Below are 55,549 nucleotides of genomic sequence, written 5' to 3'. Positions count from 1 at the left end.
CTTGGCAGAATGTCATCGAAAACGTCATGGCCGGCCCGTTGTTTCGCGGCAAGTCGAAGGCTGAGGCTGAAAAGATGGCCAGGGATTGGCTCGCCCGTGTTGGCCTTTCGAAGTTCCTGCATCACTATCCGCATCAGCTCTCGGGCGGCATGCGCAAGCGCGTCTCGTTGGCGCAGACCTTCATCAACGAGCCGGAAATCCTGCTGATGGACGAGCCTTTCTCGGCGCTCGACGTGCAGACCCGCACGGTGATGCACGAAGAACTGCTGAAGCTCTGGGCCGAGCGCCAGGCGTCCGTCGTCTTCGTCACGCACGATCTCGAGGAAGCCGTCGCGCTCGCCGACAAGGTCTATGTCCTGACGGCCGGCCCGGCCACAGTCAAATCGGTCTATACGATCGACCTGCCGCGCCCGCGCGTCGTCTCGGAAATCCGTTACGAGCAGAACTTCATCGATTATTGCAAGACGATCTGGGACGACCTGCGCGAAGAGGTCGAAACCAGCTATCGCCGTGCCGCGGAAGCGGCATAAGGGAGGATTGATCATGGCAAACACAGCTCTCGAAGCAGGCAATGCCCCGATCTTCCGCGCCGGCACCTCGGACGCGGAAATCGAAGCCGCAGCGCTGAAGGCGCTCGCTCGTCGCAAGTATGTCGTCAAGGCATGGCAGATCGGCATTCTGCTTGCCATCCTCGGCCTCTGGCAGCTCGCCTCCGACCTGCACTGGATCGATCCGTTCTTCTATTCGAGCCCTTACGGCATCGCACTGCGCCTCTGGGAGTGGGTCGTCGACGGGACCGAAAGCGGTTCGCTCTGGTATCACCTCGGCGTCACCATGGAAGAAGCGCTGATCGGCTTTATCATCGGCTCGGTGACTGGTGTTCTCGTCGGCGTCGCCCTCGGTCGCAACAAGCTCGCCTCCGACATCCTCTCGATCTACATAAAGGCGATCAATTCGATCCCGCGCGTCGTTCTCGCGCCGATCTTCGTGATGATCATGGGTCTCGGCCTGGCGTCAAAGGTGGCGCTCGCTTTCATCATGGTGTTCTTCGTGGTGTTCGCCAATGCCTTTCAGGGTGTTCGTGAAGCCGACCGCAACATGATCGCCAATGCCCGCATTCTCGGCGCTTCGAACTGGCGGGTCACCCGCAACGTCATCCTGCCCTCGGCGATGAGCTGGATTTTTGCAAGCCTGCACATTTCCTTCTCCTTCGCCATCATCGGCGCCATCGTCGGCGAGTTCGTCGGTTCGTTGGCCGGCATCGGCTACCTGATCTCGATCGCCAAGGGCACCTATGATGCTGCCGGCCTCTATGCCGCGATCATCCTGGTGATGGTGGTGACGCTCGGCGCCGAATACGTCATGACCCTCATCGAGAACCGCATCACCCGCTGGCGTCCGCAGCAGAGCCTCGACACGCATTAAGGGTCGATTTTCTGGCATCTCCCAAGGCCAGGGGCCGGGCGTTTCGCCCGGCCTTTTTGTTGGTCGGAAGACAGGGCCATCCTCGCCCTTCGAGGCTTCGCTCCTCAGGGTGAGGATGGAGTGCGCGCCGCATCGTATAGCTAGTTTAGCATGCGGTCTTGCGCAGAAAGTTAGCCCTTATGGTGAGGAGGCCTGCAAGGGCCTTCTTGAACCATGAGGGCGGGTGGTGGGCAACCGGGCCTCGTGCCTCAAACAGCCGGTAGCCGCACGCGGACCAGCAGGCCGCCACCCGTCGCTTCGCCAAGCGTGACCGAGCCGCCGGCGCCATCGACGACTTCGCGGACGATGGCGAGCCCCAGGCCGCTGCCTTCCGGCTCGGTGCCCATAATGCGATAGAAGCGTTCGAAAACCTGCATGTGTTCGGCTTCCGGGATGCCCGGTCCGTTGTCCTCGACCCATAGCAGAGCCGTATCGTCCTCTCGGCCAACACCGACCGTTACGCGGCCGCTAGGCTGCGTGTAGCGCAGCGCATTGTCGACGAGATTGACTAGCATTTCGCGCAGCATGGTGCCGTCGCCCTCGATATGCACCGGCGCCTCGCCGGCCTCCAGCCCAAGGTCGATATTGCGCCGCAGGGCTTCCTCGGCGAGCGTTTCCAGCACGCGCCGGGCAGTTTCCGCCAGATCGATCGTATCGCTTCGTGGCCGGCGGCTGCCGGGCTCGGCGCGTGAAAGCGTCAGGAGCTGGCTGGCGAGCCGCGTCACTTGCCGCGTGCTGGACCGCAATGCCGTCAGCGCCTCGTCGCGCTTGATATTGTCGGTTTCGCGCGCAGCAAAGCTTGCTTGCGTCGAGATTAGGGCGAGCGGCGTGCGTAGTTGATGGGCGGCGTTCGAGACGAAGCGACGCTGCGCCGCCATCTGGTTCTGCACCCGCTCCATATGATCGTTCAGGGCGTGGACGAGCGGCCGAAGCTCGTTCTGCACCATGTGAGGGTCCAGCGGATCGAGGCGCTGGCGGCCGCGCTCGCGCACGGCGTCGCGCAGGCGCAGTACAGGGGCAAGGCCGCGTTGCAGGCCGATGATGGTTACCACGCCGGCGAGCAGGACGAGAGCAAGCTGCTTGGTGAAATCGGACAGCCAAAGCCTGCGGCGCATGGCATACTGGCTGTTGTGGGTAACGGCAACGGTGACGGAAATCGTGCTGTCCTGATCGAGGCCAACAACCGGGTGGCTCAGCATGAGTACCCGGACGCCGTCGGTCCGAAACGTCATGTCCTCGCCGTTCAAATCCCGTTTCGGTCGTGGCAGATCGGGAAAACCGGCGATGAGGTTCCCCCACGCCGTGACCACCTGATAGAAGACGCGGTCGCCATAGCCGGTATCGAACATTTCCAGCGCAGCCGGCGGAATGTCGATCTGCACGGTGCCGCTTCCGTCGACATGCGTCGCTTCCGCGATGACGCGAGCGGAGGCGAGCAGCGTGCGGTCGGTGACAAGATCGGCGGTCGCATCGGCCGAACGGAAGCTTAGATAAAGGTTGATGCAGATCGCGCCGATCAAGGTCAACACGACCCAGGCAAACAGCTGCGCGCGAAGACTACTGGCTACCCCGCCCAAGGCGCGGCTTACGAGGCCTTTGGATGGAGACGTCTCGTCATTGCGCATGGCGGAGGAGGTAACCCAGGCCGCGCAGCGTCGCGATCTGTACGGAGCTGCCTTCGAGCTTCTTGCGGACGCGATGCACATAGATCTCGATGGCGCTGGTGTCGGCGAGATCGTCGAAGCCGAAGACGCTTTCCGAGAGCGTCGCCTTGGTGACCGTCGTACCGGCTTTCATGACGAGATGTTCGAGCACGGCATGTTCGCGCGGCGTCAACGCCAGAGATTCGCCGGCCAGATAGAATTGCCGCGTGCCGCCATCGAATACCAGGTCACCGACGGCGATCTCCGGGGCGGCGCGGTCGTGACCGCGGCGGACGGCCGCACGTATGCGGGCTTCCAGCTCGGCAATCTCGAAAGGCTTGGCGAGGTAATCGTCAGCGCCGCTGTCGAGGCCGGCAACACGGCCATCGAGACTGGCATTGGCCGTCAGGATGATGACCGGCACCTTGTTGCCGCTCTGGCGCAGCCGCTTCAGCAGCGTCAGCCCGTCCATTTTCGGCAGCGACAGATCGAGGATGACGATGGCATAGGCCGCCACTTTCAGCATGTGCTCGGCATCTTCGCCATCATAAGCGATGTCGACGACATACTGTGCCTGACGCAGCGCCTTGCCGAGCCAGGATGCCAGTTCGCGGTTGTCTTCGACGATCAGGAGCCTCATGGGGCGACTATACAGCAAGTGTCGGATATGGCGAACATTTCCGGCGATTTTCCAGCCAGTGGATCATCGGTTGGCGAGCCTCAGGCCCATCTCCCTGACCTCTCTCAAATAGACCTTGCGCGCATAGGGCGGCGTCAGATTGTGGTCGGCCTCGGGAATGATGGTGAGGCGTATGTCCGGAAAATGCTTCAGGCCCGCGCCGTTCTCGCCGAACTGGTCATGCAGATGATCGAGGCCGATATCATGGGCGCTGTAGATCAGAGACATGTCGACGCCGCGTGTGGCAAGCGTGCGGAAACCACCCAGCACAGGCCCTTGAGCCGCAGCGAAGATGGGGAACGTGCCGAGCAGCTGGCGAACCGTTCGTATCGCCCGCCGACCGAACCCGGTCGCCATGTTGCATATGGCGCTTCTTGCATCGATCTGGCCGCCGAAGAGCCGCTTCAGCGTTTCCATCTGCAGAAGCTTGCGCCCGTAGGTTTCGAGCGATCGGGGAGCGAAGCGCAGCGCTTCATCGACCGATCGGCTCTCGTCCCAATGGAAGCTGTAGGGATTGACCGTGATGAGGCCGCGGCAGCGCGCATCGCGTAACGCTGCCTGAAAGGCGAGATAGCCGCCGCTGCAGCGTCCTACCACATAGGCCGGCAGCAGGCCCCGCTTCTCCAGCATGTCCAGCGCTTCGGCGACATCCCGATGCTGGTCACGGGAATAGAGCACCTGCTCGGGTGCCCCGGAAAGCGGCGGGCTGTCGCCGACATTGGCCGTATCGAAACGCAGGGATGCAATGCCGTCACGAGCGAGCGCACGCGCCATGGTGACCGACATCCGGCCCCAGCCGGCATGTCTGTCATAGGCTGTCGTCAGGAGCAGTGCGGTCGCGCCCTTTCGGGCACCTTCGGGCTCGCAGAGAATGCCGAACAGGCGGTTGTCCGCGCCGAAACGCAGCGGCCTTTCGCGAAAGCCTCCGCCGATCAGAGGTTCCGCGACCGGCGGTGTAAGATCGGTCGATGTGGCCTCACCGGTTTTGGCGGCGACCGACTGTACCCATTCGACTATTTTCCGGCCGGTTTCGGCTGGCATGGTGGCGATGGTCGGGTTCGAGACGAGATCGTCGTAACCGTCGTAGGAAGTCTGCGTAACCTCGGGGCCGAGCGTTTTCAGATGGTGCGCAAAGTCGGAGTCTCCGGGGCGGCCCGGGCGCGTCAGTACCTGGCAATTCGGTGTCGCGAGCCGATCCAGCGTCATGAGGTTCAGCTTTTTCACCGCATCGGCGGCACTATCAGGCATGCGCAGGCTGGCGACCGTGACGCCCTCGGTCTGACGCTGCGCTTCGGAAAGGCCCATGCTCTCATCGATCATCTTCGACCAGACGTTCAGTTCGCGAAGATAGGCGCGGCCTGAAACGACGGGTGCAAGAAAGGCGACGCCGTCAATGCCGTCAAGCCGTTCGGCGAGCGTGGCGGCAATGGTTCCGCCAAGCCCCTGGCTGACGAGAACCAACCGCTCGCAGCCGGAAAGCGCTTTCAGTTTTGCCGCTGCCGCGAGGGCGGTTTCATGCCACGGCTCCAGACCCTCGCCTTCATCGGCCACGTCAAGCGCATCACCCGTACCGGCATAATCGAAGCGAAGACTGGCAATGCCGATATCGGCAAGATCCTCAGCCAGAATCCGCCAGAACTTGCGTACGCACATTTCCTCGAAGCCCCAGGGGCTGAGAAACAGGACGGCGGTGTTGCGTGACGGTGCCATGGCCGATGTGAACAGGCCGACCGTTCCGGCGAAGGTTACCGGGGCCGCTGCCGATCTTGACGGCCTTCCTTTGTCTTTTTCCTCGGCGGCTCCCCAACCAGCCATGCTAGTCTCCTCACATTCGGCGTGGGGCCAATAGGGCCAGAGCCTGAGTGGCAATCGGATTGATACGTGCAGGCAACCGCGTCGCGATCTTCTGCATGACCTCGATATCTTCGGCTGGAACGGCTTTCAGCATTCTGAGCGCAATGCCATAGGCTAGAGCGCCGGCGATGATGGCGCCCACGAGACCTGCGACACCGGTCAGCGCCTGAACGAAACCATAGGCTGCAACCGCACACAGAATGGCAGCAACCGTGACTTTTGCAAGGTTGATGAGCATACCGTGCGTCGATCCTTCGAATTCCATGCGGCGTACCGTCATCAGGCACAGGGCGACAAAGGCGAGCAGACGGACCAGTGCCGCACCCTCGCCTCCGAAAAAGGGTACGGCGATGACGCAGCCGATGACCATGATGACGCTGGCGATGACGCCGAGGACGGTGCGTTCGCGCACGCGATCCAGCGAATAAAGATATTGCGTGCAAATCTGCATGAAGACATAGGGCACCGCGGTCAGGGACAGCAGCGCCACCATGCCGCCGCTTGGCGCAAAGGCCGGGCCGAAGATCGTCACGACAAGCTCTGGCGAAATGGCGGCAAGTCCGAAGCTCATCGGCAGGGTGATATAGGCTATGCTGCGCGCCACGCCGGCAAAGACCTCGACCGGCAGCTTGTCCGATGCCCGGGCATGCATCTGTTCGGAATAATAGGGCAGAAGGCTGCCGCTCAACTGCACCGGCAGCTGCAGTGCCAGATTGGCGAGCGACAGGCCGACGGCATAAAAGCCGACCGCTTCGATGCCCCAATAGCGCTGCAGGAAGACGAGTTCGATGCGATTGAGGAAGATCGAGCTGTTGATGAGTTCGATCGAGAGGATAAGCGACGAGCCGATGAGAGCGGAAAGGCCGACGCCGCAACTGTTCTTGCGCGCGATCGCAATCCGAAGCGTCGCGATGAACATCGGCAGCTGCCCAATCGCATAGCCGGCGAGCGCGCCGCTGACGCCGAAGAAGATCGCTCCCGCAAGGACGGTAACGAGCTGCAGCGCCGAACTTATTATGGTGATGCGCAGGAAAGCGCCGACTTGCTGCTCGCCGATCAGATAGTTCTTGCTGTAGGCGCCGAGAGACTGAAGAACGAAGAATACGCCCGTGATGGCAATGACTTCAGATGCATCGCCCGCCCAATGCAGCCGCTCCGTGTCCCAATAATAGGCGGCGTAGCCTGCAAGCAGGATCACGGTTGCGAGAATCGTCGGCTGCAGAAGATACGCGGCAAAACCAAGCCGTTCTTCAGTCGAATAGCCGTTCCCCTTCAGTTGGGGCAGAATGCGCAGCAGGGTAACGCCGGCGCCGAGCTCCGCGATCAGCGCTCCCGTCGTCGTCAGCCAAAGGGAAAAGGCGATGATGCCGTTTGCCTCAGGACCTAGCAGGCGCGCCGCTATGATCGAACATGCAAAGCCGGTCGCAAGCAGGGTCAATCCCGCCGCCGCGTTCAAAACCGAATTTGTCATTATGCTCTTCGTCATGAAGATAGACCGTTCCTCAAATTGCCGGAACCTACCGCACATGTCCGGCTTTTCGTGGAGATAGCGTCAGCTCTATTTCATATGCCTTAATATTTAGGGTTTAATGCTGCGCTAAGTTCATTTTTTACTTCGGCTAATATTCTTTCTCTCTGATATTGGCCGCTCCCAAGGCTTGTGCGGAGGGTCTCATTGTTCAGCCTCATCGTCTGCACGATCGATCGGTTCGATCAGCTGGAACGGCTATTCCGTTCGCTGGTGGGGCAGAGTCATAAGGATTTCGAGGTCATCGTCGTCGATCAGAATCTCGACGACCGGCTGCACGAGCTTATCGGACGCTTTTCTCCCTCCTTCCTCATTCGCCATGTGCGTTCGCCGAAGGGACTTTCGCGGGCGCGCAACAACGGCATGGCCGTCGCGGCAGGCGATTACGTCTGTTTTCCCGACGATGATTGCTGGTACGAGGCCGATACGCTTTCGACGGCCGCGACTTTGTTTGCCGAGCACCCCGACCTCGCGATCGTCACCGGCCGAACGCTCGATGCCGAAGGTCTTGCCTCCGTCAGCCCGACGGGCGAGACGCGGCTTGCGCTGACCCGGTGGAACTATCTGAAGTGCGGCAATTCCAATGGCATCTTCGTGCGCCGTGCCGCATTGGCCGATATCGGCGGTTTCGACGAGGATCTCGGCGTCGGTTCGGAATCGCCGTTCCAGAGTGGCGAAGAGGCGGATTTCCTGCTGCGCGCGCTTGGCGCCGGCAGACAAGCGATGTTCTTCCCGGAATTGATCGTCCATCACGATCAGGTCACCAGCGAATATGGCCCACGGCAGGTGGAGCGTGCACGCAAATACGGACGCGGCTTCGGCGCGCTGATGCGCAAGCAGGCGTTTCCCTTGTATTATGTCGGCTACCGGCTGTTTCGCCCGGCCGCCGGCTGGCTGGCGGCGCTGGTGCGCTTCAATGGCGATGCTGCCCGCTACAAGCGGGCCTGGCTCATCGGCATTCTGGAAGGTTATGCCACCTGGCCACGGTGGCGCAGGAACTGAGGCGACTTGCCCTTCGGGGTCAGGGTTTCGGCATAGATGTCCATGTAGCGCTGGGCGACCTCGTCCCAGGCATAGGCGCGGGCATCGCGCAACAGCTCCTGTCGCAGGCTTAGATCGTCGCTCTGCAGGCGCTCGAACGCGGCGGTCAGCGCATCGGCGGCGGCTTCGGGATCGGAGAAATCCGAGAGCATGAGGGCCGGGTGGGTTTCGGCCATCGCCTTATAGGCTTCGTTGGCGTTCAGCACCGGCAGCAGGCCGGCGCTCATCGCTTCGATCGCCACCAGACCGAAGCCTTCGTACTCGGAGGCCGAGGCGAAGAGCGATGCGCGGGCGATGATGTTGCGGATCGAGCCTTCGTCGATCGAGACATGCAGCGCGACATTGCGTTCCAGATTGCGAACGGCAATTTCCTTTTCCAGCGTCGCGCGGTCGAGATCCGATTCGGCGCCGATAACGTCGAGATGCCAGTCCTCATGGCGGCCTGCCAGCACCTTCATGACGTCGAGCAGGTGATCGAGCCGCTTATTGACCGAGAAACGGCCTATGGTGACGATGCGGCGGCGCGCTTCCAGGGCAGCGCAATTGGAAAACTTGCCGACATCGGCGCCGTTTTCGATCAGGTGGACGCGACTTTCGGCAATCTGCCCAAAGAGCCGCGCGTCGGATTGGCTGCAGCAGATGAGAGAGGCATAGCCGAGTGCGGACAGCCGCGTTGCCGTGTTGAACCAGACCTTCTTGATGACCGCATATTTCTGCGTGTGGAAGAAGCCGCCATGGGTGGTGGCGACCATGGGCCGTCCGTGCATCAGCTTGCCCCAGGCCAGCGCATCGAAGAAGAAATCGACGGCGTGGACATGAACGAGGTCGGCATCGGCCAGATGGCGAAAGACCTTGGGCGCCAGCGGATAGCGGCTGGAGCCGGACCAGGGAATGCGGACGATTTCGATGCCGTCGATTGTCTCGCTTTCGGCAAGTTCCCGGCCGGGATCGGAAAACAGGCTGTTGCAGGTGACAACGCGCACGCGATAGCCGCGAGAAACCAGCTGGCGGCACAGATTGGCAACGACGTCTTCAAGACCGCCCTTGTTCGGCAAGAACTGGCGCACGACGTGCACGATCAGCGGCCCGGCCTGCTTGTTTGCCTGAGTATCCGCAACAGCCGATGTCATCGATCCACCCTCGACCCCTATGCCGCGCCATGCACCGGCAATCCGGCGCTGCAGCGCGCCGCCCGTTGATCAGTCGGCAAAGCAGATCATCAGGTCGGTTAAAAAGGGTTTAACCACGGCCGGAAAGCCAAGCGGTTTCGGACAAGAGGGTTAATGTCGGGGCGTTGGCGGGGGGTGGAGTGAGCTTGTCTGGTGATATGTTGATACCGGATCATTGTGCCTGACCCCTCACCCTAGCCCTTCCCGTTTTGACGGAGAGAGGGGACTAATCCTGTGTCTGCCTTGTGCTCGTGTCCTTGCCACTGAACTCAATGAACTCCCTCTCCCCGTTAGCGGGAAGGCAATCGCATATGAAATGAGGTCGTTGCCGCGTTCCCCTTCTCCCCTCGGGGAGAAGGTGCCGACAGGCGGATGAGGGGGCTGCCAAAAGCACGAAAATCCACGAATTTAAATCGGTCAACCCCCTCATCCGACCCTTCGGGCCACCTTCTCCCCGAGGGGAGAAGGAACTTGCAGCGCCCATCTGCCTAATATGCGATTGCCCTCCCCGCAAGCGGGAGAGGGATGGGGTGAGGAGCCTGTCTAATAGGAGTGTTTTAAAACGCTCGGAAGGTCAGCGTCGTCAGCGAGCGGATGATGCCTGGAATGTTGGCGATGTGATCGTTGATGAACTTGCCGATATCCTGCTCTTCGGCAATGTAGACCTTCATCAGCAGATCGTAGTCGCCGCTGGTGGAATACAGTTCCGAAACCAGCTCCGTCTGGTAGATCGCATCGGCGACCTCATAGGTCTTGCCGGGGGCGCATTGGAGCTGAACGAAAATGGGCTTCATGAGAATGTCCTGCTTCTGTCTGCCGCCGCCATAGCGGCCGGCTCTTCTCTATCATGGTCGAAAGCGCCTTCGCCATGCAAGTTTTTCTCCAGAGCCGATGATTTTTTGGCATCATGCCATGTCCATCGGATGTCGCTCTTGCCGCTTCCGCAACTTCGAGCATAGCGCTAGATTGGCGCGATTATCTCTGTCGATTGGACCGATTTCATGCTGAATGACCCGCGCTCCCATGGTCTTTGGGAAAAGACCGCTCCCCCACCGCCGGCAACGAAGCCGCTTTCCGGTGATGTCCATGCCGATGTCGTGGTGGTTGGCGGTGGCTATACCGGTCTTTCGACGGCGCTGCATCTGGCGGAAGCCGGCACCAGCGTCGTGCTGCTGGAAGCCAATGAAATCGGCTTTGGCGGCGCGGGCCGCAATGTCGGCCTCATCAACGCAGGGATGTGGGTGATGCCGGATGATCTTCCCGGCGAACTTGGCGCCGTCCATGGCGAGCGGCTGCTCGATCTGCTTGGCAACGGGCCGAAGCTGGTCATGGAATTGATCGACAAGCATGGTATCGCCTGTGAACTCGAGCGCAACGGCACGCTGCATTGCGCCGTCGGGCCGGAGGGGCTGAAGGAAATCGAGGAGCGCGCCCGGCAATGGGGAAAGCGAGGCGCGCCGGTCACGGTGCTGGATGCGCGGGAGACGGAGCGTCGCGTCGGCAGCTCGGCCTATGCCGGGGCGCTGCTCGACATGCGCGCTGGCACGCTGCAGCCACTTGCCTATGCGCGGGGCCTTGCCCATGCCGTCGTCAAAGCCGGCGTTGCCGTTCATACCGGCAGCCGCGTGACCGCTACGGAAAGAAGCGGCGGGAAATGGCTGGTTTCGACCGATGGCGGCAAGGTCAGCGCCGATTGGATCGTGGTGGCCACCGACGCCTATAGCACCGGCCCGTGGGAGATGGTGCGGAACGAACAGGTGCATCTGCCCTATTTCAATTTCGCCACCGTGCCGCTCGGCGACAACTTGCGCAAATCCGTGCTGCCGGGCCGTGAAGGCGCCTGGGATACCAAGGAAGTGCTCTCGTCCTTCCGCATGGACCAGGCCGGCCGGCTCGTATTCGGCAGCGTCGGGGCGCTGCGCAATACGGGTCTTACCATTCACAAGAACTGGGCTCGGCGCTCGATCAGAAAGCTCTTTCCGCAGTTGGGCGATATTCCCTTCGAATGCGAATGGTATGGCAAGATCGGCATGACCGACAACGCGCTGCCGCGCTTCCACAAGCTGGACCAGAATGTCGTCGGCTTCTCCGGTTATAACGGCCGCGGCATTGCGCCCGGCACCGTATTTGGCAAGGTGCTTGCGGGCCACATCCTCGGACAGATTCCCGAGGCCGATCTGCCGCTGCCGGTGACCGATATCGTCGAGCCGAGCTTCAGGGCGGCGAAGGAAATGTGGTACGAGGCCGGTGCTCAGGCCGCGCATTTCGTCGGCGCCAGAGTCTAGAGCGTGATGCCGAAAAGTGTAGGCGGTTTTCGGACGATATCACGCTCTACTTCTTTGATTCTAGAGCGGATTCAGATTTTAGGTCGACTCGACCTAAAATCATCCGGCTCTAGGGCAATTCCGGGAACCAGGATTACGGGAAGAGGAAACAAGATGACTGCGACATCGGATCTTGCTGCCGAAACCAAGGCCATTCTGACTGAAATCGGCGTGGCGGCCGATCGCTATACCGGCGGAACGCTTGCCGTGACGTCTCCTGTGACAGGCGCCGAGATCGGCCGGCTGAGGGAGCATTCGACTGATGAGGCGAGTGCTGTGATCGCGGCGGCACACGACGCGTTTCTGTCCTGGCGCAATGTGCCGGCGCCCAAGCGCGGTGAGCTGATCCGCCTGCTTGGTGAAGAGTTGCGCGCCGGCAAGGCGGCTCTTGGCCGTCTCGTTTCCATCGAAGTGGGCAAGATCACCTCCGAAGGTCTCGGCGAAGTGCAGGAGATGATCGATATCTGCGATTTCGCCGTCGGTCTTTCGCGTCAGCTTTATGGCCTCACCATCGCTACGGAGCGCCCCGAGCACCGGATGATGGAAAGCTGGCATCCGCTGGGCGCGATCGGCATCATCTCGGCCTTCAATTTCCCCGTCGCAGTCTGGTCGTGGAATGCAGCACTGGCCATCGTCTGCGGCAATTCCACCATCTGGAAGCCATCGGAAAAGACGCCGCTGACGGCGCTTGCCGTGCAGGCTCTGTTCGAAAAGGCATTGAAGCGCTACGCCGAGGGCGGCGAGGCACCCGGCAATCTTTCGACGCTGCTGATCGGCGGCCGTGATCTTGGCGAGTTGCTGGTCGATCATCCGCAGGTGCCGCTGGTTTCGGCGACCGGATCGACGGCCATGGGCCGCGCGGTCGGCCCGCGTCTTGCCGGCCGTTTCGCCCGCGCCATCCTCGAGCTTGGCGGCAACAATGCCGCCATCGTCTGCCCGACGGCCGATCTCGATCTCACCCTGCGTGGCGTTGCCTTTTCCGCCATGGGTACGGCCGGCCAGCGCTGCACGACGCTGCGCCGCCTCTTTGTTCACGAAAGCGTCTATGACCAGCTCGTTCCGCGTCTGCAGAAGGCCTATGGTTCGGTGACGATCGGCAATCCGCTTGAAGCCGGTACTCTGGTCGGTCCGCTGATCGACAAGCAGGCCTTCGACCGCATGCAGGCGGCCCTTGCGGCTGCGAAGTCGGCCGGCGGCACGGTGACGGGTGGCGAACGCATTGAATGCGGCTCTGCCGATGCCTTCTATGTCCGCCCGGCCCTTGTCGAAATGCCCGAGCAGACCCGCCCGGTGGAGCAGGAAACCTTTGCACCGATCCTCTATGTCATGAAGTACAGTGATTTCGACAAAGCGCTGGCACTGCATAACGCCGTGCCGCAGGGCCTGTCGTCCTCGATCTTCACCAATGACATGCGTGAGGCTGAGACCTTCGTCTCCGCCCGTGGCTCCGATTGCGGCATCGCCAATGTCAATCTCGGTCCCTCCGGCGCCGAGATCGGTGGCGCATTCGGCGGCGAGAAGGAAACCGGCGGCGGCCGCGAATCCGGTTCGGATGCCTGGAGGGCCTATATGCGCCGGGCGACCAATACGATCAACTACGGCCGTACCCTGCCGCTTGCCCAGGGCGTCAAGTTCGACGTGGCGTAGCGCGAGAGCCTTGCTGCATTGCGATGGAGAGGATGAAGGCGTAGAAAGCCTTTGTCTTCCCATATGTTTTCAAGGTCTTGTCCGATGCATCTGTCGCTTGCCGAAGCCGAAATATTGGTCATGGAGGCTTTGCAGCGAAACAGGGTTAGCGCCGAGAACGCCCGTTCGGTGGCTGTCGCGCTCGTTGCGGCGGAGGCTGCCGGGCAGGGTGGCCATGGTCTGCGCCGCGTCCCCGCCTATGCCGGCCAGGCCAAGGTCGGCAAGACCGATGGTTTTGCCAGGCCGCAGCTTAGCCGGCCCTTTCCCGCCGTGCTGCGCATCGATGCCGGCAATGGCTATGCCTATCCCGCGCTCGATCTTGCCGTTGCCGAGCTTCCGGCCGTCGCTCGTGAGGAGGGGATTGCGCTTGCCGCCATCAGCCGCTCCCATCATGCCGGTGTCATGGGCCTGACGGTGGAGCGTTTTGCCGATCAGGGGCTGGTGGCGCTGATGGTTGCCAATGCGCCGGCCTCGATGGCGCCATGGGGCGGCAAAACACCGGTCTTCGGCACCAATCCGATTGCTTTCGCCGCGCCGCTGCCTGGCGAGGAGCCTGTTGTTATCGATCTCGCGCTGTCCAAGGTAGCGCGTGGCAAGGTGATGGCGGCGCGGCAGCAGGGTGCCTCCATTCCATCGGATTGGGCTTTCGACCGCGAGGGGAGGCCGACCACGGATGCCGAAGAGGCCTTGGCCGGCACGATGATCCCGGCTGGCGATGCCAAGGGTGCGGCACTCGCTCTGATGGTAGAGATCCTTGCTGCCGGCCTGACCGGTGCGAACTACGCCTTCGAGGCCTCCTCGCTCTTCGACGACAAAGGCGCTCCGCCGGCGCTCGGCCAAACGATCATCGCAATCAATCCGGCTGCGACGAGTGCCGTAGATACGGCGCAACGGCTGGCCTTGCTGGCAGGCGAAATCAGCCGAGATCCGAATGTCCGCCTGCCGGGTCGGCGCGGGCAGAGTTTGCGGCGTCTTGCACTGACGGAGGGGATTACTGTCGAGGACGAGGTGATCGCGGCGATCGAGAGGCTTTGAGGTGATGGTCGGGTGAGTGTGTGTTTGCCGTGCCTTCGGATACGGCCCCTCAACCCAGCCCTCTCCCGCCGGCGGGGCGAGGGAGTTATCGCGCAAAGCAGGGCGCTACACGGATGAGAGGCAAGCAATTCCAGGAAAAGTGCGTAGCGGTTTCCGTCCGGAATTGCGAGAGAACAAAGAGATAGAGCATTTCGCGATTCGAAGAAAAGTGAAACGGCTCTAGTTGGTTGGCTCTATCGTCCCCTCGCCCCGCTTGCGGCGAGAGGGCTAGGGTGAGGGGCCAGGCACATCGTCACGACATTGACGGAGACGCCTGACTGCGACCCGCGATCCGCTCTCACGCGATGGCCGGCTTTTCATCCAGCCAGCCGCCGGTGAAGCCGGCGCGTTCGAGGCCGGTGCGGAGGATCGGTGATTGCCGCATCAGGTTCCAGATCATGCCAGTGCGGGCGTTTTCGATCATCATGACGAGCAGGCCCTGGTCGATGGCGACGGAGCGATCATCTACCCATCCTTCCGGGCCGGGACCCTTGACGCTCGGATTGAAGCCGCCGGGGAAACGGCCGTCGAGCAGCAGGTTGGGATAGGTCGAAAGCAGCGCCCGCGTGCCGTCGAGTGCGGCCTGGCGGTCGAAAGCGAGGCAGGACAGCGGTCCCCATGGGGCGATGGTGCCGTCGTCGGGACCGAGCGGAGCGCCGCGGGCGGCATAGCCGAAGACCTTCGGGGCATAGCGCAGGCTGTGCTTGGTGCCTGTCGGGTTCGGGCCGTCACAGGCGGAAAGGCCCCAGATATCCTTCGTATAGCCGACGAAATGGCCGGGATTGCGCTCGGTATAGTCGCGCTGCACCGATATCGCCGTCTGCGTATTGCGGAAATAATCGATGTCCTTGTCGGCGACATGCTTGTCGCGGATGCCGCGAAAATCGATCCAGGCATGCGAGAAGAGGTGGATGAACAGCGGCCCGGCATAGAGGAAGGGCGTGTCCTTGAACATCATCCAGGTGTAGGTCGAGGCAAAGGCGTCGTAGCTTGATGGCGGGACGGGATGCGTCGGCGAGGCCAGCGCCAGCACATAGAGGAAAATCGCTTCGTCATAGCCCTGATAGCGCCAGCGCAGAAAGCCGCTTGCCGGCTTCCAACCCATGCTGATGGTCTGGCCCTTGTTCAGAGCCCAACGCCAGTCGCAGCGCTCGTAGAGAAATTTCGCCTGCTTGCGGAGATCGCGCTCGACCTGGCTGTTTCCGGTGAAATAAGCGGCTGCGGTCAGCACGCCGAGCAGCAGCAGACCGGTGTCGATGGTAGAAAGCTCGCTGTTCCAGGCGCGGTTGCCGGTCTCCATATAGAGGAAGTGATAGTAGAAGCCGCGATGGCCGGTGGCGCCACGCTCGGTGCCCTGATCGCTGTTGGCGAAGAAATCCAGGGCGGCCAGCACCCGTTTGGCCGCATCGGCACGGCTGATCCAGTTGCGCTCGACGGCGACCGGATAGCTCGACAGCGCAAAGCCGACCGCAGCAATGCTGCAATGGCTTGTCTTGATGGAGGTATCCGCCACCAGTCCGTTTTCCGGATTGGTGTAAAGCATGAAATAGTCGAAGGCCGAACGTTGCAATCGGTCGATCAGCGCGTCGTCGGTTTCAGTTACCTGCTGCAGCATCTTCTATCCATCTCCTCGATGCTCCCATTCCCTGCTGAACATGGGAGCTTGGATAGTTGCAAATCAAACATGATTAACGATGACATACTTTTGTGGAGGATTCTTTAATATCAGTGGGTTGTTGAGGTGGTCATCCCCAACCCTGAGGGCTTGAAGATGCCTTTCCAGGTGATTTTCGGCGATATCGCCAGCAGAAGCGCACAAATAGCAGTCGGCGCGAGCCTGTTCGACAAGGGCGAAGCATTGGCTGTGTGGTGATTCGTGTCGATGAAATGGTTTAGCCAAGCGCCGTTTCCAGCCGTCGCTTCAGCCGCGCCAAGGTTCTGCCAAACACTGCCTCATCTCCAAGGGCTCTGGCAAGGGTCAAAGCGCCCTGTATGCCGATGACGGCCTCTTCGGCGAGCATTTTCGCCTCGATGCCCGGCACGCCGGCCCTGAGCAGAGCGCCGGCAAGCGCTTCGATCCAGCGATGGAAATAGCCGTGAATGGCGGTGGAAAAGCGATCACGCGTTTCGTCGAGCGCGAAGGCGCCGATCAGGCAGACCCGGCGGCCGGAGCGGAAATAGCCGTCTGTCGTCTCCCACATGCGGGCAATCGCTGACCCTGGCTCGCCCTCTTCCAGCGGCTTGAACATCTCCGTCACGAACCAGGCATCGATATTGGCCATGATCTCGGCGGCCATTTCTTCCTTACCGCCCGGAAAGAAGTGATAGAGGCTGCCCTTGGACAATTTCGTGCGGGCGGTGATCTCGCTCATCGACGCCCCTTCGTAGCCGAGTTCGCGAAAGACTTCGGCAACGAGGGCGATGGCATCGGATCTTTCGAAGACGGTACGCACCATCTCAAAGGCCGAGATCGGAGAGGCCGGGATGATCGTCCGGACGGCGGCCGAGCGGCCAGTGGAATTTTCGGTCTTCTTCGCTGATCGGCATATCGTTGATGGAGGCGAAACGGCGCTGCATCAGGCCGTCGGCATCGAATTCCCAGTTCTCATTGCCGTATGAGCGGAACCAATGGCCGCTGTCGTCATGCCATTCATAGGCAAAACGCACGGCGATGCGATTGCCCTCGAAGGCCCAGAGTTCCTTGATCAGCCGATAGTCGAGTTCTTTTGCCCATTTGCGCGTCAGGAATTCGACGATTTCCTTGCGGCCGCGCGGGAATTCGGCGCGGTTCCGCCACTGGCTGTCTTCCGTATAGACCTTGGAGACGCGTTCCGGATCGCGGCTGTTCCAGCCATCCTCAGCCATGCGGACTTTAGCGATCGCGGTTTCGCGGGTGAAAGGCGGGACGAGTGGGGTCGGCATGATTGGCTCCTTATAAACCGATTTGTCTTTACTAGACTGATCGGTTTAGAAAGTCAAACGCTGTGATTTGCCGGTGATGGACTCAATGGGCGAATTTTCGCGCTCCGGCGACGCAGGCGACGACGGCCAGGGTTACGACGAGCATCGACCAGCTGACGCTTTCCTTAAGGAGGGCTGCGGCAAGCGCAAAGCCGAAAAAGGGCTGCAGGAACTGCAACTGGCCGACGGCTGCAATGCCGCCCTGGGCGAGCCCGCGATACCAGAAGACGAAGCCGATCAGCATGCTGAAGAGCGAGACATAGAGGAGGCCGAGCCAGGCAGGGCCGCCGATGCCGTCAATGCTGTGCGGCATGGTCATGAAGCAGAGCGCGACGGTGACGGGCAGGGACAGGACGAGAGCCCAGCAGATGACCTGCCAGCCGCCGAGTCGGCGTGAGAGGACTGCGCCTTCGGCATAGCCAAGACCGCAGACGATTACGGCGGCCAGCATCAGAAGGTCGCCGACCAGCGAGGCCGACACGCCTTGCGCAAGCGCGTAGCCGCAGACCAGTGCACTGCCGAGGATGGAGAATATCCAGAAGGCCGGGCGTGGCCGCTCACCGCCGCGCATCACGCCGAATATGGCGGTTGCCAGCGGCAACAGGCCGATGAAGACGATGGAATGAGCTGACGTGACATGCTTGAGCGCCAGTGCCGTCAAGAGCGGAAAGCCGACGACACAGCCGAGGACGACGATGATGAGCGAGGTGATATCGCCGCGGGTCGGGCGCTTTTCGCGAAAAGCGAACAGGAGGCCGAGGCCCAGGAGGCCGGCGATCGCGGCTCGGGCAACCGTCAGGAACAGAGGGTCGAAATCCATCACGGCCACCCGCGTCGCCGGCAGGGATCCGCTGAAGATCACCACTCCCGTCAAACCATAGATCCATCCTGTCGTCGTCTTGTCCATCGCGCATGCTCCTTCTTGATCTTCGCGGTATCGACGCATTTGTCTGGCCAAGCCAGAGACGGTGCAGTACAATCCATAGGAACTGTTATGGTATAAGGGGCAGTACGGATGGATGGTCTGTTGGTGGCAAGCGCAGGTGGCGGCACGCGCATCGAGGGAGTGATGGGTGCGATTTCCGACCGTATCGCCACTCGCAACCTGATGCCGGGCGCGCGGCTTCCCTCTGTGCGCAGCTTCGCAAAGACGATGCAGGTGTCTGTTTCCACCGTGGTCGAGGCCTATGAGCGGCTTGCCGCAGAGGGTACGATCCGTTCACGGCCGGGTGCCGGATTTTATGTCTGCGGCCCACTGCCGCCGCTTTCCTTGTCCGAGACCGGAGCAAGATCGGATCGCAACGTCGATCCGCTCTGGATTTCCAGGCAATCGCTGGAGGTGGGAGACGATGTCCTGAAGCCCGGCTGCGGCTGGCTTCCACCCTCCTGGCTGCCGCAGGCGGCGTTGCGCAAGGCGATGCGAATGCTGGCGCGTGGAGACATGGGAGCGCTTGCCAATTACGGGACGCCGCTGGGCCTGCCGCCGCTGCGGCAGCTGCTCGCCCGGCGCCTTGGCGAACATGGTATCACGGTGCCGCCGGATCAGATCCTGCTGACGGAATCCGGCACGCAGGCGATCGATCTTCTCTGCCGTTTCCTGCTTGAGCCGGGCGATACCGTGCTCGTGGACGATCCCTGCTATTTCAATTTCCATGCGCTCTTGCGGGCGCATCGTGCCAATGTCGTCTCCGTGCCCTTCACGCCCACGGGGCCGGATGTCGAGCTGTTCGGGCAGATCCTCGAACGGCACAAGCCGCGGCTCTACATCACCAATTCAGCTATCCACAATCCGACGGGTGCGACGCTCTCGCCCGTGACGGCACACCGGTTGCTGAAGCTGGCGGATGCTGCCGGGCTGACGATCATCGAGGACGATATCTTCGCCGATTTCGAGGATGTTCCGGCGCCGCGTCTCGCTGCCTATGATGGGCTCGACCGGGTGATCCATATCGGCAGCTTTTCGAAGACGCTTTCGGCCTCGGTGCGTTGCGGCTTCGTCGCGGCGCGGCGGGATTGGATCGACGGGCTTGTCGATCTGAAGGTCGCCAGCAGCTTCAGCTGCGGGCAATTGTCGGCCGAGCTTGTCCATCTCGCACTGAAGGACGGCAGCTATCGCCGGCATGTCGAGGCCCTGCGGGTACGGCTTGCCAAGACCATGGCGGAGGTGTCGACGCGGCTGGAGGCGATCGGCATCGTGCCTTGGCTGAAGCCCCGGGCCGGGATGTTTCTATGGTGCCGGCTGCCGGAAGGGCTCGATGCCGCCGATGTCGCGCGTGCCTGCCTTGCCGAAGGCATCGTCCTTGCGCCCGGCAATGTTTTCAGCCTCTCGGATACGGCCGGACGCTTCATGCGCTTCAATGTCGCGCAGTCGACTGATCCCCGGATATTCGAGGCGCTGGAGGCCTCCATACGGAAACTGAGATAGCATTTTCCGCCAGTGGATTGCCGAGCGTTTTCGGCCTGTTCGGGAGATGCACGATGCTCTGCTCTTGCCAGGCGGAAATGATCCGTCATAGCTTTGCCACATCGCCGCTCCAAACGCGGCCCACATCGGCTATGAAATATTCGGCTAAATGAGGTTGGTCGTGCGCGTTCTGCTAGTTGAAGACGACAATATCCTCGGATCATCGCTGAAGAAGGCGCTGGAAAAACACGCCTACGGCGTCGACTGGATGCGCGATGGCGAATCCGGCCTCGAGGCGGCGGCGCATTCTCATTTCGCGGCGATCGTGCTCGATATCAATCTGCCGCAGCTGAGCGGCATGGAGGTGCTGCGGCGCATCCGCCAGCGGGGAAATTCCGTGCCCGTGCTGCTGCTGACGGCGATGGATTCCGTGCGCCAGAAGGTCGAAGGCCTCGATGAGGGTGCCGACGACTACCTGGTCAAGCCTTTCGATCTCGATGAGCTGCTGGCGCGGCTGCGCGCGCTCATCCGGCGGCGCGACGGGCGGACCGAAAGCGTCATCCGCTGCGGCGACGTGGAGGTCGATCCCTCCGCCATGGTGGCGCGCAAGGACAATGTGCAGGTCCATACCACGGCAAAGGAATTCCATCTCCTGAAGCTGCTGATGGAGCGCAGCGGCCGGTATGTGACGAAAAACGATATCGAATATGCGCTCTATGACGCGGAAAACACCGTCGAGAGCAATACGATTGAAGTGACGATCTATAATCTGCGCAAGAAGCTCGGCACCGATTTCATCAAGTCGATCCGCGGCGTCGGTTACATGATCGAGCGATGAACAATTCCACGCTTACCCGCAAGCTGTTTCTGCGCATCGCGCCGGTCGTCGTCGTGACGATCGTCGTGATCGCCGCTTTCGCCTTCAACAGCGCGACGCGGGAGATCAACAATATCTACGACGCCCAGCTCATCGACGATGCCAACGTGATCTGGAGCCTGCTGCGCCGGCCGCTGGAGAAGAATCCGGACCACACGGCAAAGCAGATCGACGATATCGACTTCAACATGGACAATCAGCTGGCCTTCAATGAGGACGCCGATGATTATGCCGATGCGCACATGTTTCGCGCTTGGGTCGATGGCAATATCCGCTTCTACAGCAGCACGGCCTTTCTCTCCGATGTACCGCAGCAGAAGGTCGGCTTCACCACGCTGACCTATGGCGGAGACGAGTGGCGCGTCTATTCTCTGCCGATCCCGAACACGACCATCGTGATCGAGCTTGGCGAAAAGATCGCGCTTCGCGAAACGCTCGTTTCCAACATTCTCCTCAATCTGTTCTTTCCGCTGCTGATGCTGGTGCCGGTCATCGGCTTTCTCATCTGGCTCGGCATCAATAGTGGTCTGCGCACCATCCACGGGCTGGTGCGGCAGATCCGCACGCGATCGCCCGATGATCTCTCGGCTATCCCCGTCGAGGAGCTGCCGCGCGATCTGCTGCCGCTTGGCCGCTCGATCAACCAGCTGCTGGAAAAGCTCGCCCAGTCGCTGACGCTGGAGCGGCGCTTCTCCGACCTTGCCGCGCATCAGCTGCGCACGCCGCAGGCGAGCGTGAAACTGCTTTTGCGAATGCTCGAAAACAGCGATAGCGATCAGGAGCGGCAGGCGATCATTTCCGATCTGGTGGCCAGCAACAACCGCACCATCCATCTGATCGAGCAGCTGCTGCGGCTCGCCAGGGTCAGCCACCATCCCCTCAATCTGACATCGGTGCCGCTCTATCACTGGATGGCGTCGCTCATTGCCGAATTCGGCAACATCATCACCAGCCGCGAGCTCGAGGTCGTGCTCGAAGGGGACGAGCCGATCCAAGTCAGGACGGATGAGTCGCTGCTACGCATGCTGGTCACCAATCTGCTCGACAATGCCATCAAATACACGCCGGTCGGAGGGGAGATCAAAGTTTCGATCGCTTCGGAGGACGGTTTTGGCTGCATTTCCATCAGCGACAGCGGTCCCGGCATTCCGCCGCATGAGAGGGAGGCGGTATTCCAGCGCTTCTATCGCCTCAACACGCTTCACACGGAAGGGGCCGGCCTCGGGCTCGCTATCGTTGCGGATACGGCGGACCGTCTCTCGGCAACAGTCGATCTTTCTACTTCACGTTTGGGCAATGGTCTTAAGGTCGATCTAAGATTGCCGTTGAGTTAAAAGTACAACGTCTCGTCGTTTTTCATTTTCGCATCATTTTCCCCTCATGCCCGGCTCATCTGAGGTTGTTAGACGCAACTTAGGATTAAGCGAAGGGGTATTTCATGCAGGTGTTTTGCGATTTTGATGGAACCATATCCATCGAAGACGCGACGGATATGGTGTTGTCCCGTTTCGCCGGTTCCGAGTGGGAAGATATAGAGCAATTGTGGAAGCAGGGGCAGATCGGCTCCGGCGAATGCATGCGCAGACAGATCGCTCTCATTCAGGCAAGCCGGGGCGAGCTCGACCGGTTTCTCGACACGCTGTCGATCGATTCGGGCTTCGAGAGTTTCCTGTCCTTTTGCCGCCGCGACGAATTGCCTGTCACGATCGTCAGCGATGGTGTGGACTATTTCATCCGGCGCATCCTGGCGCGTCACGGCATCGAGGGTCTGCCGATCGTCGCCAATGTGCTGACTTGCAGCGTTTCGCAGGGGCGCGAATCCTATTCGCTGTTCCCGCCATTTACGGCGACCGGCTGCGTATCCGGTGCCGGTGTCTGCAAATGCCGCGTCGTCGATAGCAGCGACCTGCAGGTCTATATCGGCGACGGGCGCAGCGACTTTTGCGTTTCCGACAAGGTCGATCTCGTTTTCGCCAAGGCCAGGCTTGTCGATTACTGTGAGGAAAACGGCATTCCGTATGTCGGCTTCGAAGACTTCTCCGATCTGCTTCCAAAGATGGAAGCCGTTCTCCCGAGCGTCGAGCGACGCTCCCGTGCACTGCCGCAAGTCAAGACGGCGTGAACCAGACCAAGAGGCATTGAATGAAAACGAATGTAGCCGAAGCCTTCAGCGGCGAGACCGAGTCCGTCCGCTCCGAAGAGGAATTGCGCGCTCTTGAGGAGCTCTATTGCTCCCATGGCGATACGGTTCACTACACGGACAAGCCCAAATTCTTCGAGGAATGCGAAGGTTCCTTTGTCTACGATCGGACCGGCACACCGTTCCTCGATCTGCAGATGTGGTACTCCGCCGTCAATTTCGGCTATCGCAACGAGCGCCTGAACGAAGCCGCCCATCGCCAGCTCGGCCGTCTCCCGCAGGTCGCCTCGCAATATCTGCATCGCGAGAAGGTGGAGCTTGCCGCACTGATCGCCCAGGATGCCGAGCGCAAGTTCGGCCGTAAGGGCCGCGTGCACTTCAACGTCGGCGGCTCCCAGGCCGTCGAGGATTCCCTGAAGCTCGTGCGCAACTATACGGGCGGCAAGAGCCTGATGTTCGCCTTCGAGGGCGGCTATCACGGCCGCACGCTCGGCGCCTCGGCGATCACCTCGAGCTACCGCTATCGCCGCCGCTACGGCCATTTCGGCGATCGTGCCCAGTTCGTTGAATTCCCCTATTACTTCCGCGGCCCGAAGGGCATGTCGAAGGAAGAATACGGACATTACTGCGTCCAGAAATTCGCCCGCCTGTTCGAGAGCGAATATAACGGCGTCTGGGACCCGAAGGCCGGCAAGTCCGAATATGCGGCCTTCTACATCGAGCCGATCCAGGGCACGGGCGGCTACGTCATTCCGCCGATGAACTTCTTCGTCGAACTGAAGAAGGTGCTCGACGATCACGGCATCCTGCTCGTCGTCGACGAAATCCAGATGGGCGTCTACCGCACGGGCAAGCTCTGGTCGATCGAGCATTTCGGCGTTTCGCCGGATGCGCTGATCTTCGGCAAGGCGATCACCAACGGCCTCAATCCGCTTTCCGGCGTCTGGGCTCGCGAAGAGATGATCAATCCGGAGATCTTCCCGCCCGGCTCCACGCATTCGACCTTCGCCAGCAACCCGATGGGCACCGCCGTTGCGCTCGAAACGATGAAGATGCTGGAAGAGCAGGATTTCGGCGCTGCGATCATGGAAAAGGGCGCGCATTTCCTCGACGGACTGAAGCAGCTGCAGAAGCGCCATGCCATCGTCGGCGAAGTCGACGGCCTAGGCCTCGCCCTGCGCATGGAAATCTGCAAGGACGACAGCTACACGCCGGACAAGGCGACGCTGGACTGGATGTGCGATGAAGGCATGAAGGGCGACCTTCAGGTCGGCGGCAGGACCTACGGTCTCGTGCTCGATGTCGGCGGCTACCACAAGAACGTCATCACGTTTGCTCCCAACCTGCTGATCACCCGCGAAGAGATCGATCTGGCGCTTTCCCTGCTCGATCAGCTTCTGACGCGTGCTGCCCGGAGATAAGACGGTGCAACTGCTGCTTCTTCATCTCGATGATGCTTTGGAGTTGCAGCCTGACTTTGTGCGCGCCTGCAAATTTGCCGGCGCGCACCAGTATTTCGGCAAGAATGCGGGGCAACAGGTTCGGCTGTGGAGCAAACAGAGCGCCCTTGATGATCTCAATCGCGAGATCGTCAAGAACAGGCCGACGGCCGGCAAGGACCCGCAACTGTGTTTCATGGGCTCCGGCGACTTCCACCATGTCACGGCCTTGCTGCTTGATGGCGCACTCGAACGACAATCCGGTGCGGCCACACTGATCCATTTCGACAACCATCCGGACTGGGTGAAATTCGACGGCGGCATGCATTGCGGCTCCTGGGTCAATCGCGCCCTTACCAATCCCTGCATCCAGAAGGTCATCACGATCGGCGTCTGCAGCCATGATCTTCGCAGTCCCGAGCGCAAGGGCGCCAATCTGCACTGGCTCGCCGACGGCAAGCTGGAACTCTATCCTTACGAACATCCGCCGAGCCGTGTACTGGCCGATTACGGCAATGGCGCCAGCTACCGGCAGGAAAGAGGTGCGCTGCACTGGAAATCGATCGCCGAGATCGGCGAGGAAAATTTCATCGATCACATGCTCAGCCGCATTCGCACCGAGGCCGTCTACGTGACGATAGACAAGGACGTGCTGGCCGCCGACGATGCCGTTACCAACTGGGATCAGGGCCGCATGCGATTGCCCTATCTCCTCTCCCTCATCAGCGAAATCGGCAGCCGTCACCGCATCATCGGCGCGGATGTCATCGGGGATTATTCAACCCCGAGTTATGCTGGCAGCCTGCGGACCCAGTTCATGAAGCGCGCGGAGATCTTCATCGATCAGCCGCGTATGCGGCAGGGTGCCGAAACAATGCGGAATATCAACAGCGCGGCCAATCACGCCCTGCTGGAGGTGCTGGCGGAGTATATGCAATGACTGGCAGCCTGACACTTCCCATGCTTGGGCTCATCCTGTTCTGCGTGGTCGCGGAAACCGCCCGCGAAGTCTGCTTCAAGCAATCCGCCAGTGAGAACGCCCCCCTTCAGGCGCTGGCAAAACCGGTCACCTGGCTCGGCATTCTGCTCTGGGCCGTGGAGCTTTTCGCCTGGACGGCCGTTCTGGAGCACGTGCCACTGACCATCGCTTTCCCGCTGATGGCGATGAGCTATGTCGTCATCGTGCTCGCCGGCGCCGTCATCTTCAAGGAAAACATCAACCTGCGCCACGCGACGGGCGTGTTTCTCGTCACCGCCGGTGTGGTTTGCGTGGGAGTTACAGGACTATGAAAATCTTTGCGCACACCCGATGGGACCTTGCACCGGTGCTTGCCGCCGTCGCCCATCTCGCCTTCGACGTCTATCTGATCGTCGGCTTCGAAAGCCGGCCGCTTTGGCTCTCGGTCATTCTCGGCTGCCTTTATGCCGTTTCGATTTCCTGGAACATCAACAGCATATCACACAATTTCATCCATACGCCCTATTTCAAGCCGCGCTGGATGAACTACGGCTTCAGCCTCCTGGAGTCGGTCGCGATCGGCTTCTCGCAGACCTATTATCACTGGGTGCATATGCGCCATCATTCGGGCAATAGCGACCGTCCGAACGAAAAGGGCGAGACGATCGATATGCTCTCGATCTATCGCTATGGCCGTGACGGCCAACCGGAAAACGTCTGGTCCTATACGTTTCTGAGCTTCTTCCGCGACAGCCTTGGCGACATCCACAAGGCGATTGCCCGCAACCGCCCCTTCGATGCTGCCTGGGGACGGTTCGAGCTCTATTTCTTTCTAGGACTTGCCGCGGTCGCGCTGATCTACGATTGGAAGGCGGTGCTGTTCTTCGTGCCGTTCTATTATATCGGCAATTGCCTGTCGTCGCTGAACGGTTATTACGAACATCTGAACGGCGATCCGGACGAGCCGATCGCCTGGGGTGTTTCGAGCCACAAATCCTTCTACAACTGGCTCTGGTTCGGCAATGGCTATCATGCCGAGCACCATTATCGTCCCCGCACCCACTGGACGAAGCTGCAAGCGCTGCACGAGCAGATCAAGGAAGAGCAGGAAAAGAATGGGACGCATGTGATCAGCACCTGCCATGCGCTTGGCTTCATGGCCAAGGAAAACCGGCAGTCGGAGCTCTCTCATGAAAGCTGATGATTTGAGCTTCTTCATGGAGGGCTCAAACGGCAAGGGCGTTCTTCTGGTCCACGGACTGACGGGCGCGCCTGCCGAAATGAAACTGGTGGCTCGGCATCTCAACCGCAGGGGCTACAGCATCTATGCGCCATTGTTGGCCGGTCACGGCGTCGATGCGAAGACGCTGCGCGGGACCCGCTGGGAAGATTGGCTCGCCTCGGTCGTCGAGGCATCGGAGCTGCTAGCATCCAGAACGCAGGAGGTCTTTGCCGCCGGCATCTGCGTCGGCGGCAAGCTCGCCATGCTGGCTGCCGAACAGCAGAAGAAGACCATCAGCGCGGTGGCGATCTATTCTCCCTGCTTTAATTACGACGGCTGGGACGTTCCCTTCTATTATCCGCTGCTGGCCTCGCAGATCGGCTGGCTATCACGCGTTCCGTTCCTCGATCGGCTGAGCTTTAGCGAAACGACCTCGCTCGGGATCAAGGACGAGCGCATGCGCCGGCTGATCGAAGGCATGGCGAGCGAAGGGGTTCTGGAAAAATTCCCCGGCAAGGGCCTGGTCGAGATGCATCGGCTGGGCAAGACGCTACGCAGCATGCTGACGCAGATGCGGACACCGACGCTGATCCTGCATGCTGAGGACGACGATCTCGCCAGCCCGAAGCATGCCCGCTATATTTCCGAGCATATCGGTGCTCCGCATGAGCTGAAATGGATCACGGACAGCTATCACATGATCCATGTCGACCGGCAGCATCGGCAGGTGGCCGATTTCACGGCCGACTTCTTCGAGGCGCGTCATGTCGCAGCCGCTGCTTAAAATCGTGCCACAGCCGACGGGGGACCCGGTAGCCGAAGTTCACTTCAGCATCCGCGCCATCGGCCGCGACACATGGAATGCGTGTTTCCCGAATGACGTCGAGGATTATGATTGCCTGCTCGCGATCGAGGAAGCCGGCCTCGAAGGGTTCGAATGGCGCTATATCACCGTTACGGAGGGTGGGCGCGTGAGCGTCGCCATGCCGGCCTTTGTCTGCCTCTACGCTCTCGATACGACGCTGGATGAGGGATTCCTGCGACGGTCCGTGCGCAGCGTGCAGCGATATTTTCCAGGATTTCTGAAGCTGCGCCTTGCATGTTTGGGATCGCCCTGCACCGAGACCGGTGCGATCGGCTTTCACCCCGACCTCTCGCAGGAGCGTCGTCGCGTATTGCTGACGGAGATGTTGTCCTTCTTCGAGCAGATTGCCGCGACGGAGCATTGTGCGCTGATCGGCCTCAAAGATATTCCGGAGCAGGCTTCGGCCGAGTTCGGCGATCTCTTTGCCGCTCGGGGCTATGCCTCGATCGGCGGTCTTCCGACGGCGTGGCTCGACATCGATTTCAAAACGATCGACGAATATCTCGCTAGGCTTTCGGCCGGCACCCGCAAGGATATGCGCCGCAAGATGAAATCCTTCGACCAGGTCAGGGTGGAGATGCGGACGGATTTCGGCGAGTTCCTACCTCAGGTGATGGCGCTCTATCATGACACGCGCAATCGCAGCGAATGGCAGTTCGAGGAGCTGACGCCTGCCTATTTCCAGGGCATTCTCGCCCACATGTCCGGCCGCTCCTTCTGCACCTTCTATTTCGTCGAGGACAAGCTGCTTGCCGCCAATCTGATCGTGCATAACGAGCGCGTGGCTATCGACAAGTTCTTCTGCATGGATGGGGAAAAGGGCCGGCCCTATAATCTCTATTTCATCAGCTGGTTTACCAATCTGCGTTACTGCCTGGAGAACGGCCTGAGCCGTTATCAGAGCGGGCAGGCCCATTATGCAAACAAGGTGCGCCTCGGCAGCAAGCTGACCGCCAATGCGATGTATTTTCACCATCGCAATCCTTTGCTTCAGAGTGTGCTGCGACTGATATCGCCGCTGTTCTCGACAGACGAGGCGGATGCGTAATGCCCCATATGCGTTTTTTCTGGCTTGCCGTGCCGGTGCTGAGCACCCTGTACCAAGTCCTCATCAAGCTTGGTGCAGGGCAATTGCACGATGAAGGTATGCGGGCATGGCTCTGGCAGGCTCTCTCCTCTCCATGGATATTGGTGGCTATCGCCATCGAGATTGTCGGTTTCTTCATCTGGATGAATGTGCTGGCCGAGCTGGATCTAAGCCGCGCCTTTCCGCTGACAGGCATCAGCTATGTGCTTGTTGTCGCGACCGGCTGGTTCGTCTTCGAAGAGCGGGTGGTCGCCCTGCAGATGGTCGGCAGCTGCTTGATCCTGACGGGCGTCTGGCTGATTGCAGGCGCCGGTGTCGAAGTGAAGGAGCATCATGAGGAATTGGAGCCGAAGCAGGAGGAACTGCGTACGGGGACCGGCAAGGATAGGTGATGTCCAATATGCAAGCTGACAACCGCCCGAAGGGCAAAACCCCCGCCATTTTCTCCAGCTTTGTCGACTGGTGTCTGAAACGCGGACTTTCCTCCATCGTCACGCGCGGCGCGCTGACCGTGACGACGGCAAGCGGCCGAGTGCTGGCTTTTGGCGACGGCACCGGTGAGCCGGTTCATGTCCGCTTCACCGATGACCGTGCCGAATGGGCGTTGCTGATTGATGCCGACAAGCGGCTTGGCGAACTCTTCATGGATGGCCGCTTCATCGTCGAGCGCGGCACGCTTTACGATTTCGTGGCGATGATGCTGCGTGAGGGGCAGAACAGCACCCATCCGCTCATTGCCCGCATCATCGATCATATCCGGACCAAGCTCAGGATCTTCCGCCATCGTAACCTGCCTGGGCGCTCGAAGGCCAATGTCGCCCATCATTACGATCTCGACGCCCGGCTCTACGAGCTCTTCCTCGATCCGGACCGGCAATATTCCTGCGCCTATTTCGAGCATGCCAACCAATCGCTTGACGACGCGCAGATTGCCAAGAAGCGGCATCTCGCCGCCAAGCTTTTGATCGAGCCGAACAACAGCATTCTCGATATCGGCTGCGGCTGGGGCGGCCTCGCGCTGCATATGGCCGAACATGCGCCGGGCGGTTATGTGCTCGGCGTGACCCTATCGGAAGAGCAGCATGAGTATGCCTCGAAACGCACCACTGAGAAGGTCGGGGAAACGCCGGCGGAGGTTCAGTTTGCGCTAAGGGATTACCGCAGCCTGACCGGCCGCTTCGATAGGATCGTCTCCGTCGGCATGTTCGAGCATGTCGGGCTTGCGTCTTATCGCACCTTCTTCCGCAAATGCGCTGAGCTGCTGGAGGATGACGGCATCATGGTGCTGCACACCATTGGCTGTTCGGCGACCCCGGGCTTTACCACGCCCTGGCTCGACAAATATATCTTTCCGGGAGGTTATATTCCGGCACTGTCCGAGATCGTGCCGGAGATCGAGGCGGCGGGGCTTGCCATCACCGATGTCGAGGTGCTGCGGCTGCATTATGCCAAGACGCTCGAGGCGTGGCGGGAGCGTTTCATGGCACGCTGGGACGATGCCGCCAAGCTCTACGACGAGCGCTTCTGCCGTATGTGGGAATATTATCTTTCGACGGCGGAGGCCGCCTTCCGCTACGAGGATCTTGTCGTCTTCCAGATCCAGATCGCCAAGCGCAACGACATCATTCCGCTGACGCGCAATTATATTGCCGAGAATGAAGCGAAGAGCGCTTCAAAACTTGATGTTGAAGGTTCTGTTCAGCGTGAAGCCAACGATGTTCTGGTCGGGTGAGCCGAAGCGCGAGGTGATCGGGCTGTCGGCGGCATCGCCCACCAGGCGGTTATATTTCTCGTAGACCTGCACGCTCCATTCCGGCGAGATCGTGTAGGTGGCAGCCACGGTGAAGCCGACCGATTTCACGCCGGCGCCGGCATCGAAGGCATTGATATGGCCATGCCTCGCAGCTTCACTCTCCGAGATGCCGAAGTTGGTGCGCATATACACTGAATTTGCCATCGACAGGCGAGGGCCAGCGGACAATAGCCACTTGTCTCCGAGCGGCTGGAACCAGTCGAGGGCGAAGTCGCCGACCAGTCCATCGCCGCCCCAAAGCGACTGGCGTATTTCCGTGCGGAACCGGAGCCGATTGTCCATCAGCCAATATTGGGCAAAGCCGCCCGCATCGAAATTCCAGCGCACCCTGCGCTGGCTTTGGAGGTGCAGATTGTTGAGATCGAAGCGGTCATCCCGCAAGCCGACCACAGGGCCGATTTCAAGGCCTCCGAGATCGAAAAGCTGATAGTCGAAATTGTCGTCCGGGGCACTGTATTCCTGGGCCTCACCCAGACGATGGATGTCGAAAGATGGCAGGGCGCCGAAGGTATAGTGCTTCGATCCCTCATAGCTCGGTCCGTATTCCACGGTTGCTCCAAGCGTGACGACCCAGGTGCTGGATGAGGATTTCGCGGCGTCTTCCGCCCTGGACGATGTGGGAAAAGCGCCGGCTGCGAAGGCGGCCAGAAGCCCGATTCCAGCCAGCATCGATAAGCGGGCGGAGAAAGATGTCCCAACACTTAACACTCTGATAACACCCGATCTCCGATCGCCCTTGCAGCATTACTAGCACAGCTCAAGCTTCCGAAAACAGCAGAAAATGAACGAGTAATTATTGCGCTCGGCTTACGGCCCGAGGGCTCTTGCACCGCTTGTGCAAGCGTCGTGCTGTGCGCCTTCGGCCCGCTGCTGCGTGAGCGAGAAATACGCTCTGGAATAGATGAAAAACATGTCATGAACCTGAAGCGCTTGGCGCGCCAAACGCACGACGGTCGCTCTCACCACGGTTGGAAGCGGCGAATTTTATCCCTAGATAGGCTTTATTTCTTTTCCACTTCGATCAGTGAAAGAGGCGATGTGAACGCACGACAGGCAGGTTTCAGCGCATGAAGAATCGGCCGATTGACACGTCGGGTATCCCTGGATGGTTGAACCGCTACGAGCCTTTCCTGCTGTTGATGTTCGCTGCCCTTTCGGGCGGAATTCTCCTGTTCATCTATCTGACGGGCGAGGTTCTCGAAGGAAGCACGAGGGGGTTCGACGAGGCGATATTGCTGGCGCTTCGCCAGCCCGCGAGCCTCTCCGTGCCGCTCGGGCCGGGATGGCTGACCCATGCCGTCAGAGACATCACGAGCCTCGGCGGCACGACCGTGCTCGCGCTGATGACCGCTTTGGTGACGATCTACCTGCTGCTGGACCACCGGCGGGCGATCGCCATTTTCATCCTCGTTTCGGTGCTTGGCGGATGGGCATTGAGCACGGCCTTGAAGATCGGCGTCGCACGGCCTCGGCCCGATATCGTGCCGCATCTGGTCGAAGTGCAGGATCTGAGTTTTCCGAGCGGCCATGCGATGGTTTCGGCGGTGACCTATCTGACCCTAGCCGCGCTGATCTCAAGCACGCGCACCTATCGCTCGACGCGCGTCTTCACCGTCGCGGCCGGCATCCTGCTGACATTGATGATCGGCGCGAGCCGGGTCTATCTCGGCGTGCATTATCCGACCGACGTCCTCGGTGGCTGGTGCGCCGGCGCGACCTGGGCGCTCGGCTGCTGGATCATCGCCCGCCGCTATATATCGCCCTCGCGAAACGATGAGGGTGTGCGAAACGACGCTCCGCCGCCAGAGTGAAGGACAGTGAGGGACGGCGTCGATTCGGGCGCGCCCAGCACGGAATCAGCAATCGACCTCCAGCCGTGTCGCCACCAGCAGCGAGTAGTCCGTACCCTTGGGGTCGCTGAAGAACATACTTGTCAGCGCTGCCTGGTTTTCCGCCATGACTTCCTTGGGGTTGGGCCTGATGACCTTGCGCTTGCAGCGGCCGAAGGCCGGCCCCGACGTGCTCAAATCGTTGTCGGTGGCGAAATCGACCGCCGTATAGAGCGTCTTGTCGTAGATGCCGAAGATGGTGGTTCCCTTGAGAAAGGTCTTCTGCTCCGGCTTCAGCGAAAAGGTCAGCGTCAGCGAACCATCCTTGTAGTCGGCCTGGATCGCATCCGGCTTGGCCATCGGCACCGCTTTGCCGTTGCTGGTGACGTTCGTGTAGTAACCATATTGCGCCAAGGAATCCCTGACCGTCTTTCCCACGGCCTTGAGCTCGCTTGCGCTCAAAGCCTGGTCGCCGCTCTTGCCGTAATCCATGAGCACGGAGGAGGTGAACACCTCGTCGAAGCTCCAGACATTGCGCAGCTCGCTGATGGAGCCATCGGGCGCCGAGACGACCTCGAATTTGGCATCGATGAAGATATGCGGATGGGCCAGTGCGGGAACCGGCAGAAGCGACAGTATCGCAATCAGCAGGGAAATCTTTGTTTTCATGCGAGCAATACCGCGTTCCGTCCGTTTATTTTGTTGCTCAGACCTGCACGTCAAATGGGACTGATTTGAGACTTGGGCACGCGGGCAAGGCATGGAAGCAGGGGAAGGAAGCAGGAATACGGAAACTTGCCTTTTCGGCAAAATACCAGCCTCGGCCTGAGCCGTGACTTCTTCTATTCGGAGAAAGACTTGGAAAACTGGAGCGGGCGAAGGGATTCGAACCCTCGACCCCAACCTTGGCAAGGTTGTGCTCTACCCCTGAGCTACACCCGCTCATTCCCGTCGCGATCCGGGGTAGTGTGTTGGACCGCTGGGCGTCGTCTTGCGGCGACGGGCGCTATATGGCCTAACCGTTTTTCAAATGCAACAGGGAAATGACGAGTTCGCGAAGAAAAATTGCATCTTCTTTTCATAAGCCATGGGAAAGCCCGGAAACGCCGGGCCTTGTCGTCTCGAAGATTGCAATGAAATTGTGGGCGACGTATCAGGGGCGGACCATTCTTGATTGCGAGACGCCATGACCGAGACCAGCCCGAAGAACCGCGACGACCTTTTCCGATTCCTGGACGGGCTCGGTATCAGCCATACGACCAAGGATCATGCTCCGGTCTTCACCGTTGCCGAATCGGTATCGCTGCGCGACGAAATTCCAGGCGGCCATACGAAGAACCTCTTCGTGAAGGACAAGAAGGACAATTTCTTCCTGCTGACCGTCGAGGAAAATGCGACAGTCGACCTGAAGACCGTGCACACGCTGATCGGCGCGGCCAGCAAGGTGTCCTTCGGCAAGCCGGAAAAGCTGATGGAATATCTCGGCGTCATCCCTGGCTCTGTCACGGCCTTCGGCGCGATCAACGACACCGCCAACAATGTCACCTTCGTCCTCGATGCCGAGCTGATGGCGCATGACATCGTCAATTGCCACCCCTTGTCGAACGATGCGACGACGTCGATTGCCAGCGGCGATCTCCTGCGCTTCATGGAGGCGACGGGTCATACGCCGCTAGTCTTGAAAGTGACGAGCTAACGTACGATTTTAGCGCTAAGATTATAGCGGTCGGCTTCTCTTCGGATTGTCCGGTCGCTTTGGCCACTTCATGGAGCGTGCTGGCAGGCGAACCTCATCGTCTCGTCTGGAGATCATGCTTCTTACAAAATCAAGGATGCCGTCAGGCGGGAGACACTCATGAGCGGTTCGAACAATCCCTATAACGCTTCCTTCGGCGGGCAGATGTCGGCCTCGGCATCCTTCGGCGCCACGCCAGCCGCCGGCGGCGCTTCGCCGATCAAGGACACGACGACGGCGACCTTCGCCAAGGACGTTATCGAGGAATCGCGCAACCAGCCGGTGCTGGTCGATTTCTGGGCGCCCTGGTGTGGCCCGTGCAAGCAGTTGACGCCGGTGCTCGAAAAAGTCGTCACCGAGGCCAAGGGCCGCATCAAGCTGGTCAAGATGAACATCGATGATCATCCCTCGATTGCCGGCCAGCTCGGCATCCAGTCGATCCCGGCCGTCATCGCTTTCGTCGATGGCCGTCCGGCCGATGGCTTCATGGGTGCGGTTCCGGAAAGCCAGGTTCGCCAGTTCATCGATCGTCTCGGCGGCCCTGCAGGCGGTGCGGACGATCAGGCAGCCGAGATTGCTGCCGTTCTGGAAGAGGCGAGCGGCCTGCTTGCCGCCGGTGACGTCAATGGCGCCGCCGAGCTTTTCGGCGCGGTGCTGCAGGCGGACCCGGAAAATGCCAAGGCGCTCGCCGGCATGGCCGAATGCATGATCGCCGCCGGCCAGAGCCAGCGCGCCCGCGAGGCGCTTGCCGACCTGCCGGAGACGCTTGCCAACGATGCCGGCATCCAGGCCGTGGTCAAGAAGCTCGACCAGATCGACGAGGCCCGCAAACTTGGCGATCCCGTGGCGATCGAACGTGAACTGGCCGCCAACCCCGACAATCACGAGCAGCGCATCAAGCTCGCCAAGATCCGCAACGTCGAAGGCAAGCGCGAGGAGGCGGCCGAGCATCTTCTGACCGTCATGCGCAAGGATCGCAGCTACGACGATGACGGCGCGCGCCGCCAGCTGCTGGAGTTCTTCGAGGTATGGGGTGCCAAGGATCCCGCCACGATCGCGGCACGGCGCAAGCTTTCCTCGATTCTGTTTTCGTAAAGGGTCTGTTTCCTCGAGGTGTGGCGATCGTGCGGAACCTTTTCGCGCGATCGCTTGTTAGACGACGGTGTCAGGTATCCGGCAGTCGTGTGCTTCAGGCGGGCATCTCGGAGTTTTCATTGAAAATGCTCTTGTGTTTTCGGCAGACGGGCTCACATTATCGATGACGGCGCGAAAAGGGGGCGATGACCACGATGTGTGTCGTTTCTGCGCGGCGATCTAAAATGCGTCGCGATCTCTCGGCTTCGCTTTTCGCACTTTAGGTCTTTGATTTTGCGCATGTCGCTGTCGCAAAACCGCTGCATACTTGCGCGACATGCTTTGGCGGGATGGAAGAGATGCAAGTCGGCAATGCCAGATATTTGAAGCCAAGCGATCTGCCCGAATCGGTTGCTGTCTTTCCCCTGTCCGGTGCGTTGCTGCTGCCCGGGGCTCAATTGCCGCTGAATGTCTTCGAGCCGCGCTATCTCGCCATGTTCGATGCGGCCATCGCCGGAAATCGTTTGATCGGCATGATCCAGCCGGCGCTGGGAGAGCCGCCGGAATCATCCAATCTGGCGCATGTCGGCTGCCTCGGGCGCATCACCTCCCTCTCGGAGACTGGCGACGGTCGTTATATCGCCGCGCTGACGGGCATATGCCGTTTCCGGCTGATGGATGAAATCACCGCCCACCAGCCCTATCGCACATTCCGCATCACCCCCTTCATCTCCGACCTGAAATCCCATCATGAGGAAGGCACGGTCGATCGCCCGGCACTGCTTTCGGCTTTCCGTGCCTATCTGGAGGCCAACAAGTTGGAAGCGGATTGGGAAAGCGTCGAGCGGGCCGACAACATGATGCTGGTCAATTCGCTGTCGATGATGGCGCCCTTCGATCCGGCCGAGAAACAGGCCCTTCTCGAAGCGCCCGACCTGAAGACCCGCGCCGAAACCTTCATCGCCATCGTCAAGATCGTGCTCGCCGGCTCCGGCGACACCGATTCCCTCCTGCAATAGGAATTTTCGCATGGACGTCACGGTCAGCAAAGTGGACCCGAAACTGCTCGATCTGCTCGTCTGCCCGCTGACCAAGGGGCGGCTGAGCTACGACCGGGAAAAGAACGAGCTGATCTCGGAAAACGCGCGCCTCGCCTATCCGATCCGCGACGGCATTCCGATCATGCTGATTTCGGAAGCAAGACGTATCGAGGATTGAGGCTGGTTCAGCTCGGTTGAGACGTGTCATTCACTCGGCGATGCACCAGCAAAAGGCTGAGCAGCGTGCAATATGCAATGCTCGAGATCGCCATGGCCAGCCATAGTGCAGCCTGTGGACCGGCGTAGGTCACCGCGGTGGTGAATAATGGTGGCGCCGCTGCATAGGAGAGATTGAGAGGGACCGCCAGTCGTGCCGATGCGCGGGCGTAGGTGCCGCTGGGAAAAATCTGCAACGGCAGCGTGGTGCGGGTAACGGCGGTGATGCCGCTGGCAATGCCGTAAAGTGTGGCGAAAAGCATGGCGCCCGTGAAGCTATTGCTCAGCAGAAGAATCGCAAAGCTCAAGGGAAACAGCGCAGAGCCCGTGAGACCGATGGTAAAGCCCGACCAGCGCCGGCTGCCGAGTAAATCGACCATGCGGCCCGCCCATCGCGCAATGCCGATGAAGGCTGCTGCCGCCAGCGCGCTGGCATGATCGAGACCAGCAGCCTCGAAGAGGATGATGATCGTCAGGGCAAATCCCCAGGTAACGAAGCCGTTGGCGGCAAAGCTTGCGGCCAGCAAGGTGAAACTCGGCCCATGGATGGGGGCAGGCTCCAGCGCGGCCTTCTTAGCCGATTTCTCCTTGGGTTGACGGGCAAGCGTGGTCCAATGCAACGGCGCGCAGACAAACAGCATCAGCGCGGCAAAGAAAAGCGTTGTAGCGCGCCAGCCCCATTGATCCTGTAGAAGGCCGGTCAACGGCCAGACGATCGTCGATGTCAGCCCGCCTGCCAGGATCAGAACGCCGAGTGCCCGACGCGCTGTATCGCCGGCGATTTCGCTGACTGCAATCTGTGCCGGTGTCGTCAACATGCAGGTGCCGGCGAGGCCGAGGGTCAACCATGAAAGAATATAGAGGATCGGACCGTGGGCGAGCCCCAGGATCAGCAGTCCGCCAGCGCCCAGAGCGCCCCCCCAGGTCATAATCGGGCGGGCGCCGTGGCGTTCGAAGATGGAGCTTAGCGGCCAGGACACCATCGCCATGACAACAAGCATGATCGTCGGTCCAGCCATGACCATGGGCAGGCTAACGCCCAGTTCGTGGGCCATGGCAGGCCCAATCACCGCTGGCAGATAGAAGGTAGAGCCCCAGCCGATGAGCTGTGTGAGCGACAGTGCGGCAACGGCGCGAACTATGGGTGAGCGGAATGGCATCCACGCAATCGGCGCGGAAAGCGTGATCGGATCGCGGTAGCGATATCGAAGGCGAGGCATCAAAGACCTTTGGCGGAGCAGCTTTTATTTCTGGCGGAATGCGAAAGACGAGCAGGTTGGTCAGTCGGCAAAATGCAAAGAAAGTATTGCTGCCTTTAAACGGCAGCCATGCTACGAATTTGGGACGGCTTGGTTTGACTTTGCTGCGGATCCATTGGCATTTTGCATCTGCTTGTGCGCGATTTTCGCGTGATGCTCAAACGAGGAATTTGAGGGGAGATTGAGGAAAATTCATGCAGGAGCGGCACCGTATCTCGCTCAATGCCATCAGGGTGTTTGCGATCGTGGCGCGCACCGGAAGCCTGACAGCGGCCGGTAGCGAGCTTGGCGTGACGTCTGGCGCGGTGAGCCACCAGCTCAAAAAGCTTGAAGACGAGTTAGGGGTGATTTTCTTCCGCCGGGGAAACAACACCGTCTCCCTCACCGAAATAGGGCGGCGGTTCTATCAGGAGGTCGCGCCGGCGATCGGGCTCATCGAACGCTCGGCCGAGGCTCTTTATCGCGACGAAAACGAAATCGGCGTCCACGCCACCACATCGCTTGCGCTGCGCTGGCTCATTCCGTCACTGGATCGCTTTCGCGCTCTCTGCCCGCAGGTGCGCGTCCGGGTGGAAACGAGTTCCGCGCGCGGTTTTCCAGCCGTTCCCGACTCGGATGTCAGCATTCGACATTTCCGGATAGGGGAAGTCGCCGAAGGATGGGAGTTCCTTGCGCGCGACTTGCGTCGTCCGGTCGTTTCTCCTGGCCTGCTGGCGAAAGATGCCAATCATCGGGAGATTGCCGTTTCGCGCCTGCCGGCTTTGCAATGCTGTGTGGGCAACTGGGACTGGCAGCTCTGGTGCGAGGCGTTCCGTCTTTCACCGGCAGATCTTTCCTTCGGCCATGCCTTCGACACGGACGACGCTGCGCTTCATGCCTGCGTCGCCGGCCTCGGAGTGCTGCTCACACCGACCATCCTCACGGGCCGGGAAATGAAATCGGGTGCGCTGATAAATCTGCCTGGCTACGAACCAGTCGAAACCGGCACCTATCGCTACCGGCGCCGCTCGGAATCGAGAGCGGTCCGGCAATTCTGCAGCTGGATGGATGCCGAGATGCGGAACCTCGTATAGAGGATTTCCGCTTCAGAGATTGGCGATTCGACCCCGACTTGTCAGATCGCCTCGCCTGCAAGCAGCCGCGGATTGTCCTTGGCCGTGGTGCCGGCGGCTTGGCCGATGAAGAAGGATTTGAGGCTGGGCAGCCGGTCGACGATCCCCAGCCCGAAGTCGCGGGCGATGCGCAGCGGCGTGTTGTCATTGGAAAACAGCCGGTTCAGCACGTCGGTCGTCACCCCCATGCGGAAGGTGTCGAAGCGGCGCCAGGTCTGGTAGCGTTCGAGGGTATTGATCGAGCCGATGTCGAGGCCGAGGCGGTCGGCTTCGACGATGGTTTCGGCAAGGGCTGCCACATCCTTGAAGCCGAGATTGAGGCCCTGGCCGGAGATCGGATGGATGCCATGGGCCGCATCGCCGGCAAGGGCAAAGCGCGGCGCGACGAAAGCGCGGGCAAGCGTCAGGCCGAGCGGAAAGGCACGGCGTTCTCCGATGGGGGTGAGCGCGCCGAGCTTGTGGCCGAAGCGGCGTTCCAGTTCTTCCTCGAAGACGAGATCGTCCGAGGCGACCAGCCGTTCGGCATCGGAGGTGCGCTCCGTCCAGACGAGCGAGGAGCGGTTGTTCTTCAAGGGCAGGATAGCGAAGGGGCCGGAGGGCAGAAAATGCTCCTCGGCGCAGCCGCCGTGCGGCCGCTCGTGCTCGACGGTGACGACAATGCCGGATTGCCCGTAATCCCAGGTGACCGTCTTGATACCAGCCATGTCGCGCAGCTTCGAACGCACGCCGTCGCAGGCGACCAGAAGCCGCGTTTCCAGCGTGCTGCCATCCGAAAGGGTAAGGGTGGTCTTGTTGTCGTCGGTTGCGAATCCGGTGGCACTGAGGCCATGCTTGATCGTAATGCCCAAGCGCTCGCAAGCGCCGCGAAGCGCTCCGACCATGGTGAGGTTCGGCACCATATGGGCGAAAGGCTGACCCTCGGCCACTTCGCCGTCGAAGGTAAGGAAGACCGGGCGGACGGGATCGCCGGTGCGCGAATCGGTGACGATCATGCGGGTGATCGGCTCGGCCTCCGGGGCGATCTCCTTCCAGACACCGAGGACTTCAAGCATCTTCGAGGCAGCCGCGATGATCGCCGATGCCCGCATGTCCTTCTTCCAGGCGGTTTCCGGAGCAGACTCGACGATCATGACATCGAGGTGAGGAGCGGCCTGCTTGACTGCGACCGCTGCGGCAAGACCCACATATCCGCCACCCACTACCAGCATGTCCAACATAGCGCTTCCCTGTGTCTTACTGTCACGTCCTGCTCTATATAGAGCATCCTGTCGACGGTTCCTACCATGGGAGTTCAAGCAAAATGTCGCGAGAGACCGAGAAGCTCACCCCGATGGAAACCGTGCTGGCGACGCTCGATCTCGAAACGATCGAGATGAACCTTTTTCGCGGCAACAGCCCGCAGGTGGGCTGGCAGCGCGTCTTCGGCGGACAGGTCATCGGTCAGGCGCTGATGGCGGCGCAGAGAACGGTGAATGGCGATCGCTTCGCGCATTCGCTGCATGCCTATTTCATGCTGCCCGGCGATCCTTCGGTGCCGATCCTCTATCAGGTCGACCGCCTGCGCGATGGTTCCAGCTTCAATACGCGACGTGTGCTGGCCATTCAGCATGGCAGGGCGATCTTTGCACTGACGGCGTCCTTCCAGGTCGACGAACCCGGCTTCGATCATCAGGGCGATATGCCCGATGTGCCGATGCCGGAGGAATTGATGGACGAGGAGCAGGTGAAGCAGCGCTATCTTGCCCATGCGCCGGAGAATGTCCGCCGCTATTGGGAGCGCAAACGGGCGATCGAAATTAGGCCCGTTTCGATCGAAAGCTATTTCTCCCGCGCGCAGCCGAGCCAGCGGCAGAATATCTGGGTTCGGGTGACGGGACCCGTGCCGGATGACCGGCTCTACCAGAATGCGGTGCTCGCCTATCTCTCCGACATGACGCTGCTCGATGTCTCCCTGAATGCGCATGGGACATCGGTTCTGGATCCGACCGTCCAGGTAGCAAGCCTCGACCATGCCATGTGGTTCCATCGCCCGTTCAAGCTCGACGACTGGCTGCTCTACAGTCAGGAGAGCCCCAGCGCCTCCGGCGCGCGCGGATTTACGCGTGGGAGCCTGTTTACGCGATCCGGTATCCTGATTGCGTCGGTAGCGCAGGAAGGCCTGATTCGTAAAAAGGCAAATGATTAAATAAAGTGCAATTTTATAAAATTGCACTTTATTTGTGCTGCTCTTTTGGCGAGAAATGCCGCTTTATGGGGTCTACGCAATAAATCTGTTTTATTTCAATACGTTATAAATGTGTCACGAATCTGGCACGCCCTTTGAATGTATATGGCCAGTCGCTGCAGAAACACTCGTCGGCGGCAAGGAGAGTCGGCTCCGTGCCGAGGCTAACAAAGGATGGGAAACCAGATGAAAATTGTGATGGCCATTATCAAGCCGTTCAAGCTCGATGAGGTCCGTGAGGCCCTCACGGCTGTCGGCATCCAGGGCCTGACTGTGACCGAAGTGAAGGGCTACGGGCGCCAGAAGGGGCATACCGAGATTTATCGCGGCACCGAATATGCCGTGAGCTTCCTGCCGAAGCTGAAGATCGAGGTCGCAGTCGCATCCGAAACCGTCGACAAGGCCGTTGAGGCCATCGCGTCCGCCGCCAAGACCGGCCAGATCGGCGACGGCAAGATCTTTGTCTATTCCATTGACCATGCCGTGCGCATCCGTACGGGCGAAACCGATTCAGAAGCGCTGTAAGACACGGCGGACCAGGGAGTTATTTGCATGTCATTTTCCAAGCTTTCCTCCGCCCTGACACGGGTGGGCGCGCTTTCTGCGGCCTTGCTTGCGCCGGCGATCGCTTTTGCCCAGGATGCCGCCCCGGCTGCTGCAGCTGCGACCGCCGCTACTCCGGTTCCGGACAAGGGCGACACCGCCTTCATGTTCATCTCCACCATTCTCGTGCTCTTCATGCTCGTGCCGGGCCTGGCACTGTTCTATGGCGGCCTCGTCCGCGCCAAGAACATGCTCTCGGTTCTGATGCAGTGCACGATGATCGGCGCGGTCGTAATGATCCTCTGGGTTCTCTACGGCTATTCCTTCGCCTTCGGCGGCGGTTCGAGCCCTTACTGGGGCGGTACGGCCAAGATGTTCCTCTCGGGCGTTTCGACCTCGACCACGGCTGCAACCTTCTCCAAGGGCGTCGTCATTCCTGAATTCATCTTCATGCTGTTCCAGATGACCTTCGCTGCCATCACGCCGGCGCTCATCATCGGCGCCTTCGCCGAGCGCATCAAGTTCGGCGCAGCCGTGCTCTTCTGCGCGCTGTGGGCGACCTTCGTCTACTTCCCGATCGCCCACATGGTCTGGGATTCCAACGGCATGCTCTTCAAGATGGGCGCACTCGACTTCGCCGGCGGCACCGTCGTTCACATCAATGCCGGTATTGCAGGCATCGTCGGCGCCATTCTCGTCGGCAAGCGCGTCGGCTTCGGCAAGGACATGATGGCTCCGCACTCCATGACGCTCACCATGGTCGGCGCATCGATGCTCTGGGTCGGCTGGTTCGGCTTCAATGCCGGCTCCAACCTCGAAGCTTCCGGCGGCGCGATGCTCGCAACCGTCAACACCTTCGTCGCAACGGCAGCCGCCATCATCTCCTGGTCGCTGGTCGAAACCTTCACCCGCGGCAAGGCCTCCATGCTCGGCGGCGCTTCGGGCATGGTTGCCGGCCTCGTCGCCATCACGCCTGCAGCCGGTATCGCCGGTCCGATGGGCGCGATCGTCATGGGTCTCATCGTCTCGCCGCTCTGCTACTTCTTCGTCTCGGTCGTGAAGAACAAGTTCGGCTACGACGATACGGCTGACGTCTTCGGCGTACACTGCATCGGTGGTATCTTCGGCGCCATCGCAACCGGCATCTTCGCCAGCGCCTCGCTCGGCGGCGTCGGCTATGCCGATGGCGTCACGATGAGCAGCCAGGTCGTCGTCCAGCTGACCGCCGTCGTCACGACAATCCTGTGGTGCGGCATCGGCTCGGCGATCCTCTACAAGGTTGTCGACGTCATCATCGGCCTGCGCGTCGCTCCGGAAGCCGAACGCGAAGGTCTCGACCTCGCCTCGCACGGCGAAGCCGCCTACCACAATTCCTGATTGGAGCTTGCGAAACCGGAGCAAACTCTCCGGTTTCGCTCAACATCCCGTCGCGTCCTATTTCATCGTAAATAGGCGCCCTTGGCCCGGACCTTGGTTCGGGCCCTTTTCGTTCGTGCGCAGCCATTTTTCTTCAGACGACAGGCGATTCATGAGGTTGGCGTGCATGGTTAACATGCCATTAACCCTCCTCTGATTAGGTATGGCTAACCTGCCGGCGAGTGGGCATAGACCGATTCGTTTGCGCTTTGGACTGGAACGGGGCTGGATATCATGGGCAGAAGCAATTCGGCGGCGTTGAGCGGTCGCCCCGACCGTTTATCGCTATCGAGTGTGGTTTGGCGTCAGGTCAAGGGCCTGACAGGTTTCGCGATACTGTTCCTGCTGGCGCTTGCCGTTGCAGCGCTGGCGACCTGGAACGTCATGGACCCCAGCTATTCCTACGCAACTGCCAATGCGCCGACCAACCTGCTCGGCTTTCCCGGCGCAGCCTTTGCCGACATCATGATGCAGTCGTTCGGCCTTGCCTCGCTTCTGGCGATGCTGCCCGTCGTCGCCTGGGCCTTTGCTTTGATTACCAACCGCAAGCTTCATCGGGTACCCTCGCGCCTCGGCGCATGGTTCGGCGGTTGCATCGTCGCGGCCGGCTCCATCGCCTGCTTTCCGGCGCCGCCCACCTGGCCGATTCCCAACGGTATCGGCGGTGTCGTCGGCGATCTTCTGCTGCGCCTCCCAGCCCTTTTCATCGGCACCTATCCGAGCGGTGTCGTCGCCATCATCATCGGTTCGGTCCTCGCAGTTCCGGCCATTTGGCTCATGCTCTTCGCCTCTGGCGTCATCGGCGAAAACCTCGTGGAAGACGAAGAGGATGAGGACGACTACGAGGAAACCCGCAGCCGTGCCCGCCGGGTGGGCGATGAGGACGAGGATGACGATCGTGGCGGTTTCCTCGCCAATTTCATGGCCTATGGCGCGGTCATGCATGCCTGGTACAACACGCAGGCCCGCCTTCGCCGGCTGTTCGGCATGGGACCGCGCAAGCGCCGCGACCATGCCTTCGACGCACCTTATGATTTCAACGACGACGAATTCGGTACGCTGAACGAGCCGGTGCGCGCCAAGGCACCCATGGCTCGGGGGGACCGTCTGGAGCCGTCCATGGATGGTCCGGCGCGCCGCGTCGTTTCCGCGCCGTCGATCAGTCTCGGTGACGATGAGGATGAAGACGAGGATTCGATCTATGATCGCGATCCGCGCCGTCCTGCCGATATCCTGCCTGACGATGAGGATGACGAGTGGCCGTTGGCCCCGGCTGCTCCAAAGGGAGCCGCTGCCGGCCATCGTGTCACTCCTGCCGCGCCGCGTCCGAAACCGGGTGCGCGGGCGGAACGCGAGGCGCAGACCTCCTTCATTCGTCCCTATGGCTTCCAGCTTCCCGCCGTCCATCTGCTTGCCGAGCCGAAGGCCGTTGCCCGCGATGCGACGCTCTCGGCCGATGCGCTGGAACAGAATGCCCGCATGCTCGAAGGCGTGCTGGAGGATTTCGGCGTCAAGGGCGAAATCATCCATGTCCGGCCCGGACCGGTCGTCACGCTTTACGAGTTGGAGCCGGCGCCAGGCATCAAGTCGTCCCGCGTCATCGGCCTTGCCGATGACATTGCACGTTCGATGAGCGCGATTGCTGCGCGCGTCGCCGTCGTGCCCGGCCGCAACGCCATCGGCATCGAGCTGCCGAACTCGACGCGCGAAACGGTCTATCTGCGCGAACTCATCGCCAGCCGCGATTTCGAGACCTCCAAGGCGAAGCTTGCCATGTCGCTCGGCAAGACGATCGGCGGCGAGCCCGTCATTGCCGATCTCGCCAAGATGCCGCATCTGCTCGTGGCCGGTACGACCGGTTCGGGTAAATCCGTCGCCATCAACACCATGATCCTGTCGCTGCTCTATCGCATGACGCCGGAACAGTGCCGCCTGATCATGATCGATCCGAAGATGCTCGAACTCTCCGTCTATGACGGCATTCCGCATCTTCTGTCGCCCGTCGTCACGGATCCGAAGAAGGCCGTCGTTGCGCTCAAATGGACCGTCCGCGAGATGGAAGAGCGCTATAAGAAGATGTCGAAGATCGGCGTGCGCAACATCGACGGCTTCAACAGCCGCGTCGAGCAGGCCGTTGCCAAGGGAGAGGCGATCAGCCGCACGGTGCAGACCGGCTTCGACCGCCAGACCGGCGAGGCGATCTACGAGACGGAAGAATTCGATCTGAAGCCGATGCCCTACATCGTCGTCATCATCGACGAAATGGCCGATCTGATGATGGTCGCCGGCAAGGATATCGAAGGTGCCGTGCAGCGTCTGGCGCAGATGGCGCGTGCGGCCGGCATCCATGTCATCATGGCGACGCAGCGTCCGTCGGTCGACGTCATCACCGGCACGATCAAGGCAAACTTCCCGACGCGCATCTCCTTCCAGGTGACGTCGAAGATCGACAGCCGCACCATCCTCGGTGAGCAGGGTGCCGAACAACTCCTCGGCATGGGCGATATGCTCTACATGGCCGGCGGCGGGCGCATCCAGCGCGTTCACGGCCCCTTCGTTTCCGATGGCGAGGTGGAGGATATCGTCGCTTATCTGAAGACACAGGGCGCGCCGCAATATCTCGATGCCATCACCGCCGATGACGACGAGGATGATGACGGGCACGGTCCGGTCGGCACTTCCAATCTATCGGATTCAGAAGATCCCTATGATCAGGCGGTTGCGATCGTGCTGCGCGACGGCAAGGCTTCGACCTCCTATATCCAACGGCGTCTCGGCATCGGCTACAATCGCGCGGCGTCGCTGATCGAGCGCATGGAGCAGGAAGGCGTGATCGGCCCGGCCAACCACGCCGGCAAGCGCGAAATCCTCGTTCCCACCGAGGCCGATATTCTCGATCGCTGAGGCAACCTGCCTTTCCGTGTCGCATATCTCGTCTACGTTCAGGGAATTTGATCGCAGCCCCTTACCGGCCCTGGGCCGTTGCGCCATGAAGACGCCGATTTTGCGCGCCATGGACGAAGCATGAAGGAGAATTCGATGACAAAGTTTGATGCGCAGCCGTCCAGCCGACTTTCCCTGACCCGCCGGCACCTTCTCGGCGCTGCGCTTGCGGTCGGCGCGGCAGGCGCTCTGCCGGTTTCGGCTTTCGCACAGGCTCAGGCCCAGACGCAAACAGCTGCAGCTACCCTCAATCCCGGTATCGCCCAGGCCATTGCCGATCATTTCTCGTCCATCAAGTCGATGAAGGGCGGCTTCCTGCAGATCGGACCGCGCGGCGATCAGATGAGCGGCGCATTCTTCATCCAGCGGCCCGGCAAGATGCGTTTCAACTACGATCCGCCGTCGCGCATGCGCGTGATCTGCGACGGTAATAACGTACAGGTCATCAACGATCAGACGCAGACGAGGAACATGTATCAGCTATCGAAGACGCCGCTGAGCCTGCTGCTGGCCAACAAGATCGACCTCTCGGCCGACATGGTGCGCAACGTCGATTCGCAGCCGGATCTGACCAAGATCACACTCGGCAATCGCACCGTCTTCGGCGATTCCACTATTACGATGATCTTTGATTCAAAGTCCTATGATCTACGCCAATGGACCGTCATCGATCCGCAGGGCAAGACGACCGACGTTATCATCAACAATGTGAAGACGAACGTCGCCTTCGACGATAGCGTTTTCCGCATCGACTATACGCGCTAAGCGTCGCTTCCATCCTGCGCCACAGGTAAGCCGCGAATGGCGCTTTTCTTTCCGCTACAGCCGGTCTAAAGCCTTACGCTGACCGGAGAGAGAGACCGGTGATTCATCGAATCGCCGAATCGCTCCGGCTGTCTGTTTTGACGCAATTCCGGACGGAAAACCGCTGCGCACTTTTCCTCGAATTGCTCCAAGGAAAAGGCTCGGGCATGGGATTTTCGATTGCGACCTGGAACATCAATTCGGTGCGGCTGCGTATGCCGATCGTCGAGCAATTCGTCATGCAGGCCCGGCCCGATATTCTCTGCCTACAGGAAACCAAGGTTCCGAACGAGCTTTTCCCTCACGCGCCGCTCCGCGCGCTTGGCTATGAGCACATCATCATTCATGGCCAGAAGGGCTATCATGGGGTGGCCATCGCCTCGCGCTTTCCGCTGACAGAGGATCATCGCCAGGACTATTGCAATGTCGGCGACAGCAGGCATATCTCGGCCATCTTCGAGCGTGGGGGCCGGCGCATCCGCCTGCACAATTTCTATGTTCCGGCCGGCGGTGACGAGCCGGATCGCACAATCAATCCAAAATTCGGTCACAAGCTCGATTTCATCGAGGAGATGAAGAAGCTGCATGCCAATGCCGAGCAGAACACCTCCGCGATCCTCGTTGGCGATCTCAATATCGCGCCGCTGGAGCACGACGTCTGGTCGCACAAGCAGCTCCTGAAGATCGTCAGCCATACGCCAGTGGAGACCGAAGGGCTGCTCGAGGTGATGAAGCGCGGCGCCTGGCTCGACCTGATGCGCCAGCAGGTGCCGGCAAGCGAGAAGCTCTATACGTGGTGGAGCTATCGCGCCAAGGATTGGGAGGCTGCCGACCGCGGCCGCCGCCTCGACCACATCTGGTCCTCCTCCGATCTTGGCCCGCATCTGCAGCGCATCGAGATCCTGAAAGCGGCGCGCGGCTGGGACCGTCCGTCCGACCATGTGCCGGTCGTGGCGCATTTCAATCTATAGATTTGCTGAGACGAAAATCCCCTTACTGGTTTCAAGCGCTAGCGGATCAGGGCGCGAAGCGGCTTCTCGCCGCATCTATGTATGCGGGAAGTGCCGGGCGAACGCATGGTCGGTTGCTAGATAGTCGTCGAGGTTTTGCGATGCGGCATTCAGCGTCCGTTAACCGCACTCTTTTTTGGCGGCGTTCGCGGTATGGTAGAATATGGAGAATTCAGTATGCTTTTGCGATAAATTCGACTCCTTCCAACTGCGCGGTTGTTCATGTCACCTATGCTAGCATTGATTGGCGTGCTCATTTTCATCATGTTCTACGGCATCTCACGCGGACTATTTAGGAAGGGACATCGGCTCTTTGGATGGTTGATTGCCGTTCTGGCGTTTGTTGCGCAGCTCACCGTTTCGAACAAGATGGAGTACGACGCCAAAGCTGCAGGTTTTCAATCCTCAAGTGATCTCAGTGCTGCACATGAGGCAGGGATCTACGATCCCAACGCATGGAAACTGGTTCGAGGATTCCAAGACGCCTTACGTCAATCCCGGCCGATTTCACCGCCGGTCTCTTCGAAGAAGACCGCCATCGAGCTCTAAATTGAAATTCTGGCTTTGCTGTCAGGAAAAGCGGCCGAGCATTGCGGCTGCCTGTCTGGCAAGGGCGGCGAAGTTTTCGCGGATACGGTTCTGGATCAGCAGGCCGGCGTCCGGATATTCCTCGATCAGCCGATGGAAGAGGGCGCGCGTGATGCGGATCACGTCGGATTCTTCGGCGGCGACAGCCGTGTATTTCCGTTCCACCAACGTTACCATCGCCAGTTCCGAAAGCATGGTGCCTGCCTGGACCACCGCTTCCACCTGCTTCTGGCCGTTAGCATCGATGGTGCTGAGCTCGAAACTGCCGCGCGTGATGACATAGGCGCATTCGGCGGGTGATTTTTCCCGGAACAGCGTCTGGCCCTCATTCACATGGCGGCGATCCGCGCCGAAGGCGATCAGCCGCAGCGGCTCATCGCCCATGCCATGAAACAGCGGCAGTTGCGACAGCAGTCGGATATCGTCGTTCAGCGCCATCGATCGCCTATGGAATGATCTTGTAGCCGCCGTTTTCCGTTACCAGGATTTCGGCGTTGGAGGGGTCGCGCTCGATCTTCTGGCGAAGGCGGTAGACATGGGTTTCGAGCGTATGGGTGGTCACGCCGGAATTGTAGCCCCAGACTTCCTCCAGCAGGATATCGCGGGTGACGACCTTCTGGTCGGCGCGATAGAGATAGCGGATGATGGCGGCTTCCTTTTCCGTCAGGCGGATCTTTTGTCCGTCTTCGGTGGTCAAAAGCTTCTGGCTCGGCTTGAAGAGGTAGCGTCCTACTGTGAAGGTCGCATCCTCGCTCTGCTCGTGCTGGCGCAGCTGCGCGCGAATGCGGGCGAGCAGCACGGCGAAGCGGAAGGGCTTCGTCACATAGTCGTTGGCGCCGGCTTCGAGGCCGAGGATGGTGTCGGAATCCGTGTCATGCCCCGTCAGCATGATGATCGGCGGCTTGAAGCCGTTCTTGCGCAGCAGCTTCACGGCTTCGCGGCCATCCATATCGGGCAGGCCGACATCCATGATGAGGAGATCGACAGGTACGGTGCGCGCGGTCTGCACGCCCTTTCCGGCGGTCGCCTCTTGCAGGACGTTGAATTCCTCGTAAAGCGATAATTGCTCGACCAACATTTCACGCAGGTCGTTGTCATCGTCCACCAGGAGAATGGTGCGTGCGGTCATGCCGTTCGGGTCCTCATTCTAATCCCACTTAAGTCCTACGCCAAATTGCATTTTTAGCAAGTCGCGACGCGGCTCAGGCTTGGTCGTTTGGTTGAAACTGCTATGATTTCAAATGAAATCACGCGCAAAGCAAAAACATGTGAGGAAAATGCAAAAGACAAGGGCGGGGACCAGGCGGACCGCTTCGACAATCGTCGTGCGTCCTCAGCCAGGTAAGAAAACGCGGGCGCTGGTGCAGGTCGGGGGCATGACGGTACCGGCGGCGATCGGCCGATCCGGACGCAGCATATTGAAGCGCGAAGGCGACGGCGCGACACCCATCGCGGATATGAAGTTGCTTTACGGCTTCACGCGGGGCGATCGGGTCCGTTTTCTGCGGACGGCCTTGCCGATGCGGCATATCCGGGAGAATATGCTGTGGTGCGACCAACCTGATGATCCCAACTATAATAGACTGGTGAAGGCTCCTTTCAGGCCGAGCCATGAGGAATTGCGGCGAGGCGACGGCCTCTACGACGTCTGCCTGGTGCTCGACTGGAATGTGAGCTCTCGCAAGCGCAACCGCGGCTCGGCGATCTTCTTTCACCTGATCAGGCCGGGATACGAGCCGACGGCCGGGTGTGTTGCCGTGAGCCTGCGCGACATGAAGCGCATTCTGCCATCGCTGCGAAGAGGTACGACCGTCCGGGTTGTCTGAAAGGACGCCCGGGGTTAACATCCCGATATTCTCCACTATATGGGATTTCGACCGGTGCGCCTTTGCGGACCAGACCGCCCGCTTTTCTTTTAGAATTTAAATCACGCCTTCACTCCACCCGCTTCTCATCCTTTGGAGACTTATCGTGACCACGCAACCGACAATTACGTTCAATGACGGCAATTCCATTCCGCAGGTCGGCCTCGGCGTCTGGCAGACACCGGAGAATGTCGCGCCGATGGCCGTCAGCACGGCTTTGAAAGCCGGCTATCGCCATATCGATACCGCAGCCATCTATGCCAACGAAGATGGCGTTGGCGAAGGCGTGCGGCAGTCCGGCGTTGCCCGCAAGGATATCTATCTCACAACCAAGCTCTGGAACGAGGCGCAGGGCTTCGATTCCACGCTGAAGGCCTTCGATGAAAGCCTGAAAAGGCTCGGCACCGACTATATCGACCTCTACCTGATCCACTGGCCGTCGCCGCACCGCAACCGTTATCTCGACACTTGGAAGGCTTTCGTGCGCCTGAAGGAAGAAGGCCGCGCCCGTTCGATCGGCGTTTCCAATTTTGCCGCCGCGCATCTCGAACGTATCATCGGCGAGACCGGCGTGACGCCTGTGCTGAACCAGATCGAGCTGCATCCCACCTTCCAGCAGAAGGAACTGCGTGCGGTTCACGACAAGCTCGGCATCAAGACCGAATCCTGGAGCCCGCTCGGCCAGGGCAAGCTCCTCACCAATACAGTCATCGGCAAGATCGCCGCCAAGCATGGCCGCACCCCGGCGCAGATCATCATCCGCTGGCACATCGACAACGGCCTGATCGTCATCCCGAAATCGGTGACGCCGAGCCGCATCGAGGAAAACCTCAACGTCTTCGACTTCAAGCTCGAAGGCGACGATCTGGCCGAGATGACCAAGCTCGATTCGGCCAGTGGCCGCATCGGGCCGGACCCGCTGACGGCGAGTTTCTGATTTCAGAAATTGAACTCTGGAAGGCCGGAAGCATTTGCATCCGGCCTTTTTCTATAAGCCGATTATAGCGCCTCCTCTGAAAGAGGTGCGCGCTTCGCATAAGCAGAGCCGGCAAGTGCTATAGCCAAAGTCCCAACGATCAGCAGAGCGGCCACCGCAAAGGTGGTCTGCATTCCGCTCGCCACTGCTTCCGGATGCGCCGCCGTGATGTCGGCGGCGCCGGAGGCGAATGTGAAGATCGCACCCATGACGGCGGCGCCTGTAATCAGGCCGAGATTTCGCGACAGGCTCAACATACCGGAAATCACGCCACGCTGCTCCGCGTTTATGTCCTTCATGATGGTGGTGTTGTTGGACGCCTGAAAGAGCGCATAGTTTGCGGTCACGATAACGAGCGGGCCGATATAGCCGGCGGCTCCGAATCTGCCTTGCAGCATCACTATCAGGAAGAGGCCGACAATCATGCCCGCAAGACCCGTCGTGGTCACGCGCTGGGCGCCGAAGCGATCGACAATGCGGCCGGCCGGTACCCCCGTCAGCGCCGACACCAGCGGGCCGGAGGACATGATGGCACCGACATGGGCTGCATCGAAGCCAAGGCTGCGAGAGAGATAGAAGGGACCGACCACCAGCGTTGCCATGATGACAGTGGAAACGAGAGTGCTCATGGCAAGGCCCGTGCTGAGCTTACGATCGTGAAACATGGAAAGATGCAATAGCGGCGACTTCACCTTCGTCTCAGTGAAGGCAAACAGAGCGATGCCTGAAGCCGTGGCCAGCAGCAGACCCATATTCAAGGCGCCAAAGCTTCCATGCCCGATTGTCATCGCCAGCGCATAGGCGGCCAGCGTCAGCGCCAGCAGCAAAGTGCCGATCATATCCAGCCGCCCCTGGCTTACCTTCCTGTGCCGGCGATCCGCCGGCAGGAAGCAGGCGGCGAGCAGGAAGTTTGCGATCCCGAGCGGCACATTGACGAGGAAAATGGTCTCCCAGCCGAAGCTGGCGATCAAGATGCCGCCGAGCGACGGGCCGAGCGTAGTGCCGATCGCAGACATGGTGCCGAGCAAGCCCATGGCGCTGCCCGTCCGCTCTTTCGGCACGGTTTCGCCGACCATTGCTATCGCCAGCGCCATCATCATGGCGGCGCCGAGGCCTTGAAAGGCTCTGGCGGCCAGCAACAGCCAGAGGGTCGGTGCGATGCCGCAGAAGAGCGAGGCGAGGGTAAAGAGGCTTATGCCGATCAGCAGCAGGCGCCGCCGGCCGAAAATGTCACCCAACTTTCCGACGCTGACGATCAGCGTGGTAATGGCAAGGAGATAGGCGAGCACGATCCATTGCACTTGTTGGAAGGATGCGCCGAATGTCCGAGCGAGCGTCGGCAGCCCGACATTGGCAATGCTGGTATCGAGCGAGGGCATCAGCATGGAGAGCGACAGGCTGGCAAGGGCCCAGCGGATCGAGGATGCGGATTTTGTGTGGCCGGCTTTGCGCGGCTCTTCAACGATTGGCTTCAATGTGCGCTCCAATTCTGACGAGATCTGAAAAATCCCGCCGAGGGTAACGGTTTGCCTCATGTGGCGGAACACGCAGCATTTGCACTTTATTCGTGCGTTTAGCGCTATATATTGGGAAAACCGTGCTATGCTTGCATCATGTCCACCCCCGATCTCAATCTGCTTGTCACCCTGAATGTCCTGCTTGCCGAAGGCAGCGTGGCGCGTGCTGCCCGGAGACTGCGGCTGAGTCCATCGGCGATGAGCCGGCAGCTGGCGCGCCTGCGCGAGACCACCGGCGATCCGTTGTTGGTCAGGGCCGGGCGGGGGCTGGTGCCGACGCCGCGGGCGCTGGAGCTACGCGAGCGCGTCGATCATCTCGTTCAGGAGGCGGAAGCGGCCTTGCGGCCCGCTGAAAGCCTCGATCTGAAGCAGCTTGCTCGAATCTTCACGCTGCGCACCCGCGAAGGCTTCGTGGAGAATTTCGGCGCCGAACTGATCGCACGCATTGCCGAGCAGGCGCCTGGCGTTCGGCTCTACTTCACTCAGAAGCTGGACAAGGACAGCATGCCTCTGCGCGACGGCACGATCGATTTCGAGACCGGCGTCGTGGGCGATGATACCGGCCCAGAGCTGCGGACGCAGGCGCTGTTTCATGATCGCTTCATCGGCGTGGTCCGAAGCGGGCATACGTTGACCGAAGGGGAGATAACTCCGGAGCGTTATGCCACCGGTCGGCATATTCTCGTTTCCCGGCGTGGCCTGCAGAAGGGCCAGATCGACGAGGCGCTGGAGAAACTGGGGCTGGCGCGGCAAATCGTGACGCTTGTGGGCAGTTTTTCGGCGGCGCTGGCTCTGGCGCGCGCGTCCGACATGATCGTCAGTGTTCCCGAACGGTATACGGGCAATCTGCGTGTCGGCATGCATACATTCGCGCTGCCGGTGCCGACATCGGATGTGACGATCTCGCTGCTCTGGCATCCTCGCATGGATGCGGATCCGGCGCACCGTTGGCTGAGAAGCTGTATTCGCGATGTCTGCGCCGGATCGCATCGGGAGCAATCAACCAGATTCGAAGTCGGCTAAATAATTGCGCAGCAGGCGGTCAAGAGCCTTTCGTTCGCCTTCAGAAAGGGTGGAGATCAGGCGTTTCTGCGTTTCGACATGCGCCGTCACCGCCGCATCAATAAGCTCGAAGCCTTTCGGCGTCAGGGATATCAGGAAGCTGCGGCCATCATCCGGGTTCTGGCTGCGAGCGACGAGGCCGGCCCTTTCCAACTGATCGATACGATTGGTCATCGTGCCCGACGAGACCATCATCGTCTCCATCAGGTCGCTGGGGGAGAGCGTATAGGGCTCGCCCGAACGGCGCAGGGTCGCCAGCATGTCGAAATTCGCCGCGTTCAGGCCGAAGCGGCCGAAGGTCTTCTCCATCTCGCGCGAGAGATGGAGCGCGAGATTGCGCAGGCGCCCGAACAGGCCCATGGCCGTGGTGTCGAGGTCGGGTCGTTCACGGCGCCACTGGGCGAGAATTTTGTCGATGCGATCCATGGCGGAACTTCGCCATGATTTTATCTTGACGTCAAGGTATTTCGGATTATCTTGAGGTCAAGATAAATTTGAGACCAAGGCCATGAACCGCAATTTCGACCTGTTGCTCACCGCCATCGCGCCGGCGATCTGGGGCAGCACCTATCTGGTAACGACGCAACTGCTGCCGGCGGGCTATCCCCTGACGGTCGCCATGCTGCGTGCCCTGCCGGCCGGGCTGCTGCTGCTTGTGATCGTGCGGCAGCTGCCGCGCGGGATTTGGTGGCTGAAATCACTGGTCCTCGGTGCACTGAACTTCTCCGTCTTCTGGTGGCTGCTGTTCATTTCGGCTTATCGCCTGCCGGGTGGCGTGGCCGCGACGGTCGGTGCAGTTCAGCCGCTGATCGTCATCGTTCTGGCGCGCTTGCTGCTGGGATCGCCGATCCGTGGCCTTTCGATTATTGCCGCCATTGCCGGCATCGGCGGTGTTGCGCTGCTGATCCTGACTCCGAATGCGACGCTCGATCCGATCGGCATTATCGCTGGCATTGGCGGCGCCTTCTCCATGGCCGCGGGAACCGTGCTCAGCCGCCGTTGGCGGCTCGATGTCTCGCCGCTGACCTTTACGGCATGGCAGCTGACGGCAGGCGGCGTGCTTTTGCTGCCGGTGGCGCTGCTGCTTGAGCCGCCGCTGCCGCATCTGACCGGCGCCAATATTCTCGGCTTCACCTATCTCGGGCTGATCGGCGCAGCACTCACCTACATTCTCTGGTTTCGGGGCCTGTCGCGGCTCGAGCCCTCGATGGTTTCGCCGCTCGGCTTCCTCAGCCCGACCATGGCGGTCATTCTGGGGTGGGCCGTACTCGGCCAGCAGCTGAGCCCGATGCAGATCTTCGGCATTGTCGTCGTGCTCGGCAGCGTCTGGCTGAGCCAGCGGGCGCAGCAGGTTCCATCCACCGAAAAATCAGCATCTACCGGGCGCCCGGCAACCGCGTCGAGAGGATAAGGCTACTAAAGCGCATGTCGTTATTGCAAAACCGCTTCCTATTTTTGCGCGACATGCTTGAGGCAGCAGTTGCCTGCAGACTTCTGACATCAGCTCGTAGACGATGTCGGCAGGAGTTCGTTGATGTCTTCGGGAATGAAGCCGCCGGTCTGGCGTTTCCACAGGCGGGCAAACAGGCCATTCTGTTCGGCCAGTTCTTCGGGCCTGCCTTCTTCCACGATGCGCCCGTGATCGAGCACAACGATGCGGTCCATCTTGGCAATGGTGGAGAGGCGATGAGCGATGGCAATCACCGTCTTGCCCTCCATCACCAAATTGAGCCTATCCTGGATGGCGGCTTCGGATTCGCTGTCCAGCGCCGAGGTTGCCTCATCCAGCACCAGGATCGGTGCGTCTTTCAACAGGGCGCGGGCGATTGCGACGCGCTGGCGCTGGCCGCCGGAAAGCTTGATGCCGCGGTCGCCGACGAAGGCGTCATAGCCCTTGCGGCCTTCGCTGTCTGCGAGATCGGCAATGAAGGCATCGGCGCTAGCCATTTTCGCGACCTCCTCAATTTCGTCCTTGGTCGCCTCCGGCCGTCCGTAGCGGATATTGTCGCCGACCGAACGATGCAGCAGCGCCACATCTTGCGCGATGACCCCGATCGCGCGGCGAAGACTTGCCTGCGTGATGGCGCGGATATCCTGCCCGTCGATCA

At 60.5% G+C, this 55,549-nt stretch carries 54 protein-coding genes and 1 tRNA gene (2 of these 55 only partly in view); 35 read left to right on the top strand and 20 right to left on the bottom strand.

Features of this window, described 5'->3' with window-relative positions; genetic code table 11:
- Together PH558_RS20345 and PH558_RS20340 are read left to right on the top strand one after the other, a co-directional pair.
- A protein-coding gene (locus PH558_RS20345) for an ABC transporter ATP-binding protein (protein WP_285206183.1) crosses the window boundary here: on the top strand, nucleotides 1–530 show its 3' portion. The gene continues 289 nt to the left of window position 1, outside the view; the window shows 530 of its 819 coding nt (coding positions 290–819); its start codon lies off the left edge, out of view; its stop codon occupies nucleotides 528–530.
- A gap of 13 nt (nucleotides 531–543) precedes the next feature.
- Nucleotides 544–1,425, top strand: a complete 882-nt coding sequence (locus PH558_RS20340; RefSeq protein ID WP_095433068.1) for an ABC transporter permease — start codon at nucleotides 544–546, stop codon at nucleotides 1,423–1,425.
- A 248-nt stretch (nucleotides 1,426–1,673) separates the two neighbouring features.
- On the opposite strand, the gene PH558_RS20335 is transcribed toward PH558_RS20340, so the two are convergent.
- The 4 genes from PH558_RS20335 to PH558_RS20320 form a co-directional block, all read right to left on the bottom strand.
- Nucleotides 1,674–3,089, bottom strand: coding sequence for a sensor histidine kinase (locus PH558_RS20335; protein ID WP_285206182.1), 1,416 nt, complete (start codon nucleotides 3,087–3,089; stop codon nucleotides 1,674–1,676).
- Nucleotides 3,079–3,747 carry a response regulator gene (locus tag PH558_RS20330; protein ID WP_095433066.1) on the bottom strand — a complete coding sequence of 223 codons (669 nt, stop codon included), beginning with the start codon at nucleotides 3,745–3,747 and terminating at the stop codon, nucleotides 3,079–3,081. Before PH558_RS20330 ends, PH558_RS20335 begins: the two co-directional genes overlap by 11 nt.
- A gap of 63 nt (nucleotides 3,748–3,810) precedes the next feature.
- A complete protein-coding gene (locus PH558_RS20325; protein ID WP_285206181.1) occupies nucleotides 3,811–5,601 on the bottom strand; it encodes an alpha/beta fold hydrolase in 1,791 nt (596 codons plus the stop codon).
- 10 nt (nucleotides 5,602–5,611) lie between these two features.
- Nucleotides 5,612–7,111: a lipopolysaccharide biosynthesis protein gene (locus tag PH558_RS20320; RefSeq protein WP_285206180.1), complete on the bottom strand. Its 1,500-nt coding sequence runs from the start codon at nucleotides 7,109–7,111 to the stop codon at nucleotides 5,612–5,614.
- 204 nt (nucleotides 7,112–7,315) lie between these two features.
- On the opposite strand from PH558_RS20320, the gene PH558_RS20315 reads away from it, so the two are divergent.
- Nucleotides 7,316–8,170: a glycosyltransferase family 2 protein gene (locus tag PH558_RS20315; RefSeq protein ID WP_113407895.1), complete on the top strand. Its 855-nt coding sequence runs from the start codon at nucleotides 7,316–7,318 to the stop codon at nucleotides 8,168–8,170.
- Here the strand turns inward: PH558_RS20315 and PH558_RS20310 are convergent.
- On the bottom strand, nucleotides 8,137–9,339 hold the full coding sequence (locus PH558_RS20310) for a glycosyltransferase family 4 protein (RefSeq protein ID WP_285206179.1): 1,203 nt from the start codon (nucleotides 9,337–9,339) through the stop codon (nucleotides 8,137–8,139). The two genes, PH558_RS20315 and PH558_RS20310, sit on opposite strands and share 34 nt — an antisense overlap.
- A 596-nt stretch (nucleotides 9,340–9,935) precedes the next feature.
- Complete coding sequence (locus tag PH558_RS20305) at nucleotides 9,936–10,172, bottom strand: Lrp/AsnC ligand binding domain-containing protein (protein ID WP_069614817.1); 237 nt, start codon at nucleotides 10,170–10,172, stop codon at nucleotides 9,936–9,938.
- Between the two features lie 207 nt (nucleotides 10,173–10,379).
- Between PH558_RS20305 and PH558_RS20300 the strand changes: the two genes are divergently transcribed.
- From PH558_RS20300 to PH558_RS20290, 3 genes are all read left to right on the top strand, one after another.
- Complete coding sequence (locus PH558_RS20300) at nucleotides 10,380–11,663, top strand: NAD(P)/FAD-dependent oxidoreductase (protein WP_285206178.1); 1,284 nt, start codon at nucleotides 10,380–10,382, stop codon at nucleotides 11,661–11,663.
- Between the two features lie 153 nt (nucleotides 11,664–11,816).
- Nucleotides 11,817–13,349 carry an L-piperidine-6-carboxylate dehydrogenase gene (gene amaB, locus PH558_RS20295; RefSeq protein WP_285206177.1) on the top strand — a complete coding sequence of 511 codons (1,533 nt, stop codon included), beginning with the start codon at nucleotides 11,817–11,819 and terminating at the stop codon, nucleotides 13,347–13,349.
- Between the two features lie 84 nt (nucleotides 13,350–13,433).
- Complete coding sequence (locus PH558_RS20290) at nucleotides 13,434–14,423, top strand: Ldh family oxidoreductase (protein WP_285206176.1); 990 nt, start codon at nucleotides 13,434–13,436, stop codon at nucleotides 14,421–14,423.
- A 337-nt stretch (nucleotides 14,424–14,760) separates the two neighbouring features.
- Here PH558_RS20290 and PH558_RS20285 read toward each other — a convergent pair whose 3' ends face one another.
- The 4 genes from PH558_RS20285 to PH558_RS20270 form a co-directional block, all read right to left on the bottom strand.
- Nucleotides 14,761–16,077, bottom strand: a complete 1,317-nt coding sequence (locus tag PH558_RS20285) for a glucoamylase family protein (RefSeq protein ID WP_285206175.1) — start codon at nucleotides 16,075–16,077, stop codon at nucleotides 14,761–14,763.
- A gap of 277 nt (nucleotides 16,078–16,354) precedes the next feature.
- Nucleotides 16,355–16,918 carry a TetR/AcrR family transcriptional regulator gene (locus tag PH558_RS20280; protein WP_095433057.1) on the bottom strand — a complete coding sequence of 188 codons (564 nt, stop codon included), beginning with the start codon at nucleotides 16,916–16,918 and terminating at the stop codon, nucleotides 16,355–16,357.
- A gap of 1 nt (nucleotide 16,919) precedes the next feature.
- Nucleotides 16,920–17,384 carry a nuclear transport factor 2 family protein gene (locus PH558_RS20275; protein ID WP_285206174.1) on the bottom strand — a complete coding sequence of 155 codons (465 nt, stop codon included), beginning with the start codon at nucleotides 17,382–17,384 and terminating at the stop codon, nucleotides 16,920–16,922.
- 82 nt (nucleotides 17,385–17,466) lie between these two features.
- Nucleotides 17,467–18,330 (bottom strand): DMT family transporter, encoded by an 864-nt coding sequence (locus tag PH558_RS20270; RefSeq protein WP_285206173.1) that lies wholly within the window; start codon nucleotides 18,328–18,330, stop codon nucleotides 17,467–17,469.
- 108 nt (nucleotides 18,331–18,438) lie between these two features.
- Here PH558_RS20270 and PH558_RS20265 point away from each other — a divergent pair, with 108 nt between their 5' ends.
- The 12 genes from PH558_RS20265 to PH558_RS20210 all read left to right on the top strand — a co-directional run bounded on the left by PH558_RS20265 (nucleotide 18,439) and on the right by PH558_RS20210 (nucleotide 30,147).
- On the top strand, nucleotides 18,439–19,848 hold the full coding sequence (locus PH558_RS20265) for an aminotransferase-like domain-containing protein (RefSeq protein ID WP_285206172.1): 1,410 nt from the start codon (nucleotides 18,439–18,441) through the stop codon (nucleotides 19,846–19,848).
- Between the two features lie 160 nt (nucleotides 19,849–20,008).
- The gene (locus PH558_RS20260) at nucleotides 20,009–20,665 is read left to right on the top strand and encodes a response regulator transcription factor (RefSeq protein WP_041678005.1); all 657 of its coding nucleotides are present in this window, start codon (nucleotides 20,009–20,011) and stop codon (nucleotides 20,663–20,665) included.
- On the top strand, nucleotides 20,662–22,038 hold the full coding sequence (locus PH558_RS20255; RefSeq protein WP_285206171.1) for a sensor histidine kinase: 1,377 nt from the start codon (nucleotides 20,662–20,664) through the stop codon (nucleotides 22,036–22,038). Before PH558_RS20260 ends, PH558_RS20255 begins: the two co-directional genes overlap by 4 nt.
- Nucleotides 22,039–22,142: 104 nt before the next feature.
- Nucleotides 22,143–22,826 carry an MtnX-like HAD-IB family phosphatase gene (locus PH558_RS20250; protein ID WP_285206169.1) on the top strand — a complete coding sequence of 228 codons (684 nt, stop codon included), beginning with the start codon at nucleotides 22,143–22,145 and terminating at the stop codon, nucleotides 22,824–22,826.
- 20 nt (nucleotides 22,827–22,846) lie between these two features.
- Nucleotides 22,847–24,265 carry an aspartate aminotransferase family protein gene (locus PH558_RS20245; RefSeq protein WP_285206168.1) on the top strand — a complete coding sequence of 473 codons (1,419 nt, stop codon included), beginning with the start codon at nucleotides 22,847–22,849 and terminating at the stop codon, nucleotides 24,263–24,265.
- 4 nt (nucleotides 24,266–24,269) lie between these two features.
- Entirely contained in the window at nucleotides 24,270–25,223 is a 954-nt protein-coding gene (locus PH558_RS20240) for an arginase family protein (RefSeq protein ID WP_285206167.1), read from the top strand.
- The gene (locus tag PH558_RS20235) at nucleotides 25,220–25,573 is read left to right on the top strand and encodes a DMT family transporter (protein WP_095433049.1); all 354 of its coding nucleotides are present in this window, start codon (nucleotides 25,220–25,222) and stop codon (nucleotides 25,571–25,573) included. The genes PH558_RS20240 and PH558_RS20235 overlap by 4 nt, the downstream gene beginning before the upstream one ends.
- Nucleotides 25,570–26,442 (top strand): fatty acid desaturase family protein, encoded by an 873-nt coding sequence (locus tag PH558_RS20230; protein ID WP_095433048.1) that lies wholly within the window; start codon nucleotides 25,570–25,572, stop codon nucleotides 26,440–26,442. Before PH558_RS20235 ends, PH558_RS20230 begins: the two co-directional genes overlap by 4 nt.
- On the top strand, nucleotides 26,432–27,247 hold the full coding sequence (locus PH558_RS20225) for an alpha/beta hydrolase (protein WP_285206166.1): 816 nt from the start codon (nucleotides 26,432–26,434) through the stop codon (nucleotides 27,245–27,247). The genes PH558_RS20230 and PH558_RS20225 overlap by 11 nt, the downstream gene beginning before the upstream one ends.
- The gene (locus PH558_RS20220; protein ID WP_095433046.1) at nucleotides 27,228–28,376 is read left to right on the top strand and encodes a peptidogalycan biosysnthesis protein; all 1,149 of its coding nucleotides are present in this window, start codon (nucleotides 27,228–27,230) and stop codon (nucleotides 28,374–28,376) included. Before PH558_RS20225 ends, PH558_RS20220 begins: the two co-directional genes overlap by 20 nt.
- Entirely contained in the window at nucleotides 28,376–28,807 is a 432-nt protein-coding gene (locus PH558_RS20215; RefSeq protein ID WP_113407882.1) for a DMT family transporter, read from the top strand. The genes PH558_RS20220 and PH558_RS20215 overlap by 1 nt, the downstream gene beginning before the upstream one ends.
- An 8-nt stretch (nucleotides 28,808–28,815) precedes the next feature.
- Nucleotides 28,816–30,147 (top strand): class I SAM-dependent methyltransferase, encoded by a 1,332-nt coding sequence (locus PH558_RS20210; protein WP_483314169.1) that lies wholly within the window; start codon nucleotides 28,816–28,818, stop codon nucleotides 30,145–30,147.
- Here PH558_RS20210 and PH558_RS20205 read toward each other — a convergent pair.
- A complete protein-coding gene (locus tag PH558_RS20205; RefSeq protein ID WP_244575235.1) occupies nucleotides 30,088–30,897 on the bottom strand; it encodes a MipA/OmpV family protein in 810 nt (269 codons plus the stop codon). The genes PH558_RS20210 and PH558_RS20205 overlap by 60 nt on opposite strands.
- Before the next feature lie 398 nt (nucleotides 30,898–31,295).
- On the opposite strand from PH558_RS20205, the gene PH558_RS20200 reads away from it, so the two are divergent.
- Nucleotides 31,296–32,039, top strand: coding sequence for a phosphatase PAP2 family protein (locus PH558_RS20200; RefSeq protein ID WP_113407880.1), 744 nt, complete (start codon nucleotides 31,296–31,298; stop codon nucleotides 32,037–32,039).
- 45 nt (nucleotides 32,040–32,084) lie between these two features.
- On the opposite strand, the gene PH558_RS20195 is transcribed toward PH558_RS20200, so the two are convergent.
- Nucleotides 32,085–32,726: a DUF1007 family protein gene (locus PH558_RS20195; protein WP_113407879.1), complete on the bottom strand. Its 642-nt coding sequence runs from the start codon at nucleotides 32,724–32,726 to the stop codon at nucleotides 32,085–32,087.
- Between the two features lie 198 nt (nucleotides 32,727–32,924).
- Nucleotides 32,925–32,999 (bottom strand) — tRNA-Gly (locus PH558_RS20190).
- A 244-nt stretch (nucleotides 33,000–33,243) separates the two neighbouring features.
- On the opposite strand from PH558_RS20190, the gene PH558_RS20185 reads away from it, so the two are divergent.
- The 4 genes from PH558_RS20185 to PH558_RS20170 all read left to right on the top strand — a co-directional run bounded on the left by PH558_RS20185 (nucleotide 33,244) and on the right by PH558_RS20170 (nucleotide 36,084).
- Complete coding sequence (locus tag PH558_RS20185) at nucleotides 33,244–33,753, top strand: prolyl-tRNA synthetase associated domain-containing protein (protein ID WP_113407878.1); 510 nt, start codon at nucleotides 33,244–33,246, stop codon at nucleotides 33,751–33,753.
- A gap of 159 nt (nucleotides 33,754–33,912) precedes the next feature.
- Nucleotides 33,913–34,887, top strand: coding sequence for a thioredoxin (gene trxA, locus PH558_RS20180; protein WP_285206164.1), 975 nt, complete (start codon nucleotides 33,913–33,915; stop codon nucleotides 34,885–34,887).
- Nucleotides 34,888–35,225: 338 nt separating this feature from the next.
- Nucleotides 35,226–35,885, top strand: coding sequence for an LON peptidase substrate-binding domain-containing protein (locus PH558_RS20175; protein WP_095436064.1), 660 nt, complete (start codon nucleotides 35,226–35,228; stop codon nucleotides 35,883–35,885).
- 10 nt (nucleotides 35,886–35,895) lie between these two features.
- Nucleotides 35,896–36,084 carry a Trm112 family protein gene (locus PH558_RS20170; protein WP_095433038.1) on the top strand — a complete coding sequence of 63 codons (189 nt, stop codon included), beginning with the start codon at nucleotides 35,896–35,898 and terminating at the stop codon, nucleotides 36,082–36,084.
- 7 nt (nucleotides 36,085–36,091) lie between these two features.
- Here the strand turns inward: PH558_RS20170 and PH558_RS20165 are convergent, their stop codons facing one another.
- Nucleotides 36,092–37,342, bottom strand: a complete 1,251-nt coding sequence (locus tag PH558_RS20165; RefSeq protein WP_285206163.1) for an MFS transporter — start codon at nucleotides 37,340–37,342, stop codon at nucleotides 36,092–36,094.
- Nucleotides 37,343–37,575: 233 nt separating this feature from the next.
- Between PH558_RS20165 and PH558_RS20160 the strand changes: the two genes are divergently transcribed.
- On the top strand, nucleotides 37,576–38,454 hold the full coding sequence (locus tag PH558_RS20160; protein ID WP_285206162.1) for a LysR substrate-binding domain-containing protein: 879 nt from the start codon (nucleotides 37,576–37,578) through the stop codon (nucleotides 38,452–38,454).
- A gap of 41 nt (nucleotides 38,455–38,495) precedes the next feature.
- Here the strand turns inward: PH558_RS20160 and PH558_RS20155 are convergent, their stop codons facing one another.
- Entirely contained in the window at nucleotides 38,496–39,710 is a 1,215-nt protein-coding gene (locus tag PH558_RS20155; RefSeq protein WP_483314167.1) for a ubiquinone biosynthesis hydroxylase, read from the bottom strand.
- Nucleotides 39,711–39,793: 83 nt separating this feature from the next.
- Between PH558_RS20155 and tesB the strand changes: the two genes are divergently transcribed.
- The 7 genes from tesB (at nucleotide 39,794) to PH558_RS20120 (ending at nucleotide 47,982) form a co-directional block, all read left to right on the top strand.
- On the top strand, nucleotides 39,794–40,678 hold the full coding sequence (tesB, locus tag PH558_RS20150) for an acyl-CoA thioesterase II (RefSeq protein ID WP_285206160.1): 885 nt from the start codon (nucleotides 39,794–39,796) through the stop codon (nucleotides 40,676–40,678).
- 213 nt (nucleotides 40,679–40,891) lie between these two features.
- Nucleotides 40,892–41,242: a P-II family nitrogen regulator gene (locus tag PH558_RS20145; protein WP_015341499.1), complete on the top strand. Its 351-nt coding sequence runs from the start codon at nucleotides 40,892–40,894 to the stop codon at nucleotides 41,240–41,242.
- A gap of 27 nt (nucleotides 41,243–41,269) precedes the next feature.
- Nucleotides 41,270–42,637: an ammonium transporter gene (locus PH558_RS20140; RefSeq protein WP_285206159.1), complete on the top strand. Its 1,368-nt coding sequence runs from the start codon at nucleotides 41,270–41,272 to the stop codon at nucleotides 42,635–42,637.
- 273 nt (nucleotides 42,638–42,910) lie between these two features.
- Nucleotides 42,911–45,580, top strand: coding sequence for an FtsK/SpoIIIE family DNA translocase (locus tag PH558_RS20135; protein WP_285206158.1), 2,670 nt, complete (start codon nucleotides 42,911–42,913; stop codon nucleotides 45,578–45,580).
- 135 nt (nucleotides 45,581–45,715) lie between these two features.
- A complete protein-coding gene (locus tag PH558_RS20130) occupies nucleotides 45,716–46,384 on the top strand; it encodes an outer-membrane lipoprotein carrier protein LolA (protein WP_095436062.1) in 669 nt (222 codons plus the stop codon).
- A 206-nt stretch (nucleotides 46,385–46,590) separates the two neighbouring features.
- Complete coding sequence (locus PH558_RS20125) at nucleotides 46,591–47,394, top strand: exodeoxyribonuclease III (protein WP_113231455.1); 804 nt, start codon at nucleotides 46,591–46,593, stop codon at nucleotides 47,392–47,394.
- 270 nt (nucleotides 47,395–47,664) lie between these two features.
- Nucleotides 47,665–47,982, top strand: a complete 318-nt coding sequence (locus tag PH558_RS20120) for a hypothetical protein (protein ID WP_113231456.1) — start codon at nucleotides 47,665–47,667, stop codon at nucleotides 47,980–47,982.
- Nucleotides 47,983–48,003: 21 nt separating this feature from the next.
- Here the strand turns inward: PH558_RS20120 and PH558_RS20115 are convergent, their stop codons facing one another.
- Nucleotides 48,004–48,459, bottom strand: coding sequence for a cyclic nucleotide-binding domain-containing protein (locus tag PH558_RS20115; RefSeq protein ID WP_285206157.1), 456 nt, complete (start codon nucleotides 48,457–48,459; stop codon nucleotides 48,004–48,006).
- Nucleotides 48,460–48,466: 7 nt separating this feature from the next.
- A complete protein-coding gene (locus tag PH558_RS20110; protein WP_069614787.1) occupies nucleotides 48,467–49,150 on the bottom strand; it encodes a response regulator transcription factor in 684 nt (227 codons plus the stop codon).
- Nucleotides 49,151–49,298: 148 nt separating this feature from the next.
- Here PH558_RS20110 and PH558_RS20105 point away from each other — a divergent pair, with 148 nt between their 5' ends.
- Complete coding sequence (locus tag PH558_RS20105; RefSeq protein WP_285206156.1) at nucleotides 49,299–49,847, top strand: L,D-transpeptidase family protein; 549 nt, start codon at nucleotides 49,299–49,301, stop codon at nucleotides 49,845–49,847.
- Nucleotides 49,848–49,992: 145 nt separating this feature from the next.
- Entirely contained in the window at nucleotides 49,993–50,823 is an 831-nt protein-coding gene (locus tag PH558_RS20100; protein WP_113407868.1) for an aldo/keto reductase, read from the top strand.
- 62 nt (nucleotides 50,824–50,885) lie between these two features.
- Here the strand turns inward: PH558_RS20100 and PH558_RS20095 are convergent, their stop codons facing one another.
- Nucleotides 50,886–52,337, bottom strand: coding sequence for an MFS transporter (locus PH558_RS20095; protein WP_244575232.1), 1,452 nt, complete (start codon nucleotides 52,335–52,337; stop codon nucleotides 50,886–50,888).
- Between the two features lie 138 nt (nucleotides 52,338–52,475).
- Between PH558_RS20095 and PH558_RS20090 the strand changes: the two genes are divergently transcribed.
- Nucleotides 52,476–53,402: a LysR family transcriptional regulator gene (locus PH558_RS20090; RefSeq protein WP_113407866.1), complete on the top strand. Its 927-nt coding sequence runs from the start codon at nucleotides 52,476–52,478 to the stop codon at nucleotides 53,400–53,402.
- Here the strand turns inward: PH558_RS20090 and PH558_RS20085 are convergent.
- Nucleotides 53,379–53,867, bottom strand: a complete 489-nt coding sequence (locus tag PH558_RS20085) for a MarR family winged helix-turn-helix transcriptional regulator (RefSeq protein WP_113407865.1) — start codon at nucleotides 53,865–53,867, stop codon at nucleotides 53,379–53,381. The genes PH558_RS20090 and PH558_RS20085 overlap by 24 nt on opposite strands.
- A gap of 82 nt (nucleotides 53,868–53,949) precedes the next feature.
- On the opposite strand from PH558_RS20085, the gene PH558_RS20080 reads away from it, so the two are divergent.
- Nucleotides 53,950–54,852, top strand: a complete 903-nt coding sequence (locus PH558_RS20080) for an EamA family transporter (RefSeq protein ID WP_113407864.1) — start codon at nucleotides 53,950–53,952, stop codon at nucleotides 54,850–54,852.
- 89 nt (nucleotides 54,853–54,941) lie between these two features.
- Here PH558_RS20080 and PH558_RS20075 read toward each other — a convergent pair whose 3' ends face one another.
- Nucleotides 54,942–55,549, bottom strand: the final stretch of a protein-coding gene (locus tag PH558_RS20075; RefSeq protein WP_285206154.1) for an ABC transporter ATP-binding protein. It continues 1,273 nt past the right edge of the window; only the last 608 of its 1,881 coding nucleotides appear in the window; its start codon lies off the right edge, out of view; its stop codon occupies nucleotides 54,942–54,944.

Source organism: Rhizobium pantanalense, assembly GCF_030182525.1.
Taxonomy (GTDB): domain Bacteria; phylum Pseudomonadota; class Alphaproteobacteria; order Rhizobiales; family Rhizobiaceae; genus Rhizobium.
Note: the sequence above shows the minus strand (reverse complement) of the source record. Positions and strands in the feature narration are given on the sequence as shown.

What these genes read in the sequence shown, in the direction of transcription:
- PH558_RS20340 (WP_095433068.1), top strand. Translation starts at nt 544, where the DNA reads ATGGCAAACACAGCTCTCGAAGCAGGCAATGCCCCGATCTTCCGCGCC.
- PH558_RS20335 (WP_285206182.1), bottom strand. Translation starts at nt 3,089, where the DNA reads ATGCGCAATGACGAGACGTCTCCATCCAAAGGCCTCGTAAGCCGCGCC.
- PH558_RS20330 (WP_095433066.1), bottom strand. Translation starts at nt 3,747, where the DNA reads ATGAGGCTCCTGATCGTCGAAGACAACCGCGAACTGGCATCCTGGCTC.
- PH558_RS20325 (WP_285206181.1), bottom strand. Translation starts at nt 5,601, where the DNA reads ATGGCTGGTTGGGGAGCCGCCGAGGAAAAAGACAAAGGAAGGCCGTCA.
- PH558_RS20320 (WP_285206180.1), bottom strand. Translation starts at nt 7,111, where the DNA reads ATGACAAATTCGGTTTTGAACGCGGCGGCGGGATTGACCCTGCTTGCG.
- PH558_RS20310 (WP_285206179.1), bottom strand. Translation starts at nt 9,339, where the DNA reads ATGACATCGGCTGTTGCGGATACTCAGGCAAACAAGCAGGCCGGGCCG.
- PH558_RS20305 (WP_069614817.1), bottom strand. Translation starts at nt 10,172, where the DNA reads ATGAAGCCCATTTTCGTTCAGCTCCAATGCGCCCCCGGCAAGACCTAT.
- PH558_RS20300 (WP_285206178.1), top strand. Translation starts at nt 10,380, where the DNA reads ATGCTGAATGACCCGCGCTCCCATGGTCTTTGGGAAAAGACCGCTCCC.
- amaB (WP_285206177.1), top strand. Translation starts at nt 11,817, where the DNA reads ATGACTGCGACATCGGATCTTGCTGCCGAAACCAAGGCCATTCTGACT.
- PH558_RS20290 (WP_285206176.1), top strand. Translation starts at nt 13,434, where the DNA reads ATGCATCTGTCGCTTGCCGAAGCCGAAATATTGGTCATGGAGGCTTTG.
- PH558_RS20285 (WP_285206175.1), bottom strand. Translation starts at nt 16,077, where the DNA reads ATGCTGCAGCAGGTAACTGAAACCGACGACGCGCTGATCGACCGATTG.
- PH558_RS20280 (WP_095433057.1), bottom strand. Translation starts at nt 16,918, where the DNA reads ATGGTGCGTACCGTCTTCGAAAGATCCGATGCCATCGCCCTCGTTGCC.
- PH558_RS20275 (WP_285206174.1), bottom strand. Translation starts at nt 17,384, where the DNA reads ATGCCGACCCCACTCGTCCCGCCTTTCACCCGCGAAACCGCGATCGCT.
- PH558_RS20270 (WP_285206173.1), bottom strand. Translation starts at nt 18,330, where the DNA reads ATGGACAAGACGACGACAGGATGGATCTATGGTTTGACGGGAGTGGTG.
- PH558_RS20265 (WP_285206172.1), top strand. Translation starts at nt 18,439, where the DNA reads ATGGATGGTCTGTTGGTGGCAAGCGCAGGTGGCGGCACGCGCATCGAG.
- PH558_RS20255 (WP_285206171.1), top strand. Translation starts at nt 20,662, where the DNA reads ATGAACAATTCCACGCTTACCCGCAAGCTGTTTCTGCGCATCGCGCCG.
- PH558_RS20250 (WP_285206169.1), top strand. Translation starts at nt 22,143, where the DNA reads ATGCAGGTGTTTTGCGATTTTGATGGAACCATATCCATCGAAGACGCG.
- PH558_RS20245 (WP_285206168.1), top strand. Translation starts at nt 22,847, where the DNA reads ATGAAAACGAATGTAGCCGAAGCCTTCAGCGGCGAGACCGAGTCCGTC.
- PH558_RS20235 (WP_095433049.1), top strand. Translation starts at nt 25,220, where the DNA reads ATGACTGGCAGCCTGACACTTCCCATGCTTGGGCTCATCCTGTTCTGC.
- PH558_RS20230 (WP_095433048.1), top strand. Translation starts at nt 25,570, where the DNA reads ATGAAAATCTTTGCGCACACCCGATGGGACCTTGCACCGGTGCTTGCC.
- PH558_RS20225 (WP_285206166.1), top strand. Translation starts at nt 26,432, where the DNA reads ATGAAAGCTGATGATTTGAGCTTCTTCATGGAGGGCTCAAACGGCAAG.
- PH558_RS20220 (WP_095433046.1), top strand. Translation starts at nt 27,228, where the DNA reads ATGTCGCAGCCGCTGCTTAAAATCGTGCCACAGCCGACGGGGGACCCG.
- PH558_RS20215 (WP_113407882.1), top strand. Translation starts at nt 28,376, where the DNA reads ATGCCCCATATGCGTTTTTTCTGGCTTGCCGTGCCGGTGCTGAGCACC.
- PH558_RS20210 (WP_483314169.1), top strand. Translation starts at nt 28,816, where the DNA reads ATGCAAGCTGACAACCGCCCGAAGGGCAAAACCCCCGCCATTTTCTCC.
- PH558_RS20205 (WP_244575235.1), bottom strand. Translation starts at nt 30,897, where the DNA reads ATGCTGGCTGGAATCGGGCTTCTGGCCGCCTTCGCAGCCGGCGCTTTT.
- PH558_RS20200 (WP_113407880.1), top strand. Translation starts at nt 31,296, where the DNA reads ATGAAGAATCGGCCGATTGACACGTCGGGTATCCCTGGATGGTTGAAC.
- PH558_RS20195 (WP_113407879.1), bottom strand. Translation starts at nt 32,726, where the DNA reads ATGAAAACAAAGATTTCCCTGCTGATTGCGATACTGTCGCTTCTGCCG.
- PH558_RS20185 (WP_113407878.1), top strand. Translation starts at nt 33,244, where the DNA reads ATGACCGAGACCAGCCCGAAGAACCGCGACGACCTTTTCCGATTCCTG.
- trxA (WP_285206164.1), top strand. Translation starts at nt 33,913, where the DNA reads ATGAGCGGTTCGAACAATCCCTATAACGCTTCCTTCGGCGGGCAGATG.
- PH558_RS20175 (WP_095436064.1), top strand. Translation starts at nt 35,226, where the DNA reads ATGCAAGTCGGCAATGCCAGATATTTGAAGCCAAGCGATCTGCCCGAA.
- PH558_RS20170 (WP_095433038.1), top strand. Translation starts at nt 35,896, where the DNA reads ATGGACGTCACGGTCAGCAAAGTGGACCCGAAACTGCTCGATCTGCTC.
- PH558_RS20165 (WP_285206163.1), bottom strand. Translation starts at nt 37,342, where the DNA reads ATGCCTCGCCTTCGATATCGCTACCGCGATCCGATCACGCTTTCCGCG.
- PH558_RS20160 (WP_285206162.1), top strand. Translation starts at nt 37,576, where the DNA reads ATGCAGGAGCGGCACCGTATCTCGCTCAATGCCATCAGGGTGTTTGCG.
- PH558_RS20155 (WP_483314167.1), bottom strand. Translation starts at nt 39,710, where the DNA reads ATGTTGGACATGCTGGTAGTGGGTGGCGGATATGTGGGTCTTGCCGCA.
- tesB (WP_285206160.1), top strand. Translation starts at nt 39,794, where the DNA reads ATGTCGCGAGAGACCGAGAAGCTCACCCCGATGGAAACCGTGCTGGCG.
- PH558_RS20145 (WP_015341499.1), top strand. Translation starts at nt 40,892, where the DNA reads ATGGGAAACCAGATGAAAATTGTGATGGCCATTATCAAGCCGTTCAAG.
- PH558_RS20140 (WP_285206159.1), top strand. Translation starts at nt 41,270, where the DNA reads ATGTCATTTTCCAAGCTTTCCTCCGCCCTGACACGGGTGGGCGCGCTT.
- PH558_RS20135 (WP_285206158.1), top strand. Translation starts at nt 42,911, where the DNA reads ATGGGCAGAAGCAATTCGGCGGCGTTGAGCGGTCGCCCCGACCGTTTA.
- PH558_RS20130 (WP_095436062.1), top strand. Translation starts at nt 45,716, where the DNA reads ATGACAAAGTTTGATGCGCAGCCGTCCAGCCGACTTTCCCTGACCCGC.
- PH558_RS20125 (WP_113231455.1), top strand. Translation starts at nt 46,591, where the DNA reads ATGGGATTTTCGATTGCGACCTGGAACATCAATTCGGTGCGGCTGCGT.
- PH558_RS20120 (WP_113231456.1), top strand. Translation starts at nt 47,665, where the DNA reads ATGCTAGCATTGATTGGCGTGCTCATTTTCATCATGTTCTACGGCATC.
- PH558_RS20115 (WP_285206157.1), bottom strand. Translation starts at nt 48,459, where the DNA reads ATGGCGCTGAACGACGATATCCGACTGCTGTCGCAACTGCCGCTGTTT.
- PH558_RS20110 (WP_069614787.1), bottom strand. Translation starts at nt 49,150, where the DNA reads ATGACCGCACGCACCATTCTCCTGGTGGACGATGACAACGACCTGCGT.
- PH558_RS20105 (WP_285206156.1), top strand. Translation starts at nt 49,299, where the DNA reads ATGCAAAAGACAAGGGCGGGGACCAGGCGGACCGCTTCGACAATCGTC.
- PH558_RS20090 (WP_113407866.1), top strand. Translation starts at nt 52,476, where the DNA reads ATGTCCACCCCCGATCTCAATCTGCTTGTCACCCTGAATGTCCTGCTT.
- PH558_RS20085 (WP_113407865.1), bottom strand. Translation starts at nt 53,867, where the DNA reads ATGGATCGCATCGACAAAATTCTCGCCCAGTGGCGCCGTGAACGACCC.
- PH558_RS20080 (WP_113407864.1), top strand. Translation starts at nt 53,950, where the DNA reads ATGAACCGCAATTTCGACCTGTTGCTCACCGCCATCGCGCCGGCGATC.